The following is a 47,670-nucleotide window of genomic DNA, read 5'->3' as shown; positions in this document are numbered from 1 at the left end:
GTTTCCGACTTTACCAGCCTTCCCGCAGAGTCCGAAATTCGCTCTCCGCCGACCGCAGGCATGCGGACAAACGGAACCGAACCGGATACGGAAGGAGGTTTGGTTGGACACGCCCCTGACGCTGTCGGCGTCGGACGGAAGTACGAGGGTACATGGGGGCAGGAACGGAAGCAAATCGATTCGGCGGGCGCCGGGCAGGCCCCGGACAGGCCGTCGTACGCGCGTTCACGGAACCGGGCGGCCCGGTGTCCTACGCTTCTGGTCAGTCGCCGGTCACGGACGCACAGTGACGGCGGCCGCACGATCCCCGCTCCCCGGGAGGTTCCCATGACCACCGTGACGTCCCCGCTGGCCGGACGCGCCATCGGCCTCGCGGCCGTACCCGACCCGGTGTTCTCCGACGTGATGGTGGGCCCGGGAACCGCTGTGGACCCGGTCCGCGAACCGTCCGTCGCCGTGGCACCCGTGGACGGCATCATCGTCTCACTGCATCCGCACGCCTTCGTCGTCGTGGATGACGAAGGCCACGGCGTACTGACGCATCTGGGTATCGACACGGTGCAGCTGAACGGTCAGGGTTTCGAGCTGCTGGCCGCCAAGGGCGACACCGTACGCCGCGGCGACCCGGTCGTCCGCTGGGATCCGTCCGAGGTGGAGGCATCGGGAAAGTCGCCGGTGTGCCCGGTCGTGGCACTGGAGGCCACTCCCGACGCGCTGGCCGACGTGGTCGAGGAGGCGGACGTGCCGGCCGGGGGCACGCTGTTCACCTGGCGGTGACTCCGGCCGGCTGCCCGGCCGCCGTGAGGGCCGGGAGCGAGGCGTCCGCACGCGCACCCACCGAGACGAAACCGACCGGGGACGGTGACATGGAGACAACGCTTCGAGGTGTCGGTGTGAGCCACGGGGTGGCGATCGGCGAGGTACGGCACATGGGCACGGCGGCGCTGGAGCCGCCTCCGGGGCAGACCTCCCCGGAGCAGGTGCCGCACGAGCAGGGCAGGGTACGCCAGGCGGTGGACGCCGTGGCCGCCGATCTGGTGGCGAGGGGGCACCTCGCGGGCGGAGAGGCCCAGGACGTGCTGGAGGCCCAGGCCATGATGGCCCGGGATCCCGAGCTGATGATCGACGTGGAGCGGCGCATCGCCATGGGCGGCACCGCCGAGCGCGCGGTGCACGACGCCTTCGCCGCCTACCGGGCACTGCTCGCCGGGGCGGGCGAGTACCTCGCCGGGCGGGTGGCCGATCTGGACGACGTGCGGAACCGCGTCGTCGCCCGGCTGTTGGGGGTGCCGATGCCGGGGGTGCCGGACAGCGCCGAACCGTATGTGCTCGTCGCACGCGATCTGGCGCCCGCCGACACCGCGCTGCTCGATCCCGCGCTCGTTCTCGGCTTCGTCACCGAGGAGGGCGGTCCCACCAGCCACACCGCCATTCTGGCCCGGTCGCTGGGAGTGCCCGCGGTGGTGGCGCTGACGGGTGCCGTGGAACTGGCCGAGGGCACGGTCGTCGCGGTGAACGGCAGCACGGGCGAGGTCTTGGTGGAGCCGGGCCCGGAATGCCGGGCGGAGCTGAGCCGGACCGCCGAGGAGCGGAAGGCGGCGCTGGCGGCGGCGGCCGGGCCCGGCGTGACGTCCGACGGCCACCGGGTGCCGCTGCTGGCCAACGTGGGCGGGCCGGCCGATGTGGCGGCGGCGGTCCGGGCCGGTGCCGAGGGGATCGGTCTGTTCCGCACGGAGTTCCTGTTCCTCGAGGACGGCCGGGAGGGCGGGGCGGCCGCGCCGTCGGAGGAACGGCAGGCGGCGGCGTACCGGCAGGTGCTGGAGGCCTTCCCGGAGGGACGCGTGGTGGTGCGGGTGCTGGACGCCGGCGCGGACAAGCCGCTGGCGTTCCTCACCCCGGCCGACGAGCCCAATCCGGCGCTGGGAGTGCGCGGGCTGCGGACGCTGCTCGACCACCCCGAGGTGCTGCGGACCCAGTTGCGCGCACTCGCCCGGGCCGCCGCGGGGCTGCCCGTGCATCTGGGGGTCATGGCGCCGATGGTGGCCGACCGGGCCGACGCCGGGGCGTTCGCCGATGCCTGCCGGGAGGCGGGGCTGCGAGCCGATGTCGGGGCCATGGTGGAGGTGCCCTCGGCGGCGCTGCGGGCCCGTTCGGTGCTCCGGGAGGTGGAGTTCCTGTCGCTGGGCACCAACGATCTGGCGCAGTACGCCTTCGCCGCCGACCGGCAGGTCGGCGCCCTTTCGCGCTACCAGGATCCCTGGCAGCCCGCGCTGCTGGATCTGGTCGCCATGGCGGCGGGAGCGGCCCGCGCCGAGGACAAGAGCTGCGGTGTCTGCGGTGAGGCGGCCTCCGATCCGCTGCTCGCCTGCGTGCTGACCGGACTGGGGGTCACGAGTCTGTCCATGGGGGCTTCGGCCATCCCCTATGTGCGGGCGGCCCTGGCCAGGCACACCCTGGCCCAGTGCGAGCGGGCGGCGGCCGCCGCCCGCGCCTCGGAGAGTGGTGCGGAGGCGCGGGCGGCGGCGCGGTCGGTGCTGTCCGGGGAGTGACCGACCGCGCGGGAAGCCGCTCGTCCCGCGCCGGGCGGACTGGGGCTCCTGCGGGCCCTTCTCACCCCTCTCTGCCTTCTCGTTTCTCCTCCTCTTCTGGTCCGTCCGGTCCGTCCGGTCCATCCGCACTGTTCGGTCCGTCCGCCGTCCCGGGGCGGGAGAGCGGGAAGCCCGCGCGGTACAGGAGGCCCGGTTCGGGCGGGACCGGCTCCCCCGTGCGGGCATCGGTGCAGTAGGCCGAGAAGACCTCCGCTTCGGAGAGCGGGCGGAGCCGGCCGCCGGTCAGGCTCCAGCCCCGGACCTCCTCCCCTCCGTCTTCCCCTCCGCCGCGTACGGTGCGCATCACCACGCCGCCGGGGCGCTCGGTGGCGATGCCCGCGGCGAGCACCGCGCGGAAGACGAGTTCCTCGGCCGCGCCCCCGCCGGTGGCCGGCGCCGGGGGTGCGGGCGCGCCCCGCGGTGCGCTTCCGGTGTGGAGCACCGCGACCAGCGGGCCGGTTTCCCCGGTGACACTGCACACCAGGTGGTGGGTACCGGGCCCGGCGGAACCGGTGATCCGTACCAGGAGCCGGGCGGCCTCGTCGAGCGCCGCGGCTCCGATGTCCTCCCCGCAGTCGGTGCAGGGACCGAGGCCGGCGAGCAGTTCGGTGGCGCGTTCCCAGGTGTCCTGCCGTTCCCAGCCGTCGAGCAGCAGGGGCAGCAGCCGGCCGATGGGCTGGCCGCGGTACCGCACGGTGGCGCCGGTCGCGGCGACCTCCGCGACGTAGCGGGTGCGGCTGTCCGGTGTGTCGGGGTCGATGCGCTCCTGGACGCAGAAGTGCTCGTAGTCCGCCGGGTCGAAGAGGCCGACGCGGGTGTGGATGCCCTGGGCCGTGAGCGAGCGCAGCAGCCCCTCCGTCTGCCGCAGGTAGGTGTGGTGGTCGGCGAAGGCGAACGTTCGGTACCGCCGCATGGCCGTGAAGCCCGCCGCGTCGGCCACGACGGCGACCGTGCTGGGTGCCTCCCTGCGCAGGGCCCGGCGGGTGGCCGCCGGCCCGTGCCCACCCGGTCCGGCGGGACGGCGCCCGCTTCCCCGCCTGCCGGTCCGGTCGCGGCGGTCCCGGTCATCGGTGTGTGCCATGTCTCCCCCTGAGTGGTGTGTCCGTACAGTCACTCAACGTAACGGAGAGGTCTGACAGCGGTCCGGGAGACGGTCGGGCAGGCGGCCGGATCAGGTGGCGCGGCGTTCGCGGGCGAGGCGTTCGTAGAAGCGGAGGAGCTCCACGTCGTCGACCGAGCCCGGGTTGACCGCCCTGTCCAGTTCGGCGCCCTGCAGCAGCCGCTTGACCGGGACCTCGAGCCGCTTGCCGGTGAGGGTGTGGGGAATGCCCCGCACCTCGATGATCTCGTCGGGGACGTGCCGCGGGGAGAGGTGTTCGCGGACGGTACGCCTGACGCGGTCGCGCAGACCGTCGTCGAGGACGGCTCCCTCGGCGAGCTGGACGAACAGCGGCATCCAGTAGCCGCCGTCGGCCTGCTCGACTCCGATGACGAGGGACTCGCGGATCTCCGGAAGGCGTTCGACGGCCTCGTAGATGTCGGCGGAGCCCATGCGGACGCCCTGCCGGTTGAGGGTGGAGTCGGAGCGGCCGTGAATGACGACGGTGCCGCGCGAGGTGAGGGTGGTCCAGTCGCCGTGCCGCCACACGCCGGGGTACGTGTCGAAGTAGCTGTCGTGGTAGCGGGAGCCGTCGGGGTCGTTCCAGAAGCTCACCGGCATGGACGGCATGGGGTTGGTGACGACCAGCTCCCCGACCTCGTCGACCAGGGGCTTGCCGTGCGGGTCCCAGGACTGCAGGTCGGTGCCCAGGCAGGGGGCCTGGAGCTCGCCGACGTACACCGGGAGGGTGGGGACGGCGCCCGCGAAGCAGCTGCACACGTCGGTGCCGCCGCTGACGGAGGCGATCCACATGTCCTCGGCGACCTCGTCGTGGATCCAGCGGAAGCCGTCGGGAGGCAGGGGTGAGCCGGTGGTGGCCACGCACCTGACGCGGGAGAGGTCGAGGTCGCGCCCGGGGTGGACGCCGGCCTTGCGGCAGGCCATGACGTACGCGGCGGAGGTGCCGTACAGAGTGGTGCCGGTGCGTTCGGCCACCCGCCACTGGGCGTCGGTGCCGGGATGGCCGGGACTGCCGTCGTACAGGACGACGGTGGTGCCGGTCAGCAGGCCGGAGACGAGGAAGTTCCACATCATCCAGCCGGTGGAGGTGTACCAGAAGAAGCGGTCGCCGGGGCCCAGGTCGCAGTGCAGGCCGAGCTGTTTGAGGTGTTCGAGCAGGATGCCGCCCTGGGACTGGACGATGGCCTTGGGCAGTCCGGTGGTGCCCGAGGAGTACAGCACCCACAGCGGGTGGTCGAAGGGGACGTGCTCGAAGACCGGTTCGGCCGACGGGCCGTCGGCGGCGGTGAGGTCCTCCCACTCCAGGGCACCGTCGGGGGCGGGACCGCCGAGCAGCGGGATGTGGACGACGGCGCGCAGGGAGGGCAGCTCGCGGCGCAGTTCGGCGACGGTCCCGGTGCGGTCGTGTTCCTTTCCGCCGTAGCGGTAGCCGTCGACGGCGAACAGCACGACGGGCTCGACCTGCCGGAAGCGGTCCAGGACGCTGCGGGCGCCGAAGTCGGGGGCGCAGGAGGTCCACACCCCGCCGACGGCGGCGGTGGCCAGGAGGGCGACGACGGCCTCGGGGATGTTCGGCAGGTAGCCGCTGACCCGGTCGCCGGGGCGCACCCCGAGGCGGCGCAGCTCGGCGGCCAGCGAGCCGACCCGGCGGCGCAGTTCCTTCCAGGTGACGGGGACGGGCCGGTGGCTCTCGTCGACGTACAGCAGGGCGGCGTCGCCGGCGCGGGCCGGGTCCTTCCCGGCGCGCAGCGCGTGTTCGGCGTAGTTGAGGGTGGCGCCGGGGAACCAGCGGGCGCCGGGCATGGCGCGGTCGGCGAGGACGGTCTCGTACGGGGTGGCGAAGTCCACGTCGAACCACTCGGCGACCGCCTGCCAGAAGACGGGCAGTTCCGCCACGGACCAGCGGTGCAGCGCCGCGTAGCCCGCCGCCGGATCGCCGGGCACGGCCGCCGGGGCTCCGAAGCGTTCGGCGGCCCAGGCCTGGAAGCGGGTGAGCCGGGCGGCGTCGATCCGGTCGGGGGCGGGCCGCCAGAGAGGTTCCGGGCGGTCCGGCAGGTCCGGGGTGGTCGGTGCGGCACTGTGCTCGTCGGTCATGGCGGCTCCCGGGCTGTCTTCCACGCGTCGTGTGCGTCGCCTCCGCGCACCGTCCGGTCCCCGGGGTGGTGGCCGGGGGGTGCGGGTGCGCGTCGGCTGTTCAGGACGATGCCATGTGATCGGGTTCCGCACCAGGGCGGGAGGCCTGTCCCGGTGCTCCGGGAAGATGATCCAACCGCGGGGGGACACCGGGTGAACGGTGGTTGAACGCGGCACCGGCCGCCCGCCGGTGATGGCAGGCTGCGGCAGCATGGATGCACGTGGCCTGGTGCGGTCGGTGAGGGTGGTCGGTGCGGTGCGGGGGCTGCGGGCGGTGCGGTCGGCCTGGCGGGGGTGGCGTACGGACGTCCGGGGGCTGCCGCGCGGGGGCCGGGAACGGGCGCGGATGCCGGGTGAGGTGGTGGGTGCCGAACCGCGGCCGGGCGGTGGGGTGGTGCGTTTCGAGCGGTCGTCGCTGCGGGTGCGGGTGACGGCCGGCGGGGTGGTCTTCTGCGGCTGGGACGGTGCCGCGCCGGAGCCGTCGTACGCGCTGGTGGGTTCGTATCCGCAGGCGGACGCGCGGGCGGTGCTGGAACCGGACAAGGACGGCGGCTGGCGGGTGGTCTCCGAACGGGTGCTGGTGACCGTGACGCGGCTGGGCGCGGTGGAGGTGCGCACCCCGGGCGGGGTGGTGCTGCGGCGGGATCTGCCCCCGCGCTGGTGGGAGCCGGTGGACGGCGGGGCGGACGGCGGGTCCGGCGGCGCGCGGGGCCGCTGGGCGCAGCGCTCGGAGGTGCCGGCGGACGCGCGTTTCTACGGCCTGGGTGGCCGGTCGCCGGGGCCCCGGTTGCGCGACGGCTCGTACCGCCTGTGGAACGCCTCCCCCGGTGCGCCGCCCGGCTCGTCCGGGCCGGGGCACGACGCGCGGTCGCTGACGGCGCCCGTGCTGTGGGTGGTGGCGGACGCGGGCAGCCATCTGGTGTTCCACGACAACTCCTGGGACGGCCTGGTGACGCTGCTCGAGGGTCTGGAGGGGGCGGGCTCGGGCCATGACCGGCCGGGCCGGTGCGAGACACGGATGTCGGGCGGTCCGCTGCGCTACTGGGTGCTGACCGGCGCGCCGTCGCGGGTGATGCAGGGCTGGCGGACGCTGACGGGTTCGCCGGTGGTGCCGCCGCGGTGGGCGCTGGGCCACCAGCACGCCCTGTGGGGCGCGGAGGGCGAGGCCGGGGTCCGGCGGGTGGTGGCGGGGTACACCGGGCGCGGGCTGCCGCTGCGCGCCGTCCAGCTCGGCGCCGGGCACCAGCGGCGCTGCCGGGGTTTCACGGTGGACTCCGGGCGGTTCCCGGACCTGCCCGCCCTGGCGTCCGCCCTGCGGGAGGACGGGGTGCGGCTGGTGTCGGTGGTCGAGCCCGCGGTGCGGGCCCGGGCCGGGGAGCCGGTGTACGACGCCGGCCTGGCCGGGGACGTCTTCGTGCGGGACGCCCGGGGCGTACCGGTGCGCGGGGCGGGCCGGACCGGCGGGGTGGTCTTCCCGGACTTCACCGCCCCGCGGACGCGCGCGTGGTGGGGCGGGCTGTACGCCGAGCGGCTGGAGCGGGGCTTCGCCGGGTTCTGCCACGAGATGGACGGGCCGGTCTCCCTGACCGCCTTCGGCGATCCGACGCTGCCGCGGTCCGCCCGGCACGATCTGGACAGCCGCGGCGGCGACCACCGGGAGGCGCACAACGTCTACGCGCTCCAGATGGCCCGGGCCGCCTTCGAGGGGCTGCGCGGGCTGCGGCCCCGCGAGCGGCCGTTCCTGCTGGCCGGCTCGGGCTGGGCCGGGTCGCAGCGCTACGGCGGCACCTTCACCGACCAGGGCGCGGCCGGCTGGGCGGGGCTGCGGGCCGCGCTCGCCCAGGTGATCGGCCTGGGGCTGTGCGGTGTGCCGTACTGCGGTACGGACGCCGGGGGCACGGCGGGTCCGCCGCCGTCGCCGGAGCTGTACCTGCGCTGGTTCCAGCTGGCCGCGTACCTGCCGCTGTTCCGTACGCGCAGCACCCCGGAGGGCGGGCGGCGCGAGCCGTGGGAGTTCGGGCCCGAGGTGCTGGAGCACGCCCGGGCGGCGCTGCGGGAGCGGGAGCGGCTGCTGCCGTACTTCGTGACGCTGGCCCGGCTGGCGCACCGCTCCGGCGCGCCGTACGTGCGGCCGCTGTGGTGGGGCGCGCCGAAGGACCGGACGCTGCGGGAGTGCGAGGACGCCTTCCTGCTGGGGGACGCGCTGCTGGTGGCGCCGGTGCTGGAGGCGGGGGTGACGCGCCGCGCCGTGCGGCTGCCGCGCGGCCGGTGGTACGACACGGTCACGGAGGAGGCGTACGAGGGACCGGGTCAGGTGGTGGTCGAGGCTCCGCCGGCGCGGATTCCGGTGCTGGCGCGGGCGGGCGCGGTGCTGCCGGTGACCGGGCCGGGCGGCGGGATCGAGCTGGAGGTGTGGGCCCCGCCGCACGGGCGGACCGGCGGCGGGGTGGTGATCGCGGATCCGGGGGACGGCTGGGGCCGTGCGGAGCCCGAGCGCTTCTCCGTGCGGCTGCTGGGCCGGGAGGCGGTGGTGGCGCGGGAGGGCGACTCGGAGACCGGCTATCCGGTGCGGGTGCGCGGGACGGCCGGGTGAGGCGGAGACGGACCGGGCCCCGCCGGGGCCGGCCGTCCGGCGCGGTGCGGGACCGACGGCGGTACGGGACCACCCCCGTCGGTCCCGTACCGCCGTCTTCGCGGGTGTGGACGTCTCCCTGGCCGGAAATGGTTCAGCGGCCCGTGCGCTGTCACCCGTTCGCGACACTTACCGGACGGTTCCCCGACGTTCGCCGGGGCGGCGCTGCCGAACTGTCCGTGAACTCCGCGCGAACAGCTCCCCGGTACGGTTCCGGCGGCCCGGGTGCCGGCCCCATGCTGTTGTCGTGCGTACCTGGACGAGCCGACTCCGTTTCGCCTACCAGCCGGTCGTGAACCTCGCGACCGGTTCGGTGACGGCGCTGGAGGTCCTGGCCCGTTCCGGCGGGGACGACATCCTGGCGGCGGCCCGCCGCGACCCGGAGCTGGACGCCGATCTCGCCGCGCTGGCCGTGCGGGCCGCCACCCGTCAGGAGGCGCTGCTGCCCCTGCACGTCAACGTCTTCGCCGCCACCCTCGCGGAACTGGGCGAGCTGGCCGCGCTGCGCCGTGCCGTGCGGGACACCGGCCGGCGTCCCTGGGAGGTGACGCTGGACCTCGTCCCGCCGCCTGCCCGGGTGCCGCGCGAGGCGCTGGTCTCGGCGGTCGGCGGGCTGCGCGGGGAGGGCTTCCGGATCTGTGTCGACGGGCTCGGCGCGGGTGAGCTGCCGCTGCTGCTGCTCGCCGACCTCTCCCCCGATCTGCTCAAGGTGGACACCGCGGTCACGGCCGGGCTGCCGCACCGGCCCGCGTACCGCGCGGTGGTCGCCGGGCTGCGGCGGTTCTGCGACGGCGTGGGCGCGCTGCTGGCGGTCGAGGGCGTGGAGACCGAGCTGCAGTACGCGGCGGCGCGGGCGGCCGGTGCGCACCTGGCGCAGGGTCACCTGTTCGCCCCGCCCGCCCGCCGTGTCACCGCGGAGGTCCAGCTGCCCGTCTGCCCGCCCGCCGTCACGCCCTGCGGGACGGTCCCCGGCGGGCCGCCGGTGGCCGGGCTGCTGCACCCGCCGGCGCTGCTGCCGCTGTCGGCTTCCGCCTCCCAGGTGCGGGCGCTGCTCACCGGTTCCCCCGAGGTGACGGGGGTGGTGCTGGTGGACTCCGGCGGGGTGCCGGTGCGCACGGTGGACCGGGACCGCTTCCTGCTGGCGATGTCGGGCCGGTACGGTCACGCGCTGTACGCCGACCGGCCCGCGCTGCGGCTGGCGGACCGGCCGCGCACGGTCCGGGCGGGAGCCACCGCCTGGGAGGTGCTCGACGTGGTGGCGGCCGACGACCGCGGCCGTACGGCGGACGACGTGGCGGTCGTGGACGACACGGGGCGGTGTGTGGGCGTGGTGCGGCTGACCGAGGTCATCAGGGCGCTGGCCGACAGCCGTCCGGAGGACGCCGCGGGGCTGAATCCGGTCACCCGGACGCCGCCCCGGGAAACGGGCTGAGCCGTCCGGCGGGCCGTCGGTCCGCCCGGTCCGTACGGCTTCGGGGGCCTCTTCGCACACCCCGTGGGCCGGCCGTGGGCCGTGTCGTCGGCCGGCCCACTCCCCCGCGCCGGTGACCTTGACGCTTCCGGTACCCGGGTGAACACTTCCGATCATCGGACGGTATCGCCGCACGCCGGTCCCGCAGCCGGGTGCCCCACCGGGTGGTTCCGCCGGATACGCACGCTCGTCGCGGATGCCGGGCGGAGCGCGGGGTGCGGGCCCGTGCCCGTCGCCGGCACCGCGGAACACCCCTGCGGAAAAACCCGGGGTCACCGCCCCGGGTGAGGGCAAGAGGAGCGGCATGAACTTCTCCCACGGCGACATCCTCATCGGCGAGATCATCGGAACGGCGATCCTGCTGCTGTTCGGCACGGGCGTCTGCGCCGCCGTCACGCTCAACCACTCCAAGGCGAGGGCCTCGGGATGGACCGTGATCGCCTTCGGCTGGGGCTTCGGCGTGATGGCGGGGGCCTACACCGCGGCACCGCTGTCCGGCGGGCACATCAACCCGGCGGTGACCCTGGGCATCGCCGTGGAGGGCGGCCAGGGCTGGGACAAGGTCCCCACCTACATCGCGGGGCAGCTGATCGGCGCGATGCTCGGCAGCACGCTGGCCTGGCTGGCCTACTACTCGCAGTTCGCGGCGAACGCCGACCGGGACGGCGCGATGCCGACGCTGGGGATCTTCTCGACCATCCCCGAGGTCCGCGCCCCGGCGCTCAACCTCCTCACCGAGATCATCGCGACCATCGCACTGGTACTGCCGGTCCTGGCCTTCGGTCTCACCAGGGGACTGGGCGAGTCCGGCACCCAGGTGCTGGTCGTGGCGCTGCTGGTGGTCGGCATCGGCCTGGCGCTGGGCGGCCCGACCGGCTATGCCATCAATCCGGCCCGCGACCTGGGTCCGCGGGTCGTCCACGCCCTGCTGCCCATCCCCAACAAGGGCACCTCCGACTGGGGGTACTCCTGGATCCCGGTGGTCGGGCCGGTCGTCGGCGGTGTGCTGGGGGCGGGGATCTACAACTTCGCCTTCTGAGCGGGGAAACGGCGGGCGACGGGGAACCCGCCTAGGACGGCACCGGGCCACGGGACCGGGAACGGCAGGAACACCAAGAACCGCGAGAACCGCGAGAACCACGCGAAGGGGCCGGAGGACACCGACATGGCGGACAACGCAGCCACCCACGTCGCCGCGATCGACCAGGGCACCACGTCGAGCCGCTGCATCATCTTCGACCGCGACGGCACGGTCGTCGCCGTCGACCAGCGGGAGCACCGGCAGATCTTCCCCAGGCCCGGCTGGGTGGAACACGACGCGACCGAGATCTGGTCCAAGGTCCAGGCGGTGGTCGCGGGCGCGCTCGCCAGGGCGGGGCTGCGCGCCCGCGATCTGGCCGCGCTGGGCATCACCAACCAGCGCGAGACGACCGTGCTGTGGGACCGGACCACCGGGCGGCCCGTCCACAACGCCATCGTCTGGCAGGACACCCGCACCTCCGCGCTCTGCCGGGAGCTGGGCGGCGACGAGGGGCCCGACCGCTTCCGGGACCGCACCGGGCTGCCGCTGGCCAGCTACTTCTCCGGGCCGAAGGCCGTGTGGCTGCTGGAGAACGTGCCCGGGCTGCGCGAGCGCGCCGAGGCGGGCGAGATCGCCTTCGGCACCATGGACTCCTGGCTGATCTGGAACCTCACCGGCGGCACCGAGGGCGGGGTGCACGTCACGGACGTCACCAACGCCGGGCGGACCATGCTGATGAACCTGGAGACCCTGCAGTGGGACTCCTCCGTGCTGGGCGCCATGGGCATCCCCGAGGTGATGCTGCCCGAGATCCGCTCCTCCGCCGAGGTGTACGGCACCACCGCGGTCGGGACGTCCACCGGGGTCCCGGTGGCCTCGGCGCTCGGCGACCAGCAGGCGGCCGTCTTCGGGCAGACCTGCTACGACGTCGGCGACGCCAAGAACACCTACGGCACCGGTTCGTTCCTGCTGCTGAACACCGGCCGGCGCCCGGTGCCGTCCAGGAGCGGGCTGCTGACCACGATGGGCTACCAGCTCGGCGGCGAGCGGCCCGTCTACTGCCTGGAGGGCTCGATCGCCATCACCGGCGCGCTGGTGCAGTGGTTCCGGGACCAGCTCGGGATCATCGGGGAGGCGGCCGAGATCGAGCCCCTGGCGGCGAGTGTGGAGGACAACGGCGGCGCGTACATCGTCCCGGCCTTCTCCGGTCTGTACGCCCCGTACTGGCGCTCGGACGCGCGCGGTGTCATCACCGGTCTGACCCGCTACGTCACCAAGGCCCATCTGGCCCGGGCCGTGCTGGAGGCCACCAGCTGGCAGACGCGTGAGGTCGTGGACGCGATGCGGCAGGACTCCGGCGTGGAGATCACCAGTCTCAAGGTGGACGGCGGCATGACCGCGAACGGCCTCCTGATGCAGCACCAGGCGGACGTGCTCGGGGTGCCGGTGATCCGGCCGGTGGTCTCCGAGACCACCTGTCTGGGCGCGGCCTACGCGGCCGGGCTGGCCACCGGGGTCTGGTCGGACCTGGACGAGCTCCGGGCGCACTGGAAGCAGGACGCCGAGTGGACCCCGCGGATGGACGAGGAGGTCCGGGAGCGGGAGCACCGCAACTGGCGGAAGGCCGTCGAGCGCAGCTTCGGCTGGGAGGAGGACGGCGACTGATCCCCGGGTTCCGGCAGCGGCGAGGGCCCGGCCCTGCCACCTCGGTGGGCCGTTTACCTCCCTCGCCCGCCGGGAACCGGGCGGTATGCCTGTTTACCAGAACATCCGTGACACCCTCTCGACCGCCCGCTCCGCGCTCCCGGATCCCGACCGCCCCGGACGGGTGCTGACCGCGGTCGAACGGCTGGAGAGCTCCACACGTCTCGACGGCGCGCTCGGCCCGCTGCGGCGCGCCGTGCGCGCGCTGCCGCTGGGCGGCGCCCGGGACGCCCTGCACGGCCGCTGGCTGGGGCACGCGGTGCACCCGCTGCTGGTGCAGGTGCCCATCGGCACCTGGCTGTCCGCCGCCGTGCTGGACCTGATGCCCGGCCAGCGCCGGGGTGCCGACACCCTGGTGGGAATCGGCCTGGCGGCCGCCGCCCCGGCCGCCCTGTCGGGCTGGGTGGACTGGGCCGAACTGCGCAAGCCCCAGATGCGGGTGGGGCTGGTGCACGCGGCGGCGAACGTCACGGCGGTCGGTCTGTACGCGGCGTCGCTCAACGCCCGGCTGCGCGGCAGGCGCGGCCGGGGGCGCGCGCTGGCTTTCGCGGGGCTGACCGCGGTGAGCGCGGGCGGCGCGCTGGGGGGCCATCTGGCCTACCGTCAGGCCGCCGCCGTCAACCACGCCGAGCACGTCCCGGCCGTGGTCGAGCCCGGCTGGCACCCGATCGGCGATGTCGCGGACCTGCCGGTGGGCGAGCCGGTACGGCGCCAGGTGGGCGAGACCCCGCTGGTCGTCGTCCGGGAGGCCGGGGGCGCGGTGCGCGCGCTGGCCGACCGGTGCAGCCACATGGCCGGGCCGCTGTCCGGGGGCGAGGTGGCCGACGGCTGTGTGCGGTGCCCGTGGCACGGCAGTGTCTTCCGGTTGTCGGACGGCTGGAACGTGCGCGGTCCCGCGACGGCTCCCCAGCCGGCGTTCGAGACCCGGGTGGTCGACGGCCGGGTGGAGGCGCGCCTGGTCACCGAGCCGCACTCGGCGCACCGCGCGGCCGCGTCGGCGTGAGGCGGGACCGGCAGGCGGGACGGCCGGAGCCGGGCCCGGCGCGGGGGACCGCTCACAGCGCCCGCAGGCCGGCGATCACCTCGCGCAGGACACGCTCGTCCGGCGGCTCGGCCCGCGGTACGGGGCGGGTGACCCGGGCCAGCCGGGCCTCGACGAGGTCACCGACGAGCACCCGGACGACGCCCACCGGCAGATCCAGTCCGTCCGCCAGGGAGGCGACCGGCTGGGGGGACCGCAGACAGCGGGCGAGGATGGCGAGGTGCTCCGGTTCGAGTGCGCCCGGCACCCGGTCGTCCGCCACCGGGCCCGGCCCCGGTGCCCGGCCGGCGAGTACGCCGCCGGGGGCGCCGGCGACGGGGACGGGCAGGTCCGAGGGGTCCGCCCCGGTGCCCGGATCGACCACCACCAGGGCGACCGGGTCGATGCGGTCCCCGCCGGCGCTGTGCGTACGGCCGCGGGTCATGGCGTACGGCCGCACCACCGGGCCGGCCGCGTCGTCGAACCACCGGTCCGTCATGACGGCGTGCCGCCCGGGCCCGGGGGCCGGACCGGTTCACCCGGTCCGCGGACGGTGCCGTCCCCCGTGCCGTTCGCGCGGGTGTCGTCCGGCTCCCCGGTGCGCGTGCCGCGGCCGTCCGGGCCCGTGCCGTCCGGGAGGCCGGCGTTCCGCCGCCGGCCGTGCCGCAGCCCGCGCTGGAGCGAGCCCATCCGGTCGCGCACCTCGGCGGCGTCCCGCCAGCGTTGTCCGCCCTCCCGTTCGCCGCGCTCCCCGGCCACCCGCTGCCGGGGCCGGGGTCTGAGTTCCCGCACGAGGCTCTCCTGCCGCACCCGCCTCGGCAGACCGCCCGCCGTGGCCGGATCCGGCTCACCGGGTGTGGCGCCGGCCTCGGCCGGGCACCCGTGCTCGGTGTCCGGGGAGGGCCGCGGCGGGAACCGTCCGGCCGCCGGAGCGGAGGGACGGGAGTGCTCGCGGGGGAAGGCGCCGGTGCCGGCGGTACCGACGGGTTCCGTCGCCTCCCCGACGGGCACCTCCAGTTCGACGGGGCCGTCCCGGACCGTTCCGAGGACGGGCCGCGCGCCCCGCAGGGGCAGCCCCGCGGCGGTCCGGGCGGTGTTCCCGGCCTCCCCGGCGCGGAGCTCGCCCGTGCCCCCGTCCCGCCCGGCCTGCTCGGGCGCGGTGAGCAGCGCGCCCGGGATGAGCACCACGGCGGTGGTGCCCCCGTACGGGGAGGGCTGCAGGGAGACCCGCACACCCCGGCGCCGCGCGAGCCGGGACACCACGAACAGACCGAGCCGGTCGGTGTCGGAGAGCTGGAAGTCGGAGGTCTCGGCAAGCCGGAGGTTGGCCTCCAGCAGCGCTTCGGGGGGCATGCCCAGACCGCGGTCGTGGATCTCCAGGGCGAAACCGCTGGGCACCCGCTCGCCGAGCACCTGGACAGCGGTGTGCGGCGGGGAGAAGACCGTGGCGTTCTCCAGGAGTTCGGCGATGAGGTGGGTCAGGTCGGCGATGGCGGCGCCGTCGACCGCGAGCCGGGGCAGCCGCCGCACCTCGACGCGGTCGTAGTCCTCCACCTCGGACACGGCGGCGCGGACGACGTCCATCAGCGGGATGGGCCGGCGCCACTGCCGCGAGGGGGCGGCGCCGGAGAGGATGACCAGCCCTTCGGCGTGGCGGCGCATCCGGGTGGTGAGGTGGTCGAGCCGGAAGAGGTCGGACAGCACCTCGGGGTCGTCGGTGCGCCGCTCCATGGCGTCCAGCAGGGTGAGCTGGCGGTGCAGCAGCACCTGGCTGCGGCGGGCGAGGTTGACGAAGACCTCGGAGACGCCGCGGCGCATGTCGGCCTGCCGCACGGCCGCCTCGACGGCGGCCCGCTGGAGCGTGTTGAGCGCCTGGCCGACCTGCCCCATCTCGTCACGCCCGTACTCCAGACGCGGCACCTCGGTCCCGGCGTCGACCCGCTCTCCCGCGGCGAGCCGCCGCATGACGCCGGGCAGCCGTACGCCCGCCGCCTCGTTGGCCTCCCGGCGCAGCGCGCCGAGGTCGCGGATCAGGCCGCGGCCGACACGGAAGGAGACGATCACGGAGAGCAGGACGGCGGCGAAGCCCAGGATGCCGGCCACCCCGGCGCGGACCAGCACGGCGGTGGCCTCGGGCGCCACCCGCCGGTGGTGGCGGTCCACCGCCTTCCCCTCCAGCCTCCGCAGCTCCTCCAGGACGCCGGTGACGTTCTTCCGCCAGCGCTCGGCGTTGACGGCCCCGACCGCCGCCGGGGCCCCGGCGGCGATGATCCGGTCCTCGGCGGTGCGGAGGGTGCGCCCGTCGGAACCGGACCAGAAGGCCCGGTGCTCGTCCCGGTCGTCGGCGGGGAGCAGCGGGAGGTGGGTGCGGTAGGTGAGTTCGCGTTCGGCCACCCGGTCGGAGAAGGCGCGCAGTTCCTCCCCGGTCATCCGGCCGGCGGCGAGGGCCGCCGCCAGCAGGGCGTCCTCGCGGGCGAGGTGTTCGCGGGCGAGGGACAGACCGATGACGGCGCGGCCCTCCCCGTCGAGCCGGGTGTCGTCCACGGCGCGCAGGGTGGCGACGAAGGCGTGGCAGGAGTCGACGACCGCGTTGTAGATCTCGTAGGCGTCCCGGCGTTCGGCGGTGTTCTCCAGGACCTGGGCGCGTAACCTCCGGAGCCGGTCGAGGTCCTCGAGGAGGTCGTCCAGCCGTTCCCGGGAGTCCTCCGCCAGTCCGTCGCGGACCCGTTCGCCGGCCGCGTGCCCGCGTAACGCCGCCACCGCCGCGTCGGTGGCGCGCTGCCCCTCGCGCAGGGCGGTCAGGGAGTCGGCGCTGCGCGGGTCGGCGAGATGGACGAGGGCCCGGCGGCGTTCCCGCTGCACGGTCCGGACGGTCTCCTGGACCGGGCCGCCGAGTTCCTCCAGGACGGCGGACACCTCGAGCAGCTGGTCCGCCTCGCGGCTGGTGATCACGGTGGCGAACGTCCAGATGGAGGTGAGCGCCACCAGGGGGACCAGCAGCAGCGCCACGATCTTCCGGCGGATCGACTTGCCGCGAAAGCGCATGGCCTCCCCTGTGTCCGGTCCTCGCACGGGTGCGTGAGTTCCATCGGCAAACGGCGCGAGCCTACTACTGGAAACGGGTGACCCGTAGGCGCGTCCACGCCATCACAAGCCGGTCGGGACGGGTGTTCTGCGTGGTCGTGATGCCGTGTTGTGATACGCCGGATGTCCGGCGGGGCGCGGGGAACGCGCACGGAGCGCGGTTCGTGGAGAACACATGGGGCTGAGCAGGGCCGACTGGGGACCGGGCGGGTTCGACCAGTTCCGGTCGGACCGGGTTGAGGACCCGGTGTACGGAGACGGTGGAGATTACGTGGACGCCGGATCCGGGCTGCCCGGCCCGGTGCGGGCGGCCGCGGTACGGGCGGTCATCCTCGTGGCGGTGACCCTGGTGCTGGTCATGGTCGCCGTGCTGTGTTCGCTGGCGCAGGTGTGGCTCGCCCTTCCGATGGTGCTGGTCGCGGTGGCCGGCACGGTGGTCACCACCTGGGGGGTGCTGGACGTGTGGGTGACCCGGCAGATGTGGGTCCAGCGGCACGGGGTGGTCTCCACGCCCAGCAGCGTGGCGCGCGAGCGCGTGCTCCGCCGCGGGCGGTAGGGCCCGCCCCCGTGCCGGTCAGCCGGGCACGGCGCCGGCGCTGGGCTCCTGCGGCCGGCCGGGGCGCTCCGGGCGGCGGAACATCCGGGTGGCCGTGATCTCGCCGTGCACCGGCTCACCGTCGGTGTCCCGCCTGGGCAGGCCGGGCCGCAGATGCTCCTCGACACTGATGTACTTCAGGCCCGCCCGCAGGTCCGCGTCGTTGCGCAGCCGGATGACCAGCGGGAACTCCGCGAGTGCCGTGGTGTCGAACAGCCCGGTGGTGTAGAGGAGCTGGACGCCCAGCGCGTCGGCGACCGCCCGCTGGAGTTCCAGCAGGTAGGTGGCGTTGGCCCGGCCGATCGGGTTGTCCAGGAAGAGCGTCCCGGCGTGCCGGTGCCGGTCGCGGCCCCGGTCGTTGCTGCGCAGCGCCGCCATCGTGCAGTACAGGGCGATGGCGGCGGTCAGCAGCTGACCGCCGGAGAAGACGTCGCCCATCTGTCCGACCGGTACCCGCTCGGCGCGCAGCACGGCGTCGGGCTTGAGGATCTCCACGGCCACTCCGCGCGGCTGGAGGGCGGCGTGGACACCGCGCAGCAGCAGTGTCATGCCGTCCCGGCGCAGGTCGGAGTTGCGGCGGACGGCCGCCCGGGTGGCCTCGTCGATCACCTCGCCCAGCCGCTCGGCGAGGACGGCCTGGTCCGGGTCCTCGAAGCGGATGCGCAGGAACTCCTGGCCGGACCACTCCCCCAGCCCCTCCGGCAGCCGGGAGAGCCGCTGGGCGGAGCGGAGGGTGGCCAGCGCGGACTCCACCAGGCCGCGCAGCCGGTCGACGATGCTGTCGCGGTTGCGTTCCAGCTGCTCCAGCTCGTCGGTCAGCACCCGCAGCCGGGGCTCGAAGGCGGCGGCCCAGGCGGCGGCGTGGTCGGGCAGGGCCGCGGCGGGCAGCTCGCGGATCTGCTGGCGGGCGGGGGTGCGCACCTGCTCGTAGCGGGTGGCGTTGGCGTGCCGCACCAGTACGTCGCTCGCCTCGCGCACGGCCGCCTCGGCGGTGGTGAGGTCGGCGGCGCAGCCGCGCAGGGAGCGGCGGGCCTCGGCGGCGGCGCGCCGGGCCGCGTCCAGGGTGTCGGCGTACGGCTCGACCGGCTCGCCGCCCTGCTCGGGGCCCGTACCGCCCGTGCCGTGGGGGTCGCGCAGCAGGTCGCGGAGCATGGCCGCCAGCTCGTCGAAGGCGCCGGCCGCGTCCTCGGCGACGCGGTGGGCACGCACCAGCTCGGTATGGGCGGCGCGGGCGGCCTCCAGCGCGTCGGTGCGGTCGGCCAGTTCGGCGTTGGCCTCGCGCAGCAGGGCCTGGGCCCGCTCCGCGTCGGCGGGCACCAGCTCTCCGGGCAGCTCGGTGTGGGACCCGCCGCCGGGCGGGGCCAGCCGCTCGGCCTCGCCGCGCAGCCGGCCGAGCTGCTCGCTGGCGGCCGCGGCGCGCGACTCCAGCAGCTGGACCAGGGCCTCGGCGCGGGCGGCGGCGGCCTGCCGGGAGGGACCGTCGGCGCCGTCGGGCCCCTGGAGGAGCTGGGCGGCGCGGGTGCGGACCTTGTTGCTGAGCCGGTCCAGGGCGGCGCGCGCGGCGCTCTCGTCGCCCTCGGCGCGGGCCTGCTCGGCGCGCAGGTCGGCGCCGACGCCCACCTTCTCGTACAGCCGGGAGGCGGCGCGGTAGGCCTCGCGCAGGTCCGGCAGGGAGGCCGGCGGCTCGGCCGGCGGTTCCGTGCTCCCCGGGGCGCCGGGCCCGTCGGGGGTGCCGGGTGCGTCGGGCCCGTCGGGGGCACCCGCGATCTCGGCGCGTTCGGCGCGGAGCGCACGGGCGGTACGGCGGGCGTCGTCGGCCGCGCGCTGGGCGGCCCGGCGGTCCTCGTCGGCGGCGCGGGCCCGCTCCAGACAGGCGGCGGCGCGCTCCTCGGCCTCGGCGGCCTCGGCGGCCAGCTCCCGCAGTCCGCTCTGCCACCTGGCGCGCTCCCGCAGCCGGAAGGCGAGTCCGGCCAGGGCGTCGGCGGCGCGGCGGGCCTGCTGGGCGTGCTCCTGGCGTTCCTCGCGCACCCGGGCGGCCTCGGCCGCGGTCTCCCCGGCCTCGGCGGCGGCCTGCCGGGCCTCCTCGAGACGCCGCCGGGCGGTCTCGGCGGCCTCCGCGGCGGCCCGGGCGCCCGCGGCCAGTTCGGCCAGCCGGCCGGGCGGGCAGCCGGTGCGCCAGGAGGCGAGCCGGGCGGCCAGGGCCCGGTCGGCGGCCAGCCGGGCCGCCAGGGCGCGGATCTCCGTGTCCCGGGCGGCGGCGCGTTCGCGCAGCTGGCGGCGTTCGGCGTCGGCGGCGCGCTCGTCGTGCATGGCCGGGTTGGGCGGCACGAGGAACACCCCGGACGCGCCGTGCACGCCGCCCTCCCCGGTGCCGGGGGCGGGCACGGGGGCCAGCAGCGCGGCGGCGGTGCCGACGGCGACGGCGGAGCGGGGCAGCAGGGCGGCGTCCGCCAGGATCTCCCGGGCGCGGGCGTGGCTGGCCGGGTCGGTGATGACGACCCCGTCGACCAGCTCGGGCCGGGCGGCGAGCACGGCGGCGTGGTCGGCCGGGTCCACCGCCTGGGCGAGGTAGCGCCAGCCGGGGAGGGCCGGGACGCCGTGCTCGCCCAGGTACTCGACGGTGGCCAGGACGTCGGGTCCGGGCGGCAGCAGTCCGCCGTCGCCGAGGGCGCCGAGGATGCGGGAGTCGTCGGCGGCGGCGGTGCGCAGCTCGAACAGCCGCCGCTCGGCGGCGGCCACGGTCTCGTCCAGCAGGTCGCGCAGGGTCTCGGCGTTGCGGTCCAGCTCCTCGGCGGCCAGCGGACCCGGGCCCTCCCCGCCGGCGGGCGCCGCGGCCGCCCCGTCCCCGGCGCGCGGGCCGGGCACCGGGGAGCCGGTGCCCCCGGGCAGGCCGAGCAGTTCGGCCAGCCGCTCCTCGGCGCCCAGCGCCTCGGCGGCGCGGCGCTCGGCGGCGTACGCGGCCCCGGCCGCCTCGGCGGCGTCGGCGGCCCGGGCCGCGGCGAGTTCGGCGCGGCTCAGGGCCTCGGCGGTCTCCCGGGCCCGCTCGGCGGTGCGGCCGGCGGTCTCCTTCGCCGTCTCCCAGGCGGCGACGGCGGCCTTCTCGGCGTCGCTGGCGGCCAGCGCGGCGCGGGCCGGGTCGGCGTCGGGCGCGGAGTCGTCCAGCCAGCCGGCCCGTACCGCCTGGGCCGTCTCCTGCTCGACCTCGGCCAGCCGCTGGCGCAGGTGGTCGCTCTCGCTGCGGGCGCGCTGGGCCTCGGTGGCGGCGGTGGTGGCGTCGCGGTGGGCGGCCTCGCCCGCGGCCTGCAGTGCGGCGGAGCGCTCCTCCTCTCCGGCGGCGAGGTGCTCGGCCTGTCCGGCGGCGGCGTGCAGGGCGCGTACGAGGTCGGCGGCGGCGCGGGCGCGGGCGGCCAGGGCCGGGGCGGCGTCCCGCTCGGCCTCCCGGATGGCGGCGGAGACCCGGGCGGCGCGGTCGGCGGCGGCGCGGTGCGCCAGCACCGTCTCGGTGGCCTGCCAGGCGGCGTGCAGCGTACGGGCGTCGCCCAGCTCCCGGCGCTGGGCGGCGGCGTCCTTCTCGGCCGCGGCCAGCGCCAGGGAGGCATGGCGGTAGGCGAGCTCGGCGGCGACGAGCGCGGCGCGCTCCCGGCCGCGTTCGGCGCCGGCGGCGCCGGCGGCGGCGTGGTCGGCCCGTTCGGCGAGCTCGGCGGCGCGGCCGCGCTCCTCGGTGCCGCGGGCGGCCAGCCGCCGGGCGAGGGCGCGGGTGCGCTGCTCGGCCCCGGCGTGGACGGCGCGGGCGCTCTCGCGTGCCCGCGCGGCCTCGTCGATGCGCCGCAGCAGGTCCAGGGACCCGGCGGTGAAGTCCCGCTCGGCGGTCAGCTCGGCGCGGCGGCCGAGCTTGTGGGCGAAGCCGTGCACCAGGTCGGCCAGCCCGTCGGTGTCGCGGGTGTCGGTGACGGCGCGCAGCAGCAGGTCGGTGAAGTCGGAGTCGTTCTTGACGGCGAACAGACCGGCGGCCTCGCCCTCGTCGGCGTTCATCTCCCGCTGGTAGCGGAAGAGCTCCGGGTCCAGGCCGAGATGGCCCAGGTGCTCGTTCCAGCGCTCGTGGATCTCCTCCCAGACCACGTCCAGGTTGGGGTAGGCCCGGCCCGTCTCGACCAGGACGTCGCGGAAGCCCTTCATGGTGCGGCGCCGACCGCGGGCGGCGGAGGTCCCCTCGGGGACGGGGCCGACCGCGGCGGACTCGGCGACCGGCAGGGAGTCCAGGCTCATGCCGGGGCCGGGCCGGAAGCTGTACCAGGCCTCCGCGAACCTCCGCGGGTCGCTGGACACCTGCCGGCCGCGCCACTCGCTGACCTTGCCGACGACGACGGTCTCGCCGGTGAGGGTGTGCTGCCACTCCAGGGCGACGTGCCCGCAGTCGTCGGCCAGCAGGAACTTGCGCAGCACACCGGAGCTGGCTCCGCCGAGGGTGTTGCGGTGGCCCGGCAGCATCACCGAGAAGATCAGCTTGAGCAGGACGGACTTGCCGCCGCCGTTCTCCAGGAAGAGCACGCCCGCGGGCGCGGGGCGGCGCGGCGGGCCGGCCGGCTCGTCCGCGAAGAAGTCGCCCTGGGCGGGCGCCGGGCTGGGCACCGGCTCGCCGACCCCGCGCAGGTCCAGCACGGTGTCGGCGTAGCGCGCACCGGCGGGCCCGATGGAGTAGAGACGGATCCGGGACAGCTCGTACATGGCGGGGCTCTCGTTGTTCGGCGGGGTCGTTCGGCGTGGTGGCTCGGCGTGGGTCCGGGTGCGGTTGAGGGCCCGGCGGCCGCCGGGGACTCAGCCGTGGAAGGGCAGCCCGGCGTCGGGTGCCAGTTCGGCGGCGTCGTCCTCGGGGGGCGGCAGCAGGGTGGCACTGCCGTCGCTCACCGGGACGACACCCAGCTCCAGCAGTTCGGCCAGGGCGGCGCTGCCCGCCATGTCGCGCACCTGGAGCTGGTAGCGGGCGGTGGTGCGGTAGGTGCCGCCGGAGTCGTCCCCGGTGCGCTGCAGGAAGCCGGAGTCGGCGAGGAAGGCGGCGGCCTTGGCGACGATCCCGGTGGTGGAGCCGGCCAGCCGGCGGGCGTCCTTGGTGGCACCGGTGGCACTGCGCCTGGCGTACACCCGCCAGGCGGCCTCCAGACCGGGGGCCGCGCTGACCGGGTCGGTGTTCTCCCCCTCCCGCTCGGCGCGTTCCTCCAGCCGGCGGCACGCCTGGCGGACGAAGGCGTCCACCCCGTTGACGGTGATCCGGCCGACATAGCCGTCGTCGGCCAGGTCCTCGGGGCGGGGGAAGGCCAGGGCGGCGACGGCCAGATGGGCCAGGCCGTGCAGGAAGCGGTCGGCGGAGTCGGCCGTGGCGCGGCGGGCGTAGTCGCCCATGCGCACGGCGAAGACGGAGTCCTCGGCTGCGGTGACGGCCATCCCGGCGCGCGGGGAGACCTCCAGCACGACCAGCCCGAGGCCGGTGGCGACGGCGTCGGCCAGCCGGGCGAAGGCCGGGTCCTCCCGGTAGCGGCGCAGCAGGTCGGCGTACTCGGCGTCGCGGGCGGGCAGCAGCTTGGGCTGGAGTCCGAAGGAGACCAGCCGGGCGGCGTCGGCCGCGTCCGCGGGCGTCACCTGGGTCGCCGGAGTCGCCGGGGTGTGGGCGCCGGGCCGCTCACCGGCCCCGGGAGCCCCCTCCCCCGGCGGCCCGGACCGGCCGCCCGGTCCGTCCGGCCCGCCGGGAGTGCCGTACCGGTCGTACTCGCTCGCGGTGCTCACGGTGTCGCCTCCGTACGGTCCGCGGCCATGCCCGCCGCGTCCAGCAGGGCGGTGCCCACGACGAGGTCGGCGCCGCCGAACTCCGGGTCGTCCAGTTCGGTGCCGTCGTCCACGGCGAACAGCAGCCGCCGCTCGCCCTGCCGGTAGGCGGTGCCGACCGGCGGACTGGCGGCGTGCACCGCCAGTAGTGCCACCAGGTAGGGCAGGTCCGGATCCTGTGGAGCACGGCGGCGGGCCTCGGCCAGCAGACCCGACAGCCGGCGCGGTGCGTCGTGCGGCAGGTCCAGCAGCTCCCGGGCGGCCGCGAGCTGCTCCTCGCTGAACCGGCTGTCGTCGGGGGTGGCCACCAGATCCGGTTCGGGCATCTCGGCGCCCAGGTGCTCGCGGGGGGCGGGCGGGGTGAGCAGCAGCTCGGTCAGGTCCCCCAGCCGGACGGCGGCGGGGGCGCGCAGCCCGGTGCCGCGGGCGAAGAAGGCGTCGGTGACCTTCGTCGCCCGCTCCACCGGCAGCGGCAGCACCGGGGCGAGCAGCTGCCCGTACAGGTCCAGTCCGGTGCGGGCGGCGGGCGGGGCGAACGCCTGGCGGTCCTGCTCGGCGCGGAAGAGCGGCCCGGCCTCCAGCAGCCGGGACTGGAGCTGGGTGTGGCGCCGGATGCAGTCCTTGACGATGTCGATCAGCTCGGCGGCGCGCAGCTTGTGCTCCGGGCTGCGGTCGGCGGGGGCCTCGTCCCGGGCCCGGCGGATGTTGGTGAGGATCGCGTTCTCGTGGCGGTAGCGGTCGGCCACGTGGTCGAGCGCCTCGGCGATCAGGTCGGGGACGGTGTTGAGCCAGTCCACCGCGCGGACGTTGCGCCGGGTCGCCTCCAGGGCGCGGCGCAGCGTCTCGGCGTACTGGACGGTGCGGTAGCGGGCCTGCTCGGCGGCGAGCTGGGCGTCGGCGAGCCGGCCGCGGCTGACCAGCACCTCCAGCTTGACCTCGGCGGCGATCTGCGCGCTGGTGACGTCCGTGTCGAGGGCTCCGACCAGGACGTTGACCGCCTCGTCGGTGGTGCGCAGGTACACGCCCCCGCCCGGACCGGGGACCTCCTCGATCAGCTTGAAGTCGTAGTCGCGGCGCACGTACTCGCCGTCGGGGCCGAAGGTGCCGTAGACGGCGCGGAAGCCGCGGTCGACGCTGCCGACGTTGATCAGGTTCTCCAGGACCCAGCGGGCGACCCGCTCGTGCTCGGCGGCAGGCCGCCGCGGCGCCTGGGCGGCGACCCGGGGCAGCAGCCGGGCCACTATCTCCTCGTGGTCGGCGCCGGTGTCGAAGTCCATGTGCAGGGTGACCAGGTCGATGGCGGCCAGCGCCACCTCCGCCATGGCGTACGTGCTGTACTCCCCGGCCAGGTTGGCCTTGCGCGCGTCCAGGTCGTGCAGGGGCGCGGTACAGGCCAGCGCCCGCAGACGGCGGGCCAGGCCCTCGTCGGCGGCCGGTCCCGGCGCGGGCCGGGGGGCGCCGGGCGGCGAGGCGGATACGGCTGTGGTCACACCGCACAGCCTAGGCGCTGGCACCGACAGTGATCGAAACGTCGGGGGCGCGCCCGGACCGGTTCCGGCGGCGGGCCGGTCCGGGCGGTGCGGTCACGGCGTACGCCCCCGAACGCTCCCGGCACCGGTGGCGGGGAGCCGGGCGGCGGCACCGTGGGCCGCGAGGAAGGCGGCGACCGCAGTGCTCCAGGGGTACCGCTCGGCCCGGTCCCGGGCGGCCCGGCGCCGGGCCGACTCGCCGCGGGTGAGCAGGAGCTGGACACCGTCGGCGAAGGAGGCACCGTCATCGGACGCGGCGGCCCCCGCGTCCCCGAGGACGGCGGGCACGGCCGACCGGGCACTGGCCACGACCGGGGTGCCGCAGGCCAGTGCCTCCAGTGCGGCCAGCCCGAACGTCTCGGCCGGTCCGGGGGCGAGGACGACGTCGGCGCTGGCCTGCAGCGCGGCCAGCCCGGCGCGGTCGTCGAGGTGCCCTGTGAAGACCACCGGCAGCCGCGCGGCCCGCGCCCGCTTCCGCAGTCCGTCGCGCATCGGCCCGTCGCCCGCGACGACCAGGGCGGCGTCCACACCGCGCCGCCGCAGTTCGGCCAGCGCCTCCAGGGCACGCTGCGGACGCTTCTCCGGGGAGAGCCGGGAGCACAGTGCCAGCAGCACCCCGGCCCCGCCGCCGAGCCGCCGGCGCAGCTCCTCGTCGCGCAACCCGGGACGGCAACGCTCCAGATCGACGCCGAGCGTGGCCCGTACGACGTTGCGGACGCCCAGCCGGGCGAACTCGCGCGCCGCCCACTCGGTGGTGCACACCACCTTCGAGTACGTCAGCGCCGTACGGCGGTTGAGGCGGTCGGCGGCCCATCGGGCCGGCGGCACGGGCACGCCCCAGGTGCCCAGCACTCCGTCCACGCTTTCGTGGGAGACCATCACGGCCGGGACGCGGTGGTGCCGGGCCCACGCGCCGGTCCAGCGCAGGGTCGTTCGGTCGCAGACCTCCAGCCGGTCGGGGGCGAGCGCGGCAAGCAACCGGGCCAGCCGGGGCCGGTCGGCCAGGACGCGGTACCCGCCGGTGCCGGGGACGGCGGGGCCGGGCAGGGTGATGACCCGGCCCTGGGAGGTGGACTCGTCGCGGAACGCCGGGCCGGGCACGATCAGCACCGGCCGGTGCCCGGCCGCCCGGTAGCCCTCGCCCAGCTCGCGCAGGGCGGTACGCAGTCCGCCAGAAGCCGGGGCGACGAAGTTGGCGAGCCTGACGATCCGCAGCCCGTTCCCGCGGGCACGGCCGGGCACGGCGCCGGCGCCGCTCATGCCGCGGCCTCCGCTTCCACGGTCCGGGCGCGGCCCGCGATGACGTCCGCGTAGTGGTCCAGCAGCCGGTCGCCGACGGCCTCCCAGGTACGGCCCTCGACCGCCGCACGGCCCGCGCGGCCCAGCCGGGCGCGCAGCGCGGGGTCGGCGGCGAGGGCGCGCACCGCCCCGGCCACGGCACCGGCGTCGCACGGCGGCACCAGCAGCCCGGTACGGCCGTGGTCGACCAGATCCAGCGGCCCGCCCGCCGCGGGGGCGACCACGGGGACCCCGCTGGCCTGGGCCTCCTGCACCGTCTGGCAGAACGTCTCGTACGGGCCGGTGTGCACGAAGACGTCCAGGCAGGCGTAGAGGCGGGCGAGGTCGCCGCCGGTGCGGCGGCCGAGGAAGCGGGTGCCGGGAAGTGCCGAACGCAGCGCGGTCTCGCTCGGCCCGTCGCCGATCACCACCGTGCGCGTCCCGGGCAGGGCGGCGGCCCGGGCCAGGAGGTCGACGCGCTTCTCCGGGGCCAGCCGCCCCACGTAGCCGACGAGCAGTTCGCCGCCGGGAGCCAGGGAGCGGCGCAGTTCCTCGTCGCGCAGGGCGGGATCGAAGCGCCCGGTGTCCACTCCGCGGGGCCAGAGCCGTATCCGCGGCACCCCCCGTCCGGCCAGTTCCCGCAGTGACGCGGTGGACGGGGCGAGGGTGAGGTCGGCGGCGGTGTGCACGGCCCGTATCCGGCGCCAGGCGGCGCCCTCTCCGACGCCCAGGTAGGCGCGGGCGTACCGGGGCAGATCGGTCTGGTAGACCGCCACGGCGGGCACCCCCAGCCGGGTGGCGGCGGCCATGCCGCGCACCCCCAGGACGAGCGGGCCGGCGAGGTGCACCACGTCGGGGCGGTGGGCGGCCAGCGCGGCGGACAGCCGGCGGCCGGCCAGTGCTATGCGCACCTGCGGGTAGCCGGGGAGCGGCAGCGAGGGGATGTGGACGACGGGTGCGGGGCCGTCCGCGGGGGCCCGGGTGCCGGGCCGTGGGGCGGGGGCGATCACCAGTGGCCGGTGGCCGCGCCGTACCAGATGGGCGGCGGTCTGCCAGGCGCTGTGGGCCACGCCGTTGAGGTCGGGAGGGTAGGACTCGGTGACGACGGCGACTCTCAGACTGCGTCCGGTGCGTCTCATACAGCGGTTGTGACCGCCGCGCACGTGTCCGTGGTCACGGGCACGTGTCCGGCCGGGGAACGTCCCGTGAGCGCTTGCCCGTCCGGACCGCGGCGCGCCCGGCGGCCCCGGTGCCGGGCGGAGGGGTCAGCGGGCCGGTTCGCCGGGGCCGAGCCTGCCGCGCACGGCGCTCTGCACGCCCTCCTCCTCGGCGGGGTCGGCGGCGAGCCGCCGCAGGCGTTCGACGACCCGGGCATCGCCGGTCGCGGCGTGCCGGGCGGCGAGCTCCCGGGTGGACTCCTCGCAGTCCCACAGGCACTCGACGGCACAGCCCGCGGCGAAGGACGGATCGGTGACGGCCAGGGCCCTGGCCGCCCGGCCGCGGAGGTGGGAGGAGGCGGTCTCCCGGTAGACGTACCGCACGACGGGCGCGGCACAGTGCACGGTCAGCCGTGCGGCCCCGTCGAGCAGCGGTCCCAGCGCCCCGGAGTCCGGCCCCTGGGCGCGGACGGCGCGGCGCAGCCCGGTCAGCACCAGCGGGCCGTCCTGCCGGCCGCCGCGGACGGCGAGCATCGCGGCCGCGGCGGCACCCAGACCGTCCTCGCGCCGCGCCCACCGGCGGGCCCGGTCCACGGCGGCGGTGGTGCGCATCCGGGAGAAGGCGGCCAGCGCGGCCCGGGCGACGGTCTCACCGGGGCCGTCCGCCGGATCGGGGCCGTCCGCCGGATCGGTCGGCACCGCGCAGGACGCCGGGGAGTGGGCCGCGGCCGCCTCGATGAGGTCGAGGACGTCCGCGTCGCCCCGCTCGGCCAGATGGCGCAGGGCGACGGCGCGGGCGATGCCGGGGCCGCCGCGGGCGGCGGCGAGCAGCTCGGGGCGGTCCTCGGGACCGGCGACGGCGGCCAGACAGCGGACGGCGGCGGCCTCGCGCTGCTGCGGGGTCCGGCCTCCGGCGTCCGGGGAGCCGGGGGGCTCCGGAGAGCCGTCCTGGGCCCACTCCAGCACCGCGCGCACGCTCCAGCCGGGGCGCGGCCCGGCGGGCCGCAGCTGGCGCTGCCAGCGGTCGAAGGAACCGGCCTCCCCGGCCCTCCCGATGCGTTCGGCCTGCCCCGGCCGGCCGGGGTCCTCGGCCCACAGCCGCCAGGGGCGGGGCTCGAAGGCGTCGCGGACGGCCGCGGCCAGTTCGGCGTCGCCCTCGGGGGTGCGCGGGAAGCGGGCCAGGACGGCGGGGCCGAGCGAGCGCAGCCCGGCGTCGTCGTCGCGCACGGCCAGCTCGTCCAGGGCCCACCGCCAGTTGGCTCCCCGTGCGGCGTAGCGGCGCAGCAGCAGCAGCGCGCCGCGGTCGCCGTAGGAGGCCAGGTGCCCCAGGACGGAGAGGGCCAGGCCGGTGCGCTCCTCGCCGGTGTCGACGAGGTCGGCGGGGTCGAACAGATGGTCCTCGAGGTCGTCGAGTCCGGCGTCCAGGTCCCGGTGGAGCCGGGCGTAGTACAGGGAGCGGTGTTCGAGCCGCCAGTCCCGCCGGGGGTCGTGCCGCAGGCACTGGCCCAGCGCCGCGAGCGCCTCGGCGCGCGGCGCCGCGAGGGCGTGCAGCGTCCCGTCGCCGCGGCCCCGCTGGAGGAGGCCGAGCAGCGTGCCGCTGGGCGCTATGTCGGAATCGACGGAATCGGCGAACATAGGGTCAGCATCCGGTGCGGGGTGTGGGACTGGCAACGGGATTTCCGCTGCCGGACGTCGTCGCCGGTGGTCGTGGGGTCTTCTCCTGTTCGTCCGGCGTTCTCCCCGCGGCTCCGTGCCGTTCCCGGCCGGCGGACGCGGGCTCCGGTCGCCGAAGGATACCGGAGCCCGCGTCCGCCGGAGCCCCGCGGACCGCCGGCCGGCAGCCGGAGGGCCGGGGAGCGCGGGACGCGTACGCGCTCCCGTACCGTACGCGCCCCGCCGGGATCCCCGGCTCCGGCCGGCCCCTCCCCGGCGGCCGGGCCCGCTACACGCCCAGACTCCCGGCCGTCCACCGCGGCGCGGTCACCGGGCCGCTCCGGGGCGCCTTCGGGGCCGAGGGCAGGGCGTGCTCGATCTCCTCGCGCAGGTCCTCCACCCCGGTGGAGCCGGCGTAGCGTCCGGTGAGGCGGTACATCTCCCGCAGCCGGTGCCAGGTGCGGTGCGAGGAGGTGCTGCCGATCGAGACCAGCGCCAGCCGCGCGTAACGGTCCGCCTGCTCGGGGTCGTCGGCGATGAAGCAGGCGGACGCGAGCGAGATGTAGTCGAGGATCCTGGACCGGTCGCGGCCGTCCTTCCGCAGCCGCAGCGCCTCCTTGGCGTGTCTCTCGGCGGTCCTCGCCGCCGAGGGGTCGTGCTCGGCCAGCGTGCGGTACGCCAGCGCCTGCATCCCGTGCAGGTCGGCCTCGTCGAACAGCTGCATCCAGCTGGGCGGCGGTACGTCCCGCCGGTCCGAGGCGAACAGTTCCTCGGCCTCGCCGAGCGTGCGCCGCATCGCCTGCCCGCGCCCCATGGACGCCTGCGCCCACGCCTCGACGGTGTGCAGCATCGCCCGGGTGCGCGGCAGGGTCTCCTCCCCGCATCCGGAGCGGGCGAGCTTCATCAGGTCCAGGGCGTCCTCGGGGCGTCCCAGGTGCACCATCTGGCGTGCGGCCCGGGACAGGGCCTCGCCGGCCCGCGGCCGGTCGCCGCCCTCGCGGGCCGCGTGCGCGGCGATGACGAAGTACTTCTGGGCGGTGGGCTCCAGGCCGACGTCGTGGGACATCCAGCCCGCCAGCACCGCCAGGTTGGCCGCCACCCCCCACAGCCGGCGCTGGATGTGCGGCGGGTGGCGGTAGGCGAGCATGCCGCCCACCTCGTTGAGCTGGCCCACCACCGCCTTGCGCTGGAGACCTCCGCCGCGGGACGCGTCCCAGGTGCGGAACACCTCCACGGAGCGCTCCAGGGACTCGACCTCCCCGGAGCCCACGGGGGCCGCCTCGTAGCGGTCGGCGGAGACCGGGTCGGTGACGAAGGCGCCGCCGGGGCCGCCCGCGGCCGGGGCCGGGTCGGCCCCGAGCCAGTCGTACATGGCGCTGCTGAGCGCCGATCCTGCGGTGAGCGCGGCGCCCGCGCCCACCAAGCCGCGTCGGTTGAGCATGAGGTCCATTCCCGTGAATTCGGTGAGGACCGCGGCGGTCTGTTCGGGAGCCCACGGCAGTCCGTGGACGGACTCCCGCCTCCTCCCGGCCGGCCCTGATCGGCTGAACCCGAGGTCCTCGATGGTCACGACACGGCCGAGTCGCTCGGTGAACAGGGTCGCCAGTACCTTCGGCACCGGATCGCGCGGGGTCTCCCCCAGGCCGATCCAGCGCCTCACCCGGGAGGTGTCGGTCGCCAGCTGCGGGTGGCCCATGGCCGCCGCCTGCCGGTTCACGAGCCGGGCGAGTTCGCCCTTGGACCAGCCGGTGAGGCCGAACAGGTCCGCGAGGCGGGTGTTGGGTCCCTTTGTCACGTGCAAGCCCCCAGGTTCTCGGCTGAGTTGACAGTAGCCACCGTCCGAAGGGCCCCGCGAGCATTCGCCAGGGTTCGCCAGGGTTCGCCAGATGGTGTGCCACCCGTACCGGGGTGTGCTGTAGAACCGCGCCACCCCGTCCGGCCGAAGGCTCCGGCATTCCCCAGGGTGCTCCCCGGCCCCGGCCGGGTGGGTGGCGCGGCAACCTGTCGGCGCGCGAAGGGATCCGGCTCGTCCATGTACCCAACACCGTCCCCCGTGTCAGCCCTGCCCCAGCAGCGCCAGCGCCGGCCGTACGGCACCGCCCCCCACTCCGAGCAGCCGCGCACGCCCGCGTCCGGGCCGCCGGCCGGCATGGGCCGGCAGCGCCGCGCGCACGGCGTCGGAGGGCCGCCGGCCGGGGTGAGGCTCGACCTGTCCGGCCCGCAGGGCGCGCGGCTGCGTACCGCCGTCACCTCGGTGCACCGGATCTGCCCGGAGTTCCAGCCGGTGCAGGTGATGCGCCGCGGCGGGCACTCGGTGGTACTGGTCGGCACCGTCGGCCGCAGTCCCGCGGTCGCCAAGTGCCTGCTGGAACACTCACCCGAGCGAATCGAGCGGTTCCGGCACGAGATAGAGGTCTACCGCGCCTTCGTGCGCCACCGTCCGCCGGTGCGGGTTCCCCGGCTCATCGCCGCCGACCCGGAGGCGTGCGCCCTGGTCGCCGAGCGGGCACCGGGCCGCCCGGTGTCGCTCCGGCGCCATCCGCCGGAGCCCCCGACGTCCTCCGAACTGCACGCGGTGCTGGGCGCGGTCTGCCGGCTGAACGCCTGGCAGCCGCCCGCGGGCCGGTTCGGGGCGCAGCTCGACTACGGTCCGCTGATCGCGCGTTACCACGAGCTGGGGCTGCTGACCGATCGCGACCTGGGGGATCTGCGGAAGCTGCTGCACGGTCTGGCGCGGGACTCCCGGGGGAGCGGTCGCGGGCAGTTCTGCCACGGGGACGCCCTGCTGTCCAACGTGCTGCTGTCCCCGGCCGGTCCGGTGCTGGTGGACTGGGAGCGGGCCGGCTGGTACCTGCCCGGCTACGACCTCGCCACCCTGTGGTCGGTGCTCGGCGACTGCCCGGGGGCACGCCGCCGGATCAGCCGGCTCGCCCAGTCCGCGGGGCGGGGCGCGCGGGACGCCTTCCTGGTGAACCTGATGCTGGTGCTCACCCGGGAGGTCCGCGTCTGCGAGGCGGCCGTGCAGCGGGCCATGCGGGAGCCGGCCCCGGTACCGGGTGGCGACCGGCCCGGCCAGCTGACCTCGGGCGAGGAGCAGCGACTGCTGCTGCGCAGGCTGCACGACGACTGTGTGACGGTCCGGCGCGCGGTACGGGCGGCGGTCGGCACCTGCTGAGCCGCCCCGCGCGCCGGCGGCCGGCCCGTCCGCCCGGTGGCCGTGGGGGTGCCGCCGGGGCCGCCCGGAACGGCGCGCGGGGCCGGAGAGCCCGTACGGGAGCCGCCCGTACGGGCTCCGCCGGTTCTCGTGCCTCCGGGCCGGCCCGGGCCGGCGGCACCGGACCCACGTCCGGGTGGCCTCCGTCAGGGCCGCGACGTCACGGTGCGGAACGCGCACGGGTGACGGCCCCCGCCCCCGGGGCCGTCACTGCCGGAACATCTCCGCCGGCAGCGGCTTCAGCAGCTGGTAGAGGTCCTCGGTGATCGGCCGGTCCCAGCTGGCGATGGTGACCAGCACGCCGTCGCTGCGGTCGAACTGGACGCACGAGATCCGGGTCTCGGAGCAGATGACCCGGCGCACGATGAGCAGGTTGTCGTCCAGCATCACCGGGCTCTCCTCCGTTCCGGTGACGGTGACCTCCTCGTCGTTCTCCAGTGCCGCCAGCAGTTGGGCCACCTCGAAGGGAACCTGGTCGTCGGCCCGCTCGCGGGCCGGGGACCCCTCCGGCAGATTGCCGATGATCATGGCGGGTCCGCGTCCGCCGAACAGGTCGTACCGCAGGAACACCCCCTGGCAGCTCCCGTCCGGCGCGGGCAGCAGTCCGGCGCCGAGGTTGCCCGGCCAGTCCCCGGGGTCCATGGCCAGCACGTCGAAGTCGGGTCCGGCGGGGACGGGGGCACTGCGGCGGCGGAGAAAGGACATGCGGCCATGGTACGGGGACCGGTGGTCCCGCGGACCGGCTGTCCGCGCGCCCGCGGTACCACCGCCCCGCACCGGCCGCCGCCGTCTCCGGCGGGCATGGCACCCCCCCGGAGCGGCCGGTACGGTGACCGCCATGGCGGCGGAGTCGGTGGCGGAGCCCGCGCTGAACCTGTGGCGGGCGGGGATCGAGCGGGTGCCCGAGGAGGTGTGGGAACGCCGGGAGCTGCGGGTCCTGATCCTGGCGGACAACGCGCTGACCGAACTGCCGCCGGGCATCGGGCGGCTGCGGCGGCTGCACACCCTCGACCTCGGCCACAACGCGCTCGGCTCGCTCCCCGAGGAGATCGGGGAGCTCACCGGCCTGGACCGCTGTCTGTACCTGCACGACAACCGGCTCACCGCGCTGCCCCGCTCCCTGGGACGGCTGCGCCGGCTGGCGTATCTGAACGTCGGCGACAACCCGCTGGGGCGGCTCCCGGCGGAGCTCGGCTCGATGGCCTCGCTGGTCGAGCTGCGGGCGCAGCGGTGCGGGTTGCGGGAGCTGCCCGGATCCCTGGGCGGGCTCACCGCGCTGCGGGAGCTGTGGCTGCGGGGCAACGCACTGACCGGTCTGCCGGCCGCCCTGGGCGGGCTGCACCGGCTGCGCGAGGTGGAGCTGCGGGAGAACGTCCTGGAGCGGGTGCCCGGGGCGCTGCGCGGGCTGCCCCGGCTGCGGCGCCTGGACCTGCGGGCCAACCGGTTGCGGGAGATACCCCACTGGCTCGCGGAGCTGCCCGCGCTGGAGAAGCTGGATCTGCGGTGGAACCCGGTCGAGGTGCCGCCGCGTCTGTCGGCGGAGCTGATCCGGCGCGGCTGTGTGGTGCTCCGGTAGGCGGAGCCGGGACGGGCCGGGGTTGACGCGTGGGAGTCCCGGGAAGGGATGTCCCGGCTCTGCCCGGTGCGCCGGGTGGTGCTCCGTCAGCTCCCGTTCCCCGGCTCCTGCGAGGAGGTCGCGGCATGACCGGTTCCGCACCGGCCCCGGCACCCGGTCCCGTACCCGGCCGGGGCATCGGCCGACGGCGGTTCGGGGTCCGGGCGCTCGCGCTCGGCGGCGGCCTGGTGCTGGCCACGGCACCCGTCGCGGCCGCCGCCCCCCTCCCCGGCGGCCGGGCGCCCGTGCTGCGCCGCGGCACCGCGCGGCAGGCCGGACTGCTGGAACCGCAGCTGCGGGGGCTGGTGGCGGACGCCGGCTCCTTCCTCTCGCCCCCCGCCGGCCGGCCCTGGTACGCGGGCGCGGTGCTGCTGGCCGGGCGCGGCTCCACCGTCGCCCTCCACGAAGCCATCGGGTACGCGGTGCGCTACGCGGCCTACGACGAGGCGGGCGACACCGGTGTCGAGCTCCCCGCCGGGCGGCGGATCCCCGCCCGGCCCGGGACGGTCTACGATCTGGCCTCCCTCTCCAAGCTGTTCACCGCGATCCTGGCGGTGCGGCAGATCGAGCGCGGCGCCCTGGCGCTGGAGGCGCCCGTCGCCGGGTACCTGCCGGAGTTCGGCGCGGCGGGCAAGGCGGGGATCACCGTACGGCAGCTGCTCACCCACACCTCGGGGCTGACCGCCTGGCTGCCGCTGTACGCCGAACCCTCCCGGGAGGCCGTGCTCCGGCGGCTGTGGCGCGAGGCCCCCCTGGACCCGCCCGGCACCGTCTACCGCTACTCCGACCTGAACCTCGTCGTCCTGCAACTGGTGCTGGAGGAGGTCACCGGCGAGCCCCTCGACGTGCTGCTGCGCCGGGACGTCACCGGGCCGCTGGGGCTGCGCCGGACCCGCTACAACCCGCCCGCCTCCTGGCGGCCGCGCATCGCCGCCACCGAGGACGCCCGGCCACCCTGGTCGGGGCTGGACCGCGGCATGGTGTGGGGCGAGGTCCACGACGAGAACGCGTACGCCCTGGGCGGGGTGGCCGGGCACGCCGGGGTCTTCTCCTGCGCCTGGGACCTGGCCGTGCTGTGCCGGACGCTGCTGAACGGCGGCGCGTACGGCAGCGCCCGCATCCTGGCGCCGGAGTCGGTGGAACTGCTCTTCCACGACTTCAACACCGGCTTCCCCGGCGACGGGCACGGGCTGGGCTTCGAGCTGTACCAGCACTGGTTCATGGGTGCCATGGCCACCCCGCGCACCGCCGGGCACACCGGCTTCACCGGTACCTCCCTGGTGCTGGATCCCACCACCGACACCTTCCTGGTGCTGCTGGGCAACTCGGTGCACCCGGTGCGCACCTGGCGCTCCGGCAGCGCCCCGCGGGTGGCCGCCGCCGACCGGCTGGCCCGGGCCGTTCCGGTGCGGCCCGCGGCCGGGCGCACCGCCTGGTTCTCCGGGATGGTCCCCGGCGTCTCGGCCGTCCTCGCCCTGCCCGGGGTGGTGCCGCGCGGCGCGGACGCCCGGCTGCGCTTCCGGGTGTGGTGGGACACCGAGCCGGCCGACGGCGCGCTGTTCCTGGAGGCCGCGTCCGGCCAGACGTCCGGCCGGGTGTCCGCGGACGGCGGGGCGGGCTGGGAGCCGGTGCCGTTCACCGTCTCGCGGCCCGGCGCCGGGCCGGTGGAGCACCCGGACGGGAGGCTGTCCGGTTTCTCCGGCCGCGCCTGGTACCGGGCCGACGCCTCCCTGGCCCGCTGGCGGGGCCGGACGGTGCGGCTGCGCTGGCGGTACACCACCGGCGGCCGCTACGTGGGGCGCGGCGCGTACGTCGACGGAATCCGGGTCGAGGACGGCGGGCGGGTGCTGTTCGACGACTCCCGCCGCCGGGACGCGCGCCGGGTCGCCGCGGACGGCTGGACGGCGTCGGCCGACTGACCGCGGGTCACCTCCCGAGCACCGCCATCGCCGCGTTGTGCCCGGGGACCCCGCTCACTCCCCCGCCGCGCACGGCACCCGACCCGCACAGCAGGACGTTGGGCAGCCCGGTGGCCACGCCCCACCGGGCGGCCGGGTCGCCCGGGTCGGCCGCGGTGCCGTCCCCGTACGGATCGGCGTGGGGGAAGGCCAGGTCGCCGTGGAAGATGTGCCCGCCGGGCAGCCGCAGCTCGCGCTCCAGGTCCACCGGGGTCCGTGCCTCGACGCAGGGCCGTCCCTCGGCGTCGCGGGCCAGGCAGCCGGCGATCGGCTCGTCCAGATGGGCGTCGAGCTGGGCGAGGGCGGCGGTCAGCAGGTCATCGCGGAGCCGCTCGTCGCGGTCGGCGCCCCCGCCGAACAGCCGGGCGGGGACGTGCAGCCCGAACAGGGTCAGCGTGTGGTGCCCGGCACGGGCCGGCTCCGGTCCCAGGATCGACGGGTCGGTCAGCGAGTGGCAGTAGATCTCCGAGGGCGGGGCGGCGGGCATCCGTCCCGCGGCGGCCTGCCGGTAGGCGGTCTCCAGCTGCCGGTAGCCCTCGGCGACGTGGAAGGTCCCGGCGAAGGCCTCGCGCGGATCGACCGAGCGGTCGCGCAGGGCCGGCAGCCGCCGCAGCAGCATGTTGACCTTCAGCTGGGCCCCTTCGGCCCGGGCCCGCGGCGGCGGCTCCTCCCCCAGCAGGACCGCCAGTTCCCGGGGCGAGGCGTTCACCAGGACGTGGCGTGCGGAGACCGTGCCCTCGGTGTCGGCGGTGCGGTAGCGGACCTCGGCGGTGCGGCCGTCGGTGGCGATCGAGACGGCCTCGTGCCCGGTGGCGATCCGCGCGCCCGCGGCGCGGGCGGCTCCGGCGAGGGCGTCGGTGAGCGCGCCCATGCCGCCCACCGGCACGTTCCAGTCGCCGGTGCCGCCGCCGATCACGTGGTAGAGGAAGCAGCGGTTCTGGCGCAGCGAGGGGTCGTGGGCGGAGGCGAACGTCCCGATCAGGGCGTCGGTGAGCACCACGCCGCGGACCAGGTCGTCGCCGAGGTGCTCCTCGATCGCCTCGCCGAGCGGACGCTCGAACACCGCGCGCCAGGCGGCCTCGTCACCGACCCGGGCCCGCAGCTCCTCCCGGGTGGGCAGGGGCTCGGTGAGGGTGGGGAAGATCCGCTCCGCCAGGCGCCGTGTCATGCCGTGGAAGCGCCGCCAGCCGGCGTACTCCCGTTCCGATCCGGTCAGCCGCGCGAAGGCCGCCCGGTCGCGGGACTCCTCACCGGTGATCAGCAGTCCGGTGTCCCGGCCGCCGCGCCGTACCGGGGTGTAGGAGGAGACGGGCCGGGACCGCACCGCGAAGCGCAGGCCCAGGTCCGCCACGATGCTCCGCGGCAGCAGGCTCACCAGGTACGAGTAGCGCGACAGGCGGGCGTCCACTCCGGTGAAGACCCGGGCGGAGACGGCGGCACCGCCGGTGTGGTCCAGGCGTTCGAGCAGCAGGACGCCGAGTCCGGCGCGGGCGAGGTAGGCGGCGGCCACCAGTCCGTTGTGGCCGCCGCCCACGATCACGACGTCCGCCGTGTCGTGGCCGGTGCTGCCGAGGGAGCGGTCGGAGTGCGGGTCGGGCATGGTTCTTGGTAACACGTACGGTCCGGCCGGGCGAGGATCCCGCGCCCGGGGGAGGCTGTCAGCCGGAGCCCGTGCCGGGCTTCTCCCCCTGCCCGCACGGCGCCGCCACCAGGCGGTACAGCTCGGCCGCCTCGGTGCTGCGGCCGAGCCGCTCCAGGCAGTGGGCCTCCTCGTTGCGGCTGGTCAGCGTGTCGGGGTGGTGCGGCCCCAGCACCCGCAGCCGGGCGGCGGCGACCGCGCGGGCCTCGTCCAGCGCCTCCTCCCAGCGGCCCAGCCGCCCCAGCGCGTGCGCGACCTCGTGGCGGCTGGCCAGGGTGTCCGGATGGTCCGGCCCCAGCACCCGCTCGCGTTCGGCGGCGACCGCGCGGTGCGCCTCGGCCGCCTCCTCCCAGCGGCCCAGCCGCCCCAGGCTCAGCCCCGCGCTGTGCCGGCTGGCGAGCGCGGCCGGCAGATCGGGCCCGGGGCGCCCGCCGGTGGGGACCGGCCCGGTCCAGGGGCCGCTGAGGACGCTCGGGTAGCCGGCGAGCGCGGGGCGCAGCGACCAGGTGGCGGCCTTGCCGCCGGGGCTCATGCCCTGGGCCCACGGCGGCACCCGGCGGGCCTGGGGCGGCTGCGGCCCGGCCGGCGCGGCCGCCCGGGCCCGGGACAGCCACGCCGCGGTGATGCGGTGGCCGAGTTCGGCGGCGTCCGAGGGGCGGTCGGCGGGCTCCTTGGCGAGCAGGTCGAGGATGATCCGCTCCAGCTCCGCCGGAAGCTCGCCGCGCAGCTCGCGGGGCGGCCGCGGCGGGGTGTCGCGGTGGCCGACGAGGATGCCCCAGGTGTCGCCGAGGTCGAAGGGCGGCACGCCGGTGGCGATCTCGTACAGCACGCAGCCGAGCGAGTACAGGTCGCTGCGGTGGTCCAGGGGGGCACCCGCGATCTGCTCGGGTGACATGTAGTGCGGGGTGCCCATGGCGTCGCCGCCGCCGGTGAGCTTGGCGGTGAAGCCGATGTCGTGACCGAGCCGGGCGATGCCGAAGTCGCAGATCTTCACCGTGCCGTCGGCGGTGCGCATCACGTTGGCGGGCTTGAGGTCGCGGTGCACGATGCCCTGGTCGTGGGTGTAGGCCAGGGCGGCGGCCACCTGCTCGGCTATGTCGAACAGGTCGGGCACGGGCAGCGGCCGGTGGCCGTCCCGTTCCAGGAGCTGGCTGAGGTTGTGCCCGCTGAGCAGTTCCATCACCAGGTAGAGCACTCCGTCGTGCTCGCCGAAGTCGTGGACCACGGTCACCCCGCGGTGCTGGAGGGACGCCGCGACCCGCGCCTCACGGCGGAAGCGCTCCCGCAGCACCCGCATGAAGGGCGGGTCGGTCTCCCGACCCAGCGGCTTGAGGCACTTGACGGCGACCACCCGTCCCAGCGACTCGTCCTGGGCCCGCCACACCTGCCCCATGCCGCCGCGTCCGACGAGTTCGAGCAGCCGGTACCGGCCCTGGATCAGCGTGCTCTCCTTCATCGCGCGCCGCCGCCCCCCTCTCTCGCCCGTTGCCGCCCCCCGGCCCGCCCAGTATGAGCCCTTCCCCGGCCGGGCGGTAAGGCGGTGGAGCCGTGTCGGTGTGTGCCGTGGTGCGCCGGGTCCTGTGAGGCCCCCGCAGGCCCGCAGCCCCGCAGGCCCGTGCTCGGGTTTCGGCGGGGGCGGTCCGGCAACTGGGAGCGATGGGGCGCCGGCCGGTCCGTAAGGGGCCGGTACCGGGCCCCGGGAAACCGTGACCGGAGGCGAGGAGAGCCGGATGTCCCATTCCCTGCGTGCCCGCGGCGCCCGGGCGGGTTTCCGGCTGGCCGCCCGGCTGCGCCGCGCCCCGGCCTTCCACCCCCGCGGGCTGACCTGCACGGGAGAGCTGACGGTGGTGGGCGGGAACGGCTCGTCCTGGGGCGTGCCCTGGCTGGAGCGGTCCGGCCGCCACGACTGCGCGGTACGGCTGTCGCGGGGTGCCGGACTGCCCGGTCCGCTGCCCGACTGGCTCGGGCTCGCCGTCCGGGTGGTGGACGCGGGCGGCCCCGGGCGCCATCTGGACCTGCTGCTGACCACCAGCGCCCGGCTCCCCCTGCTCCGCCACCTTCCCCTGCCGCGCGGGAACGCGCTGGGCGGCCCCTACTCCGGCCTGCTGCCCTATCGGGTCGGCGGACGCCGCATGCTGCTGGCGGCCTTCCCGCGCCGCCGGCTGCGCCCGGTGCCCGGCAGTCCGTCCGGGCTGCGGCGGGCGCTGGACGAACAGCCGCTGGTGTTCGACCTGCGGGCCGCCGAGCCGCTGGGCCGCTGGCGGACGTTCGCGGTGCTCACGGTCCGCGCGCCGCTGCCCGAGCCACCCGCCTCCACCCCGGGGTACGACGTCTACGGCCACAGCCTGCCGGGGCTGGCGCCGGGGCCGCTGATCGCGACGGTGCGGCGCGCCGCCTATCAGGGTTCCCGGGAGGGCCGCCGCTGAGCCATTCGCCCGATCAGTGGCATACGGACAGTTTTCACCCCGGGCACAGGGGTACTCCGAACCGGCTGCTACCCCCTCCACACAGGAGATGATGACGATGGCCAGGACAGGGCCGAACACCACGGGCATGGCACGCCGATCGGCGGTGAGCACCGCCGCCATGGTGGTTTCGGTGGTCTTCCTACTGGTAGGAATCCTGGGGTTCATCCCCGGCATCACCACGGACTACGGCGAGATGCAGTTCGCGGGACACGAGTCGGAGGCCCAGCTCCTCGGCATCTTCCAGGTGTCGATCCTGCACAACCTCGTCCACCTCGCCTTCGGCGTCGTCGGACTGGCGATGGCCCGCAGCGCCTCCGGGGCCAAGGCCTTCCTGATCGGCGGCGGTCTGATCTACGGGCTGCTGTGGCTCTACGGCCTGATCGTGGACGAGGAGAGCGACGCCAACTTCGTGCCGCTCGACACCGCCGACGACTGGCTGCACTTCTTCCTGTTCGTGGGCATGGTCGCCCTCGGTGTGATCCTGGGCCGCCGCCCGTCGAACCCCTGACCGGCCACGGCCGGGCCCGGTGGGGTGACCGCTCGCGTCGTCACCCCACCGGGCAGTGCCGGGTCACGGCCGTGTCCGGCGAGGACAAGGAGCTCCCCACCGTGCCGTCCGCACCGCCCGCGGGTACCGCCGAGATCCTCTTCGTCGGCAACGCCACCCTGCTCATCCGCTACGGCGACCTCACCCTGCTGACCGACCCCAACTTCCTGCACCGCGGCCAGTACGCCTATCTGGGCAAGGGCCTGCTGTCGAAGCGGCTGGCCGATCCGGCGCTGGGCGTCAACCAGCTCCCGCCGGACCTGGACGCGGTGATCCTGTCCCATCTGCACGGCGACCACTGGGACCGGGTGGCCCGCCGCCGGCTGCCCCGCTCGCTGCCGGTCATCACCACCCCCCACGCCTCCCGGCGCCTGCAGGGGCTGCACGGGTTCAGCCGGGCCACGGGCCTGCCCACCTGGCACGACCACGTCCTGCTCCGCGGCGGCAGCCAGGTCCGCGTCACCGCGCTGCCCGGCCGCCACGGTCCCGGCCCCGCCCGCTTCCTGCTGCCGCCGGTGATGGGTTCCCTGCTGGAGTTCGGCGACCCGGGCGGACCCGTACGGCTGCGGCTGTACATCTCGGGGGACACCCTGATGTTCCCCGGGATCCACGAGATCGCGCGCCGCTGCCCCGGTATCCACCTGGCCGTGGTCCACCTGGGCGGTACCACCCTCCCCGGCGGGCTGCTGGTGACCATGGACGCGCTCCAGGGCGCGGAGCTGGTCTCCGTGCTGCGTCCGCGCCGCGTCCTGCCCGTGCACTACGACGACTACGGCGTCATGAAGTCCCCCCTGTCGGACTTCCTCCGCGAGGCCGGGCGGCCTGGCTTCCCCTCGGGCGTGGTGCACTGCGCCCGGGGAGAACGGGTCACCGTGGACGCGGACGGGCCGGTGGGGCGGGCCGGGGACTGACGGCCGCGGCCCGGGGTACCGGACGCCCCGGAGATGCCTGGAGAGATCAGGGGAGACCCGGAGAGATCAGGAGAGATCAGGAGAGGAAGGCGCACCGGTGCCGAGCACGATCACCGCCGAACACGTACGGGAGCTGCTCAGCTCCGCCGACCCGGACCCCCGGCTGGTCCTCCTGGCAGGCCGGGCCCGGGTCGTTCCCGCCGCCGAGGCGGGCACGGACCGCTACCGCGGGGCCGTGGAGATCGTCTCCCGGGACGAGCTCGCCGCCCGGCTGGGCCCCCGGGGACAGGACGGGCCGGAGCCGTCCGACCGGGAACTGGCCGAACTGGCGGCCCGGCTGGAGGCGGTGGTCACCGGGCTGGGCGCCTGACGCGCCGCCGGACGGCCCGCGCCGCCCCTCAGGGGCGGCGCGGTCTGCGCACCGCCAGGGCCAGCGTGTCGTCGGGGTGCAGGATGATCGTGTGCATGTCCGCGGCGACGGCGCCGGGGATCTCCTCGATGGGCCTGTCGGCGTGCCGCCGGACCGCCTCGGCCAGCCGTCTCTCCCCCTCCCGGGGGTCCCGGCGGCTCTCGGTGAGCCCGTCGGTGTAGAGGACGAGCAGATCGCCGGGCTCGATACGGGTGTGCAGCAGGCGCTCGCTGCCCGCGAGCGGGTAGCCGATGCCGCGCCCGCGCACCTCCAGGTACCTCGGCCCGCCCTCGGCGGGCAGCAGCAGCGCGGGCGGATGGCTGCCGTTGGCCAGGTACAGGTCGCCGGTGCCGGGATCGATCCGGGCGAGCAGCACGGTGGACATCAGCTCGCTGTCGAAGGGCATCAGGATCTCGGCGGTCCGGGCGATGATCGACTCCAGCGGATGCCCCTCCAGTGCCAGGGTCCGTACCGCGTGGGTGACGTTGAGGGCGCCGCGGGTGCTGGTCACACCGTGGCCGAGCGCGTCGACGACGGTGATGTGGACGGTGCCGTCGGGCAGTTGCAGCCAGTCGTACAGGTCTCCGCCGGTGGGCGCGTCGGTGCCGGCCGGGGCGTAGTGGACGGCCAGTTCCAGCCCCGGCACCTCGATCGGCGCCGGCCGCAGGGCGTCCTCCAGTTCGCGCAGGGTCTGGCCGTGGGCGTTGCGCAGCTGCTCGTCCCGCTCCTCCAGCTGGACGTAGAGCGCGAGGGTGCCCCGGTTGGTCTCGGCGAGCTCGTGCTTGAGCTGCCGGTGCTCGGCGGTCAGGGCGTCTATCCGGGCCAGCGCCGCCCGCAGTTCCTGCTCCATGGCCTGGAGCTCGGACGGTCCGTGGTCCTCCCCGGTCTCCGGCCCGCCGCCGTTCCGCGAGGACGGGACGGCGGCACGGGTGTTGTGCCCCTCGGGCAGCGGCAGCCGCCAGACGGCCGAGCCGTCCGGGGTGAACTCGGCCGGCAGGGGCAGGTACGCCGCCCCCCGGTCGTGTTCCGCGCCCAGTTTGTCGAGGGCGTCGAGGGTGACGACGAGCTGCCGCGGCGGCCCGCCCGGCCCGCTGCCCGGGGAGGAGGCCGGGCACTCCCGGGACCCCCGGGACTCCGGGGCCTCCGGGGCCTCCGGGGACTCCGGGGCCTCCGGGGACACAGCCAGCCGGACGGGCCGCCCCGCCTCGATCTCCCGGCGCGCCAGGTCCGCCGCGGACATCACCAGCCGGGCCCGCAGCTCGACCGGCAGCCGGTGGGCACGGGCGGCCCCGCGCACCGCCTGCCGCAGGCTCGGCAGTGTGTAGTGGGGTCTGTCGTTGTCGGTCATGGCACCTCTACGCCGCCTGGGCGGTGAGCACGGTGGCGTCGTCGCGGACCCGCCGGTGGCCGTGGACCAGGGCGGCGGCCAGCAGGGGCGGGGGAAGACGCGGCAGGAAGGAGGACGGGTCGCGGTCCCAGTGGGACTCCACCCCGTCGCTGTGCAGGACGATCGTCGTCCCGGGGCGCAGCGTCAGGGTGCGGGGCCGCGGGGTGGGGACGTTCCAGCCGACGATGCCGGGCTGACCGGTCAGCCGGTGGTCCACCCCGCCACCCGAGAGCACCGCGGCGCGGATGTTGCCGACCCCGCAGTACTCGGCGCGGTCGGAGCGCAGCCGCAGCACACCGGCGGCCGCGCCGCGGGTGTGGCGCAGCGCCCGGTGCAGCGAGGTGAGGATCTCGGTCAGGGGGCGGTCGGGGGCGGTACGGAAGGAGCGCAGCGCGGAACGGGCCGCCTCGGCGGCCGACGCGCCGTGCCCCAGCCCGTCGACGACCAGCGCGGTGAGCGCGTCGCCGGTACCGGCGACGGCGTGGGCGTCCCCGCAGTGCTTCTCGCCCCGGGCGGGCAGCCGCACGGCTCCGACGTCCCAGCCACCGGGCCGCGGCTCGCCGGGCACCGCCAGCCGGGCGCAGACCAGGGTCCCGGTCCCCCTGCGGGTGCGGATGGTGAACTCGGTGGCGATCCGGCGCACCGCGCCCAGTCCCGCGCCCAGCGAGCCGGTGGTGGTGTAGCCGTCGGCCAGGGAGCGGTCGAGGTCGCGGATGCCGGGGCCGCTGTCGACGGCGAGGATCTCCATCCCCTCGCCGTACGGGAGCCGCTGGACGTACACCGTGCCGTCGACGGCGTGCTTGACCAGGTTGCTGGCCAGTTCGCTGGCGAGGACCGCCGCCTGGTCGGGCATGGCGCCGGGCAGCTCGCACCGCAGCGCGCAGTCGCGTGCGGCGGTGGCCGCCAGATGGATCGCGCTCTCGTGGTCGATGCGGATCTCGTCGGTCAGCCCCTCGGCGGTGGCGGACTGCCGGTTCACTGCGTGGTCCATCGCGTCGCCCTGATCGTGGTGCCCTTCCCCGGCGCGGTGTCCACCTCGAACTCGTGCATCAGGCGGCGGGCGCCGCCCAGGCCGTGCCCCAGACCCGCCCCGGTGGTGAAGCCGTCGGCCAGGGCCTGCTCCACGTCGGGGATGCCGGGTCCCTCGTCCCGCACGGTCAGCCGGATCCCGCGGCGGCCCGCGTTCCGCGGGAACTCGATGGTCACCGTGCCCCCGCCGCCGTGGATGTAGGCGTTGCGGGCCAGTTCGCTGGCGGCGGTGACGACCCGGGTCTGGTCGACGAGCCCGAATCCGGCCTCCACGGTGGCCGCCCGCACCGCGTGCCGGACCGCGATGAGGTCCTCGTCGGTGCGGACGGGGTGGGTGGCCGGAGTCGCGGCGGAGCCGCCGCCCGCCCCGCCGGAGCCTGTTCCGTTCATATGAGTCACCGGGACACCGACCGTCCGCTCACCCGAGAGTTTCACGCCGAGTCCCCCTTCCCGGGGGCAGCGGGGCGTGGCGCCAGCCGAGGGCGGTCAGCCCCTGCTCGGCGTTGAGCGCGGTCTCCACCCCGGTGAGCTGGAGCCCGAGTTCGGCGAGGGTGATCGCCACGGGCGGCCGCATGCCCGCCACGATCACCCGGGCACCCAGCAGCCGTGCCATGGTGCTCAGCTCCGTCAGGGTGCGCGCCACGAACGAGTCGATGATCTCCAGCCGGGAGATGTCGATGAGCACGCCCCCGGCCCGCTCGGCGGTGATGCGCTCGGTCAGCTCCTCCGCGAAGACGGTCGCCGTCTTGTCGTCGAGCTCGTTGACGAGGCCGGTGACCAGCACGTCACCGAGCCTGACGATGGGCACCTCCATGCGCCGGCGCGCGGTCATCGGCCCGCCGGCGCCTTGGCGGACGGCGAGTCCTGGTCGGTCATCTCGACCGCGGCGGCCAGGGCGTCGGCGAGGGTCGCCCGGGTGAGGATGGTGGACAGGTCGATGCCCAGCTGGGCGATGGTCTGCGCGATGGAGGGCCGTACCCCGCTGATGAAGCAGTCCGCGCCCATCAGCCGGACCGCGTTGACGGTCTGCATCAGGTGCTGGGCGACCGCGGTGTCCACCGTGGGCACACCGGTGATGTCGATGATCGCGACCCGGGCCTCGTGGCTCTGGATGGCCTGGAGCAGGTTCTCCATCACCACCTGGGTGCGTGCGGTGTCCAGGGTGCCGATCAGCGGCACGGCCAGGATCTGCCGCCACAGGTGCACCACGGGGGTCGACATCTCCAGCAGCTGGCGGCTCTGCCGCTGGATGATCTCCTCGCGGCGTTCGACGTACGCGTTGAAGGAGAGCGCGGCCGCCTCGTCCAGCAGCCGGTTGATCGACAGCGCGACGGGGAACAGCTCCCGCGGGTCCTGGTTGTCCCGTTCCACGGCCTCCAGCAGCGCGTCCTTGAGGGCCAGGATGGCCAGGGAGGTGGCGGTGGGGTCGGCGCCGGCGCGTTCCCTGCGCAGGGACAGCTCGGCCAGCGCGTCGCGCAGCTCACCGTGGCTGTCGAGCATGTTGTCCACCGCGCGGTCGCTGTTCAGCGCCCCGCCCAGCAGGATCAGCAGGGCGTCGGCCTCCTCGCGGAGCTCGCTCTCGCCGATGCCGATGGCCGCGCGTTGCTGCTGCAACTGCACCCACCGGTCGGCGATCTCGTCGCCGCGCTCCCGCAGGGCGGTCGTCAACCGGTCTCGTACGGCCGCGTCGCTGGCGTTCACCACAGTCCCTCTCACAGTCCCCACCGCCGGGTGCCCGTCGCTCGGACCGGTCGGTGTCACCGGCCGGCGGGCCAGTACCCACCGCCCGTTTTGTTGCTGTCCGGCAGATGTTAGCAGCGGCCCGGAAGCCGGAAAGATCCCAACTCGAGCCGCTTCGGGGGCCGGTTCTGGTCCCGGCCCCTCCCTGGCCTTCCCGGAAACCGGCGCCTGATGCCTCCCGGTGGCGGTTTCCTCGCCAAAGATCGTCCACGGTCGCCGGGACAGGACCGGGAACCGCCGGGTGCGGGCCTCTGACCAGGCCTCCTCGGTTCCCCGGGAAAGCCGTACGGCCACCGCCGCTGTACTCTTTGCCTCTGCTTTCCCCCGTTTTCCCGATACTTTTCCGCCGTGCTTCCCCAGCACCGGGACCGGTCGCCGCGTCCTCCCGTGGAGCGCCTCACCGGCTCCCGTGCTCGTGGGGAGGCGCAAAAAGGCCGTGTGCGCGCGCCCTTCCCGGGCACACGCACCCTGGAGCAGAGCCGAGGACCGAGTGGAGGTGTTCACCGACGTGCCGTCGACGGTGCCGCGCCGGTGCCTCCGGTGCGGCCGCCCCGGTGGCCGCACCGCCGTGTCGGCCCCCGGCCCGAACCGGGCCGTCGGCACCCGCGGCCGGCTGTCTCCCGCATGCCCTCGCCACACCAGAGGTGGTCCCCCCGTGACCGAAACCGCTTGTTCTCCCACCGGACGGGACGACCTGGAACCCTTCGTCCATCCCGCGCTGTTCTACCGGACCCCGCAGGAGTACCTCACCGGTGTGGGGGGCTTCGTCGACAACGCGCTGAAGGCCGACGAACCCGTACTCGTCGCCGTTCCCGGACCGCGGCTGCGGCTGTTGCGCGGGCATCTGGGGGCGGCCGCCGATCCCGGCCGCATCACCCTCGCGGACATGACCGAGTTCGGCCGCAACCCCGGCCGCATCCTGTCCGCCCTCCGCGACTTCGCCGACCGGCACACCGGCCGGCCCGTCCGGATCGTCGGAGAGCCCGTCTGGGCCCGGCGCTCCCGGGCCGAGGTGGTGGAGGCCACCCGTCACGAGGCGCTCATCAACGCCTCCTTCGCCGGCCGGGACGCGACCATCCTGTGCCCCTACGACACGGCCGGGCTGCCCGCCGCCGTGTGCGCCGAGGCCCGCCGCACCCACCCGGTCCTGTGGGAGAACGGCATGGAGTGGCCCAGCCCGCACTACGCCGGACCGGCCGCCGTCAACGCGGACTGCGACGCCCTCCCCCTGTCTCCCCCGCCCGCGGACGCCCACCTCCTGACGTTCACCTCCGGCGACCTGGGCGAGGTCCGCCACCACGCCGACCTGCGGGCCCGCGAGACCGGCCTGGACGTCCGGCGCCGGGGCGACTTCGTCCTCGCCGTCGCCGAGGCCGCCGCCAACTCCCTCGCGCACGGCGGCGGCCGCGGCACCCTGCTCCTGTGGGCCGAGGGGCCCTCGTGCCTGGCGGAGGTCCGCGACAGCGGGCGGCTCACCGACCTGCTGGCCGGCCGCCGCCGCCCGGCCCTCGACTCCGCCGACGGCGGGCGCGGCCTGTGGATGATGCACCAGCTCTGCGACCTGGTCGAGACCCGCTCCGCCGCCACCGGTATGACCGTGCGGCTGCACATGACGCGTCCGGACGGCCTCCCCCGCCCGTAGCGCCGTCCGGTCCCCGGCCGCGGCCCGGCCCTTCCGGAGTCAGCCATGAAGATGCTGATCAACTTCTCGTAGTTTTACACGGCCGCAGGTCAGGCTCATGCTCGGAGGCCGTTGGTCGGCAAGCTCCCGGCACGGGTCAGGAGACGTGCACTTGGCGACCCGGCTCATCCGCGGGATGGGCAGCTTCTTCAAGAACTGCGCCCGCGCCCGCCAGAACCGTTGCGCCCACCCGTACATCGGAGGTGTCGGGTTGCGCTCAGGGCGCTGTGGGGCCGTCGGGGCCCCCCCGCGGGGGGGGGGGGGCCCCG

Annotated in this window: 33 protein-coding genes and 2 pseudogenes; 16 read left to right on the top strand and 19 right to left on the bottom strand. The window is 75.9% G+C overall.

Annotated features, from left to right (window positions below; all coding sequences use genetic code 11):
- Positions 1–327: 327 nt before the first annotated feature.
- Both V1L54_RS27845 and ptsP read left to right on the top strand, forming a co-directional pair.
- The gene (locus V1L54_RS27845; protein ID WP_330120922.1) at positions 328–777 is read left to right on the top strand and encodes a PTS sugar transporter subunit IIA; all 450 of its coding nucleotides are present in this window, start codon (positions 328–330) and stop codon (positions 775–777) included.
- 89 nt (positions 778–866) lie between these two features.
- Positions 867–2,549 (top strand): phosphoenolpyruvate--protein phosphotransferase, encoded by a 1,683-nt coding sequence (ptsP, locus tag V1L54_RS27840; RefSeq protein WP_330120921.1) that lies wholly within the window; start codon positions 867–869, stop codon positions 2,547–2,549.
- A gap of 61 nt (positions 2,550–2,610) precedes the next feature.
- Here ptsP and V1L54_RS27835 read toward each other — a convergent pair whose 3' ends face one another.
- The gene (locus V1L54_RS27835) at positions 2,611–3,669 is read right to left on the bottom strand and encodes a DUF8829 domain-containing protein (protein WP_330120920.1); all 1,059 of its coding nucleotides are present in this window, start codon (positions 3,667–3,669) and stop codon (positions 2,611–2,613) included.
- A gap of 90 nt (positions 3,670–3,759) precedes the next feature.
- A complete protein-coding gene (locus V1L54_RS27830) occupies positions 3,760–5,802 on the bottom strand; it encodes an acetoacetate--CoA ligase (protein WP_330120919.1) in 2,043 nt (680 codons plus the stop codon).
- A gap of 250 nt (positions 5,803–6,052) precedes the next feature.
- Here V1L54_RS27830 and V1L54_RS27825 point away from each other — a divergent pair, with 250 nt between their 5' ends.
- From V1L54_RS27825 to V1L54_RS27805, 5 genes and pseudogenes are all read left to right on the top strand, one after another.
- A complete protein-coding gene (locus tag V1L54_RS27825; RefSeq protein WP_330120918.1) occupies positions 6,053–8,434 on the top strand; it encodes a glycoside hydrolase family 31 protein in 2,382 nt (793 codons plus the stop codon).
- Between the two features lie 286 nt (positions 8,435–8,720).
- Positions 8,721–9,887 (top strand): annotated as a pseudogene (locus tag V1L54_RS27820) (EAL domain-containing protein); the annotation flags it as partial.
- A gap of 361 nt (positions 9,888–10,248) precedes the next feature.
- Positions 10,249–10,983, top strand: coding sequence for an MIP/aquaporin family protein (locus V1L54_RS27815; protein WP_330120917.1), 735 nt, complete (start codon positions 10,249–10,251; stop codon positions 10,981–10,983).
- A gap of 126 nt (positions 10,984–11,109) precedes the next feature.
- Entirely contained in the window at positions 11,110–12,630 is a 1,521-nt protein-coding gene (gene glpK, locus V1L54_RS27810) for a glycerol kinase GlpK (RefSeq protein ID WP_330120916.1), read from the top strand.
- Between the two features lie 85 nt (positions 12,631–12,715).
- The gene (locus tag V1L54_RS27805) at positions 12,716–13,672 is read left to right on the top strand and encodes a Rieske (2Fe-2S) protein (protein ID WP_330120915.1); all 957 of its coding nucleotides are present in this window, start codon (positions 12,716–12,718) and stop codon (positions 13,670–13,672) included.
- A 52-nt stretch (positions 13,673–13,724) separates the two neighbouring features.
- Here V1L54_RS27805 and V1L54_RS27800 read toward each other — a convergent pair whose 3' ends face one another.
- Positions 13,725–14,189 (bottom strand): DUF742 domain-containing protein, encoded by a 465-nt coding sequence (locus tag V1L54_RS27800; protein WP_330120914.1) that lies wholly within the window; start codon positions 14,187–14,189, stop codon positions 13,725–13,727.
- Positions 14,186–16,735 carry a sensor histidine kinase gene (locus tag V1L54_RS27795; RefSeq protein WP_330120913.1) on the bottom strand — a complete coding sequence of 850 codons (2,550 nt, stop codon included), beginning with the start codon at positions 16,733–16,735 and terminating at the stop codon, positions 14,186–14,188. The genes V1L54_RS27800 and V1L54_RS27795 overlap by 4 nt, the downstream gene beginning before the upstream one ends.
- 214 nt (positions 16,736–16,949) lie before the next feature.
- Between V1L54_RS27795 and V1L54_RS27790 the strand changes: the two genes are divergently transcribed.
- Complete coding sequence (locus tag V1L54_RS27790) at positions 16,950–17,330, top strand: hypothetical protein (protein ID WP_330120912.1); 381 nt, start codon at positions 16,950–16,952, stop codon at positions 17,328–17,330.
- Positions 17,331–17,348: 18 nt separating this feature from the next.
- On the opposite strand, the gene V1L54_RS27785 is transcribed toward V1L54_RS27790, so the two are convergent.
- The 7 genes from V1L54_RS27785 to V1L54_RS27755 form a co-directional block, all read right to left on the bottom strand.
- Positions 17,349–22,094 (bottom strand): coiled-coil domain-containing protein, encoded by a 4,746-nt coding sequence (locus V1L54_RS27785; protein ID WP_330120911.1) that lies wholly within the window; start codon positions 22,092–22,094, stop codon positions 17,349–17,351.
- Between the two features lie 90 nt (positions 22,095–22,184).
- Entirely contained in the window at positions 22,185–23,147 is a 963-nt protein-coding gene (locus V1L54_RS27780) for a hypothetical protein (RefSeq protein ID WP_330120910.1), read from the bottom strand.
- Positions 23,144–24,685 carry a hypothetical protein gene (locus tag V1L54_RS27775; protein WP_443076812.1) on the bottom strand — a complete coding sequence of 514 codons (1,542 nt, stop codon included), beginning with the start codon at positions 24,683–24,685 and terminating at the stop codon, positions 23,144–23,146. The genes V1L54_RS27780 and V1L54_RS27775 overlap by 4 nt, the downstream gene beginning before the upstream one ends.
- An 84-nt stretch (positions 24,686–24,769) precedes the next feature.
- Positions 24,770–25,975, bottom strand: a complete 1,206-nt coding sequence (locus tag V1L54_RS27770) for a glycosyltransferase (RefSeq protein ID WP_330120908.1) — start codon at positions 25,973–25,975, stop codon at positions 24,770–24,772.
- Complete coding sequence (locus V1L54_RS27765; protein WP_330120924.1) at positions 25,972–27,111, bottom strand: glycosyltransferase family 4 protein; 1,140 nt, start codon at positions 27,109–27,111, stop codon at positions 25,972–25,974. The genes V1L54_RS27770 and V1L54_RS27765 overlap by 4 nt, the downstream gene beginning before the upstream one ends.
- A 147-nt stretch (positions 27,112–27,258) precedes the next feature.
- Positions 27,259–28,785, bottom strand: coding sequence for a HEAT repeat domain-containing protein (locus V1L54_RS27760; protein WP_330120907.1), 1,527 nt, complete (start codon positions 28,783–28,785; stop codon positions 27,259–27,261).
- Positions 28,786–29,092: 307 nt separating this feature from the next.
- Positions 29,093–30,598: a DNA-binding protein NsdB gene (locus V1L54_RS27755; RefSeq protein WP_330120923.1), complete on the bottom strand. Its 1,506-nt coding sequence runs from the start codon at positions 30,596–30,598 to the stop codon at positions 29,093–29,095.
- 237 nt (positions 30,599–30,835) lie between these two features.
- Here V1L54_RS27755 and V1L54_RS27750 point away from each other — a divergent pair, with 237 nt between their 5' ends.
- Positions 30,836–31,978, top strand: coding sequence for an aminoglycoside phosphotransferase family protein (locus V1L54_RS27750; RefSeq protein WP_330120906.1), 1,143 nt, complete (start codon positions 30,836–30,838; stop codon positions 31,976–31,978).
- A 246-nt stretch (positions 31,979–32,224) separates the two neighbouring features.
- Here V1L54_RS27750 and V1L54_RS27745 read toward each other — a convergent pair whose 3' ends face one another.
- Complete coding sequence (locus V1L54_RS27745) at positions 32,225–32,722, bottom strand: hypothetical protein (RefSeq protein ID WP_330120905.1); 498 nt, start codon at positions 32,720–32,722, stop codon at positions 32,225–32,227.
- A gap of 133 nt (positions 32,723–32,855) precedes the next feature.
- On the opposite strand from V1L54_RS27745, the gene V1L54_RS27740 reads away from it, so the two are divergent.
- Together V1L54_RS27740 and V1L54_RS27735 are read left to right on the top strand one after the other, a co-directional pair.
- Entirely contained in the window at positions 32,856–33,593 is a 738-nt protein-coding gene (locus tag V1L54_RS27740) for a leucine-rich repeat domain-containing protein (RefSeq protein ID WP_330120904.1), read from the top strand.
- Between the two features lie 125 nt (positions 33,594–33,718).
- Complete coding sequence (locus V1L54_RS27735) at positions 33,719–35,551, top strand: serine hydrolase domain-containing protein (RefSeq protein ID WP_330120903.1); 1,833 nt, start codon at positions 33,719–33,721, stop codon at positions 35,549–35,551.
- 7 nt (positions 35,552–35,558) lie between these two features.
- On the opposite strand, the gene V1L54_RS27730 is transcribed toward V1L54_RS27735, so the two are convergent.
- Positions 35,559–37,190, bottom strand: coding sequence for a phytoene desaturase family protein (locus tag V1L54_RS27730; RefSeq protein ID WP_330120902.1), 1,632 nt, complete (start codon positions 37,188–37,190; stop codon positions 35,559–35,561).
- A 100-nt stretch (positions 37,191–37,290) separates the two neighbouring features.
- A pseudogene (locus V1L54_RS27725) lies at positions 37,291–38,685 on the bottom strand (serine/threonine-protein kinase); the annotation flags it as partial.
- A 274-nt stretch (positions 38,686–38,959) separates the two neighbouring features.
- Here V1L54_RS27725 and V1L54_RS27720 point away from each other — a divergent pair.
- From V1L54_RS27720 to V1L54_RS27705, 4 genes are all read left to right on the top strand, one after another.
- Positions 38,960–39,655, top strand: a complete 696-nt coding sequence (locus V1L54_RS27720; protein WP_330120901.1) for a phosphodiesterase — start codon at positions 38,960–38,962, stop codon at positions 39,653–39,655.
- Positions 39,656–39,752: 97 nt separating this feature from the next.
- Positions 39,753–40,205 carry a DUF4383 domain-containing protein gene (locus V1L54_RS27715; protein ID WP_330120900.1) on the top strand — a complete coding sequence of 151 codons (453 nt, stop codon included), beginning with the start codon at positions 39,753–39,755 and terminating at the stop codon, positions 40,203–40,205.
- 101 nt (positions 40,206–40,306) lie between these two features.
- A complete protein-coding gene (locus V1L54_RS27710) occupies positions 40,307–41,155 on the top strand; it encodes an MBL fold metallo-hydrolase (RefSeq protein ID WP_330120899.1) in 849 nt (282 codons plus the stop codon).
- Positions 41,156–41,252: 97 nt separating this feature from the next.
- Positions 41,253–41,525 carry a hypothetical protein gene (locus V1L54_RS27705; RefSeq protein WP_330120898.1) on the top strand — a complete coding sequence of 91 codons (273 nt, stop codon included), beginning with the start codon at positions 41,253–41,255 and terminating at the stop codon, positions 41,523–41,525.
- Between the two features lie 28 nt (positions 41,526–41,553).
- Here the strand turns inward: V1L54_RS27705 and V1L54_RS27700 are convergent, their stop codons facing one another.
- From V1L54_RS27700 to V1L54_RS27680, 5 genes are read right to left on the bottom strand one after another with little or no spacing between them, the layout of a single operon-like run.
- Positions 41,554–42,912 (bottom strand): PP2C family protein-serine/threonine phosphatase, encoded by a 1,359-nt coding sequence (locus tag V1L54_RS27700; protein ID WP_330120897.1) that lies wholly within the window; start codon positions 42,910–42,912, stop codon positions 41,554–41,556.
- Between the two features lie 7 nt (positions 42,913–42,919).
- Positions 42,920–43,942, bottom strand: a complete 1,023-nt coding sequence (locus V1L54_RS27695) for a SpoIIE family protein phosphatase (RefSeq protein ID WP_330120896.1) — start codon at positions 43,940–43,942, stop codon at positions 42,920–42,922.
- Positions 43,927–44,370: an anti-sigma regulatory factor gene (locus tag V1L54_RS27690; protein ID WP_330120895.1), complete on the bottom strand. Its 444-nt coding sequence runs from the start codon at positions 44,368–44,370 to the stop codon at positions 43,927–43,929. Before V1L54_RS27690 ends, V1L54_RS27695 begins: the two co-directional genes overlap by 16 nt.
- Positions 44,371–44,398: 28 nt before the next feature.
- Complete coding sequence (locus tag V1L54_RS27685; protein ID WP_330120894.1) at positions 44,399–44,812, bottom strand: STAS domain-containing protein; 414 nt, start codon at positions 44,810–44,812, stop codon at positions 44,399–44,401.
- Complete coding sequence (locus V1L54_RS27680; RefSeq protein WP_330120893.1) at positions 44,809–45,681, bottom strand: STAS domain-containing protein; 873 nt, start codon at positions 45,679–45,681, stop codon at positions 44,809–44,811. The genes V1L54_RS27685 and V1L54_RS27680 overlap by 4 nt, the downstream gene beginning before the upstream one ends.
- A 694-nt stretch (positions 45,682–46,375) precedes the next feature.
- Here V1L54_RS27680 and V1L54_RS27675 point away from each other — a divergent pair.
- The gene (locus V1L54_RS27675; protein WP_330120892.1) at positions 46,376–47,362 is read left to right on the top strand and encodes an anti-sigma factor RsbA family regulatory protein; all 987 of its coding nucleotides are present in this window, start codon (positions 46,376–46,378) and stop codon (positions 47,360–47,362) included.
- Positions 47,363–47,670 lie beyond the last annotated feature (308 nt).

The organism is Streptomyces rubellus (assembly GCF_036323805.1).
Classification (GTDB): Bacteria; Actinomycetota; Actinomycetes; order Streptomycetales; family Streptomycetaceae; genus Streptomyces.
Note: the sequence above shows the minus strand (reverse complement) of the source record. Positions and strands in the feature narration are given on the sequence as shown.

Coding starts and splice junctions, on each gene's coding strand:
- V1L54_RS27845 (WP_330120922.1), top strand. CDS start 328: ATGACCACCGTGACGTCCCCGCTGGCCGGACGCGCCATCGGCCTCGCG.
- ptsP (WP_330120921.1), top strand. CDS start 867: ATGGAGACAACGCTTCGAGGTGTCGGTGTGAGCCACGGGGTGGCGATC.
- V1L54_RS27835 (WP_330120920.1), bottom strand. CDS start 3,669: ATGGCACACACCGATGACCGGGACCGCCGCGACCGGACCGGCAGGCGG.
- V1L54_RS27830 (WP_330120919.1), bottom strand. CDS start 5,802: ATGACCGACGAGCACAGTGCCGCACCGACCACCCCGGACCTGCCGGAC.
- V1L54_RS27825 (WP_330120918.1), top strand. CDS start 6,053: ATGGATGCACGTGGCCTGGTGCGGTCGGTGAGGGTGGTCGGTGCGGTG.
- V1L54_RS27815 (WP_330120917.1), top strand. CDS start 10,249: ATGAACTTCTCCCACGGCGACATCCTCATCGGCGAGATCATCGGAACG.
- glpK (WP_330120916.1), top strand. CDS start 11,110: ATGGCGGACAACGCAGCCACCCACGTCGCCGCGATCGACCAGGGCACC.
- V1L54_RS27805 (WP_330120915.1), top strand. CDS start 12,716: ATGCCTGTTTACCAGAACATCCGTGACACCCTCTCGACCGCCCGCTCC.
- V1L54_RS27800 (WP_330120914.1), bottom strand. CDS start 14,189: ATGACGGACCGGTGGTTCGACGACGCGGCCGGCCCGGTGGTGCGGCCG.
- V1L54_RS27795 (WP_330120913.1), bottom strand. CDS start 16,735: ATGCGCTTTCGCGGCAAGTCGATCCGCCGGAAGATCGTGGCGCTGCTG.
- V1L54_RS27790 (WP_330120912.1), top strand. CDS start 16,950: ATGGGGCTGAGCAGGGCCGACTGGGGACCGGGCGGGTTCGACCAGTTC.
- V1L54_RS27785 (WP_330120911.1), bottom strand. CDS start 22,094: ATGTACGAGCTGTCCCGGATCCGTCTCTACTCCATCGGGCCCGCCGGT.
- V1L54_RS27770 (WP_330120908.1), bottom strand. CDS start 25,975: ATGAGCGGCGCCGGCGCCGTGCCCGGCCGTGCCCGCGGGAACGGGCTG.
- V1L54_RS27760 (WP_330120907.1), bottom strand. CDS start 28,785: ATGTTCGCCGATTCCGTCGATTCCGACATAGCGCCCAGCGGCACGCTG.
- V1L54_RS27750 (WP_330120906.1), top strand. CDS start 30,836: ATGTACCCAACACCGTCCCCCGTGTCAGCCCTGCCCCAGCAGCGCCAG.
- V1L54_RS27745 (WP_330120905.1), bottom strand. CDS start 32,722: ATGTCCTTTCTCCGCCGCCGCAGTGCCCCCGTCCCCGCCGGACCCGAC.
- V1L54_RS27740 (WP_330120904.1), top strand. CDS start 32,856: ATGGCGGCGGAGTCGGTGGCGGAGCCCGCGCTGAACCTGTGGCGGGCG.
- V1L54_RS27735 (WP_330120903.1), top strand. CDS start 33,719: ATGACCGGTTCCGCACCGGCCCCGGCACCCGGTCCCGTACCCGGCCGG.
- V1L54_RS27730 (WP_330120902.1), bottom strand. CDS start 37,190: ATGCCCGACCCGCACTCCGACCGCTCCCTCGGCAGCACCGGCCACGAC.
- V1L54_RS27720 (WP_330120901.1), top strand. CDS start 38,960: ATGTCCCATTCCCTGCGTGCCCGCGGCGCCCGGGCGGGTTTCCGGCTG.
- V1L54_RS27715 (WP_330120900.1), top strand. CDS start 39,753: ATGGCCAGGACAGGGCCGAACACCACGGGCATGGCACGCCGATCGGCG.
- V1L54_RS27700 (WP_330120897.1), bottom strand. CDS start 42,912: ATGACCGACAACGACAGACCCCACTACACACTGCCGAGCCTGCGGCAG.
- V1L54_RS27695 (WP_330120896.1), bottom strand. CDS start 43,942: ATGGACCACGCAGTGAACCGGCAGTCCGCCACCGCCGAGGGGCTGACC.
- V1L54_RS27690 (WP_330120895.1), bottom strand. CDS start 44,370: ATGAACGGAACAGGCTCCGGCGGGGCGGGCGGCGGCTCCGCCGCGACT.
- V1L54_RS27685 (WP_330120894.1), bottom strand. CDS start 44,812: ATGACCGCGCGCCGGCGCATGGAGGTGCCCATCGTCAGGCTCGGTGAC.